We start from the raw sequence: 57076 nt of genomic DNA, 5'->3' as shown, positions 1-57076 counted from the left end.
TTTCAGCCCACGTTACTTCCAGAAAGACAGCCCGCTGTTCAGCTTTGCTCACGAATGGCAGGTACTGCACCAGCAAGGCCACGAAGAGGAGCAGGGTGACCCCGGCCTGCCGCCTTATCATGCTGATGAGGCTTTGAGCCTGGCCCAGTTGAGTGATTTCCTGCGCCACCCTGTGCGGCACTTCTTCAGTCAGCGCCTGAAGGTGTACTTCGAAGCGCTGGCAGCACCGACCCCGGACGAGGAACCCTTCGTCCTCGATACGCTGCAACGGTACGGCGCCAGTGAAAGCCTGCTGGGTGCAGCGCTGGCCGAGCCGGACAATGCCGAACAGGCCCTGCAGGCCCAGGCCCGGCGCTTGCAGGCCTGCGGCGTGCTGCCCCTGGCCGGCTTCGGCGAGCTGCTGCAGCGCGAGCTGATCGAACCCCTGCCAGACCTGCTGCAACGCCACCGCCAGTTGTTGCAACGCTGGCCACAGCTGGTCGAGGGGGCATTGCCTGTGCATTTCGAGCACGGCTCGCACTGCCTCGAAGGCTGGCTTGGGCGGGTGTTCCAGGCAGATGACCAGAGCCTGCTCAGCATAACCACGGTCCCCAACACCATCAGTGCCGGGCGTAACGCCCTCAAGTGGCACCGCCTGATCGCGCCCTGGGTCACGCACCTGGCGGCCTGCGCGGCGGGCTACCCCTACAACAGCGCACTGGTGGCCAGCGACCTGACCCTGCTGCTCGCGCCACTGCCGCAAGCGCAGGCGGCGCAGTTGCTGGGCGACCTGCTGGTAGCCCGCCAGGCGGCGATGAATGCGCCATTGCCGGTCGCGGCCAAGACTGCGTTCGCCTGGCTGGCCCAGGACGATAGCGACAAAGCCCTGGCTGCTGCAGCCCGCGCGTACGAAGGTGACGAGCGCACCAGCTTCGGCGAGCGCAGTGAAAGCATCGCCCTGGCCCGACAGTATCGCGATTTCGCCGCTCTCACCGCTGATGAAACCTTCGAAGGTTGGTGCGAAGCCTTGTACCGCCCATTGTTCAACGCCCCGTGGCAGGCCCTGGGCAACCCGGAGAAAGGCGCATGACCCAGGACCGTCCCCTGGCACTGAGTTTCCCCCTGCATGGCAGCCAGCTGATCGAGGCCAGCGCCGGCACGGGCAAGACTTTCACCATTTCGGCGCTTTACCTGCGCCTGATCCTCGGTCACGGCGGCGAGCAGGGTTTCGATCGCGAACTGCTGCCACCGCAGATCCTCGTGGTGACCTTCACCGACGCCGCCACCAAAGAGCTGCGCGAACGTATCCGTGCCCGCCTGGCCGAAGCTGCGCGGTTCTTCCGTGGCGAGCTGGAGGCGGCGGACCCGCTGCTGCACCAGCTGCGTGACGACTACCCGGAAGAAGCCTGGCCACGCTGTGCCGGGCGCCTGGAAATCGCCGTGCAGTGGATGGACGAGGCTGCGGTATCGACCATCCACGGCTGGTGCCAGCGCATGCTGCGCGAACATGCCTTCGACAGCGGCAGCCTGTTCACCCAGACCCTGGAAACCGACCACAGCGAGTTGTTGGGCCAGGTCATGCGCGATTACTGGCGACGCTTCTGCTATGGCATGCAAGGTGATGCGCTGGCCTGGGTGCGCGCCCACTGGGGCAGCCCCGATGCCTTGCTGCCGCGGATACGCCCGCTGTTCGGTCGCGTGCGCGCGCAGCAGGACGGGCCAGAGCCTGCGGCACTGATCAAGGCATCGCTGCAGCAGCGTGGCGAGCAGCTGGCCCGGCTCAAGGCGCCTTGGGCGCAATGGGCCGAAGAACTGCGGCAGATCTGCCGGGATGCGCTGGCCGCCAAACAGGTCGATGGCCGCAAGATGCAGGCCCGTTACTTCGAACCCTGGTTCGACAAGCTCTGCGCCTGGGCCGCGGACGACCAACTGGCGGAACTCGATCTGGGCACCGGCTTCACCCGCCTGACTCCGGCGGGTATGGCCGAAGCCTGGAAGGGCGCACCACCCGAGCACCCGGCCCTCGACGCCATGCAGAGCTTGCAGCAACAGTTGCAGGCTCTGGACAGCCCGGATGCCTCGTTGCTTGAGCATGCCGCCAACTGGGTATCGGCACGCTTCGAAGTGGAGAAGCGTCGGCGCGCGGAAATGGGTTTCGACGACATGCTCCTGCGCCTGCAGCACGCCTTGGCCAGCGAGGCCGGAGAGCGCCTGGCCAGCCTGATCCGCGAGCAGTTTCCGGTGGCGTTGATCGACGAGTTCCAGGACACCGACCCGGTGCAGTACGGCATCTTCGAGCGCATCTACCAGATCAGTGAAAACCGCGCCGAAACCGGCCTGTTCATGATCGGCGACCCCAAGCAGGCGATCTATGCCTTCCGTGGTGCCGACATCTACACCTACCTCGCCGCCCGCCGTGCCACCAGTGGTCGCCTGCACAGCCTTGGCACCAACTACCGCTCCAGCAAAGCCATGGTCGCGGCGGTCAACCAGGTGTTCCTGCAGGCCGAGGCGCGGGAGGCAGGGCGCGGCGCATTCCTGTTCCGCGAGGCCGATGACAACCCGCTGCCGTTCATCGAGGTGCGCGCCAAAGGCCGTGGCGAGCAGCTGTTGATCGATGGTGAAGCTTGCGCAGCCCTGCAGTGCTGGCAACTGCAAAGCGAAGAGCCGGTCTCCGGCAGCGTATACCGCCAGCAGCTGGCAGCCAGTTGCGCCAGCCATATCGTCGCCTTGCTCAATGGTGGCCAACAGGGCACGGCGGGTTTTCAGAATGCCGAGGGCGAACTGCGCCCGTGCCTGCCATCGGACATCGCCATCCTGGTGCGCGATGGCCATGAAGCGCAAATGATCCGCGCCGAACTGGCCGCGCGCGAGGTGCGTAGTGTGTATCTGTCCGACAAGGACTCGGTATTCGCCGCCCAGGAGGCCCACGACCTGTTGGCCTGGCTCAAAGCCTGCGCCGAGCCCGATTCGGAGCGCCTGCTCAAGGCCGCCCTGGCCAGCCTCACCCTCGATTTGTCGCTGGCTGCGCTGGACCGCCTGAACCAGGACGAGCGGGTCTGGGAAGACTGGGTCATGCGCTTTCGCCGTTACCGCGACACTTGGCAGCGCCAGGGCGTGCTGCCGATGCTTCGGCACCTGCTGCATGACTTCCAGTTGCCGCGTACCCTGATCCGCCGCAGCGATGGCGAGCGGGTGCTGACCAACCTGCTGCACCTGGCCGAACTGTTGCAGCAGGCCGCTGGTGAACTGGACGGCGAACAGGCGCTGATCCGCCACCTGGCCGAACATCTGGCCCGTTCCGGCCAGGCTGGTGAAGAGCAGATACTGCGGCTGGAGAGTGATGAGCAACTGGTAAAGGTGGTGACCATTCACAAGTCCAAGGGCCTGGAATACCCCTTGGTCTACCTGCCGTTCATCTGCACCAGCAAACCGGTGGACGGCAGCCGCCTGCCGCTGGCCTGGCATGATAGCCAGGGCAACGCCCATCTCACCCTCACCCCAGACCAGGAACAGATCGAGCGCGCCGACGATGAGCGCCTGGCCGAAGACTTGCGCCTGCTCTATGTGGCCCTGACCCGTGCCCAGCATGCCTGCTGGCTGGGTGTCGCCGACCTCAAGCGGGGCAACCAGAAGAGCTCGCAACTGCACCGCTCTGCGTTCGGCTACCTGCTGGGAGGTGGCCTCGCCCTGCCGAGCTCGCAACAACTGACGGACTGGTTGCAGGCCTTGGCTGCAACGTGCCCGCACATCAGCTGCCCGGGCCTGCCGCCGGCAGATGAGCAGGTGTATCGCATGCCGCACGCCGAGCGTGAGCTGCTGCCTGCCCGCAAGCCGCGCCGCGCAGCGGGCGCCGAGCATTGGTGGATTGCCTCGTACAGTGCCCTGCGCGTCGGCGACCAGACCCTCGGTGCCGACAGCTCCCAGGCCCAACAGTTACTGGATGATGAAGTGGTCGATACTCAGGTGCTGCGCGAGGTCCCGGCCGACAGTGGCGACATCCACCGCTTCCCGCGCGGGCCAAACCCCGGCACCTTTCTGCATGGCTTGCTGGAATGGGTTGGCCGCGAGGGCTTCAGCCAGGTCAGCAGCAATACACAGCTGATCGAGCGAACCGTTGGCCAGCGCTGCAATCGTCGCGACTGGACCGGCTGGATCTCCACCCTGACCCAATGGCTGCAGCGCCTGCTGGGCGAAGCGTTGCCGTTACCGGGCAGCGACCTTGGCGTGACGCTCGGGCAGTTGCGCCACTACCAGATCGAAATGGAGTTCTGGTTCGCCAGCCATCAGGTCGATGCCGAACAGCTCGACCGCCTGGTGGTACGTCACACCCACCGCGGCCTGGCGCGGCCGGCGGCACAGCCGACCTTGCTCAATGGCATGTTCAAGGGTTTCATCGACCTGGCCTTCGAGCTGGACGGGCGTTACTACGTGACCGACTACAAATCCAACTGGCTGGGGCCGGATATCCAGGCCTACGATGCCCTGGCCATGGAAAAGGCCATCCTCGAACATCGCTACGACCTGCAGTACGTGCTGTACCTGCTGGCCCTGCATCGCCAGTTGCGCGCCCGCCTGCCTGACTACGACTACGACCGCCATGTCGGCGGCGCCCTGTTCATCTTCCTGCGAGGCGCCAGCAGTAGCGGCCACGGCGTTTACCACGCCAAGCCACCGCGTGAGCTGATCGAAAGCCTCGATGCGCTGTTCCGTGGCGAGCACCCGCCCGTACAGCAGGACCTGTTTGCTGGAGCCGTGATATGAGCCGGAGCCTCGTCGACCTGTTGCCCACCCCGCTGCACGCCGAGCACCTGCTCGCACTGGCGCCACAGCATGACAGCGGCGACCTGCTGCAACTGCTCGACCGCTGGGTGGAGCGAGGCTGGCTGCGTGCCCTGGACCGTGCGTTCGTATCTTTCCTGGAAGAGCGAGCCCCCGGTAGCGACCCCCTGTTGTTGCTGGCCGCCGCCCTGGCCAGCCATCAACTGGGCCACGGCCATGTCTGCCTCGACCTGCAGCAAACCCTGGCCGAGCCCGATTTCGCCCTGTCGTTGCCACCTGAAGGCGATGCCTTGACCGGCCCCTTGCTGCTGCCTTCGCAGTTGCTGGCCAACCTCGACCTGCACACTTGGCGCCAGCGCATTGCCGCCAGCCCGCTGGTGGCGGCCGGTGATACCCCGGGCCAGCAAGCGCGGCCTCTGGTGCTCAGCGGCGAGCGCCTGTACCTGCGCCGTTACTGGAGTTACGAGCGGCGCATCGACCATACCCTACGCCAGCGCCTGTCCCAGGTCGAAGCGCCGCCGGGCGACCTGCCTGGCCGTCTGGCGCAGCTGTTCGACGGTGGTGCGCCGGCTGGCCAGGTGGACTGGCAGAAGCTCGCCTGTGCACTGGCCACCCGCGCCGGTTTCAGCATCATCACCGGCGGCCCCGGCACCGGTAAGACGACTACCGTGGTCCGCCTGCTGGCCTTGCTGCAGGCGCCGGCGGTGGAGCAGGGCAGGCCACTGCGCATTCGCCTGGCCGCGCCGACCGGCAAGGCGGCCGCGCGCCTGACCGAATCCATCGGCCAGCAGGTCGAGCGCCTGCAGGTCAGCCCCGAGGTGCGCGGTCAGATCCCCACCGAGGTCAGCACGGTACACCGCTTGCTCGGCAGCCGCCCTGGTTCGCGGCACTTCCGCCACCATGCCGGCAACCCGCTGCCGTTGGACGTGCTGGTGGTCGACGAAGCGTCGATGATCGACCTGGAAATGATGGCCAACCTGCTCGATGCCCTGCCGCCACGGGCACGCCTGGTACTGCTGGGCGACAAGGACCAGCTTGCCTCGGTCGAGGCCGGCGCGGTATTGGGCGACCTGTGCCGGGATGCCGAGGAGGGCTGTTACTCGCCGGCTACCGAGGCATGGCTGGAGCAGACCGGTGGCGAGTCGCTGGCGGGCAGCGGCCTCAAGGCTGGCGATGAGCAGCGCAACCCGCTGGCCCAGCAGGTGGTGATGCTGCGTTTCTCGCGGCGTTTCGGCGAAGGCAGCGGCATTGGCCAGCTGGCCCGGCTGGTCAACCGCCAGGATTCCCATGCGGCGCGCAACCTGCTGGCCGCGCCGCCTCCCGATGTGCACAGCCTGGCCCTGAAGCACGAACAGGATCGCGCCTTCGACCGCCTGCTGCTCGACGGACTCAACCGCGGCAGCGACGGTCCGCAGGGTTACCGCAGTTACCTGCGCACCCTTGGGCGCTTCCGCCCGGCCCTCGATACCGCCATTGACGACCCCGCGTGGGAGCAATGGGCGGGCAAGGTGCTGCACAGCTTCGAGGACTTCCAGTTGCTGTGTGCGGTACGCCGCGGCGCCTGGGGTGTCGAAGGCCTCAACGAGCGGGTGGCCCGGGTGCTGCACAATGCCGGGCTGATCGACAGCCAGCAGCCCTGGTACGAAGGGCGCCCGGTGCTGGTGACCCGCAACGACTACGGCCTGGGCCTGATGAACGGTGACATCGGCATCGCCCTGCGCCTGCCGGATGAGCGCGGCGAACCCTTGCTGCGCGTGGCCTTCCCGCGTAACGACGGCAGTGGCGGCGTGCGCTTCGTCCTGCCCAGCCGCCTGAACGAAGTGGAAACGGTATTCGCCATGACCGTGCACAAGTCCCAGGGCTCGGAGTTCAGCCACACCGCGCTGGTGCTGCCGGATGCGCTCAACCCGGTGCTGACCAAGGAGCTGGTATACACCGGCATTACCCGCGCCAAGCACTGCTTCAGCCTGGTCGAGCCTCGCCAGGGTATTTTCGAAGAAGCGGTCGCGCGCAAGGTACGGCGTATTTCCGGGTTGATGCTGGAGCAGGTCTGACACCGGGCGCACTCCTCTGTAGGAGCGGCCTTGTGTCGCGAAAGGGCCGCAAAGCGGCCCCAGATATCAGCAGCGCAGCAGAGATCAAGGGGCTGCTTTGCAGCCCTTTCGCGACACAAGGCCGCTCCTGCAGGGAACGCAAGTGCTTCCAGGCTCCGCGCCTTTCATACAAGCATGCGGCCATGTGCTATCGTTGCGCCGATATCGGAAAGGGCCTCAAGAGATCCCCCACATGAAAGTGGCCGCAAGGCGAATGACGAGCTGTGCGCTTTCGCTATTGCTGGCCGCCCTGTTCCTTTCCTCAGGCCCGGCCCAGGCAGACTCCGCCATGACTGCCGTCCAGGCGCAGCAACGTGCCAAGGCCGTCACCCAGGTGGTGCTGGGCATCTTCAGCTACGCCCGCTGGCCCGTCGAAATCTCACCGTTGCGCCTGTGCCTGGTCGGCCCGACCGAATACGCCGATGACCTGATCAAAGGCCATGTGCAGGAGTCCGGCCGGCCGCTGCAGGTGCGGCGGCTGCTGGCAGACGATAGCCAGGTCGCCCAGGCCTGCGACGCCATCTACATCGGCAAGCTCGACCAGGGCCAGCGCGACCGGTTGTTCGAGCGCGTCAGCGGCCACCCGGTGCTGAGCATCAGCGAGGCAGACGACCCGTGCACGGTCGGCAGCCTGTTCTGCTTGCGGGTCAGCGACCAGCAGGTCGCCTTTGAAGTCAACCTCGACTCGGTGGCACGCTCCGGCGTACGCATTCACCCCAGCGTGCTGCAGTTGTCGCGGCGGCGGGCGGTGCAACCATGAAACCAAACCGCAAACGGGGCGTGCGACCGACCCTGCGCTCGGTGCTGGGCCGTGGCCACCTCAGCGTCGCTTTGCTCGCTGTGGGCCTGGCCGGCATATCCCTGACCCTGCTGGGCGTGCTCGCCCTGCGCGTTTACGCCAATGACAACCTGCACCTGATCGCCCGCTCGATCAGCTACACCGTGGAAGCGGCGGTGGTGTTTGACGACAGCGCTGCGGCCAATGAATCGCTGGCGCTGATCGCCAGTACCGAGGAAGTCGCCGAGGCCAAGGTCTTCAACAACGAAGGCGAGCAACTGGCGCATTGGCAGCGCAGCGATACCGGCGTGCTCGCGCGGCTGGAAGCCCAGGTCGCCACCGCCTTGCTGGATGAGCCAATCAACCTGCCGATCACGCACCAGCAACAGCAGGTCGGGCGCATCGAACTGGTCGGCCAGGGCCGTAGCCTGTTGCTGTTCCTGCTCAGCGGGCTGGCTGGCATCCTGTTCTGCACGGTGCTCAGCGCTCTGGCTGCCCAATACCTGTCGCGGCGTCTGCTCAGCGATATCGTCCGCCCGCTGCGTGGCCTGGCCAGTGTCGCCCACGCCGCCCGCCGCGAGCGCAGTTTCGACCGGCGCGTGCCGGAAGCGCCGATTGCCGAGCTCAACGAACTGGGCAATGACTTCAACGCCCTGCTGGACGAACTGGAGGTGTGGCAAAGCCACCTGCAGAGCGAAAACCAGACCCTGGCGCACCAGGCCAGCCACGACAGCCTGACCGGCCTGCCCAACCGCGCCTTCTTCGAGGGGCGCCTGAGCCGCAGTGTGCGCAATGCAGAACGGCAGCAAGATCACCTGGCGCTGCTGTTCCTCGACAGCGACCACTTCAAGCAGATCAACGACACCCTCGGCCATGCGGTGGGCGACGAAGTGCTGATCAGCGTGGCCGACCGCGTGCGTGCCCAACTGCGCGAGCACGATCTGGTGGCGCGCCTGGGTGGCGACGAGTTCGCAGTGCTGCTGACGCCGTTGCATTCGCGTCAGGACGCCGAGCACGTTGCCGAGAAGATCGTTGCCAGCATGAAGCTGCCGGTGCAGCTCGACAGTGGCCGCAGTATCGCCACCTCGTTGAGTGTCGGCATTGCCTATTACCCTGATGACGGCGCCGACCCCGCCAGCCTTCTGAATGCCGCCGATGCGGCGATGTACCAGGCCAAGCGCAAGCGCCGTGGCCATTGGCAAGTGGCGCAGACGGAGCGGTCCGCCAGCGAAGTCAAGAACAGGAGTTGACCCCGTGATACAGCGTTTGCGTTTCCCCCTTTGGGCCTTGTTGCTTGCCGTGCTGGCGCTGACCGGCTGCCAGAGCGCTCCGCCCAAAGGCCTGACCGCCGAACAGATTGCCGTGCTCAAGCGCGAAGGCTTTACCCCGACCGATGAAGGCTGGGCCTACGATTTGTCCGGCAAGGTGTTGTTCGGCAGCGACCTGGACAGCCTCAACAGCCAGAGCCAGGCGATTGTCGAGCGCATTGGCAAGGCGCTGCTCGGCGTTGGCATCCAGGGCGTGCGGGTGGATGGGCATGCCGACGCGTCGGGCAAGGCGGCGTATAACCAGCAGTTGTCCGAGCGCCGGGCGCAGAGCGTGGCCAAGGCGCTGGTCGAGGTGGGCATGCAGGCGCAGAACATCCAGTCCCGCGGCCTTGGCAGTAGCCAGCCGGTGGCGGACAACCGCACCAGCGCCGGGCGTACCGAGAACCGGCGTGTGTCCATCGTGGTGGCTTCCTACTGACCACCTGCTCACGGGCTATCCAAAATCTCTGTGGGAGCGGGTTCACCCGCGAACACCGGCGAAGCCGGTGCCATGCACCGAGTTGTCTACTTCGCGGGTAAACCCGCTCCCACATTATCTGTGTTACCCCCGGTGCTTCAGCGCAGATGCACAATTGCCGGGGCTGCTCTGCAGCCCTTTCGCGACACAAGGCCGCTCCTACAGGTACAGCGCATGCCTTGAATCCAGCGCAGACCTTTGTGGGAGCTGGCTTGCCTGCGATCGAGGGCGCAGCCCTCGCCAGGGCCATCTGCCTGTAAGAAATTTCCGAACCTGAAGCCAATTGCTTCAGTTCACCTCACATGGCGAATTATCCTACACGCCAGTCAGAAGCCGCCACATAGGCGGGGAAGCCCTCCTGAGATAACGTCCTTGGGTCGCCTTTCCAGGTGACCGGGCTTGAGACCCCCGGACTACATGTGTTGGCACCGCTTCATGGCGGTCGTGCGCGGGCAGGCTTCGGCCTGGCCGGTATTCATGTGTCCCGGGTCTCAAACCGTGCACGACTGCCACCCAAATCCTTGAGACGAAGAGGGCGGCAGTTCCTGGTCTGTTCAAGGGAGCTCCATCATGAAAAAGCTCGTACCTGATCCACCCGCCTCAGCCCTTCTCCAACTCGACCCACCCAATCTCTTACTTCTAGATCCTCCGGGTATCGAAGAATGTGACCAACTGCTCCGCGCCCTGATCCTGACAGTGGATCACACCACTACCGTACTAATCGATAGCGGTCCTGGGCTTATGCAGGATGCTATGGGCATGAATATTCGCCTTCTGTGTCGAGCGATCCACGCTTTGACAGATCACACTAGCACCCGCATCAAGGAGCAATGATATGAGCGATGATCCAAGGAAATCCTCGACCGCGGGCATAGAAACTTTTGACCTGTTCCGCTTGCAGCCAAACGTTCCCTTCAATCATGCCTTCACGCAGTTATCTGTGTTGCTTGGCTGTATTCGTCACCTCACGAGTGAGGCAGAGATGGAGAATGACCGGATTGCAGGTAGTGCTGCACGAATTCTCAGTGAGATGGCAAAAGCGTTGATTGACGATATGGAGCTAGGGATGTCCAGAAGAATGAGCTGAAGGGATAGGGCCGCGACGCGGCCCTTGCTCAGTGACCGGCACCGGCTGCGCCGGTGTTCGCGGGCACGCCCGCTCCCACAGGTACTGTGCTGGCTCCGAGATTACGCTGTACCTGTGGGAGCTGGCTTGCCGGCGATGGGCTGCGGAGCAGCCCCATCATTCCTGAGCAAACCGCATCTCCCGGGTCTCACCCATCAACAACGGCGCATTCGCCTCCGTCACCCCGCGAATGTAATCCCACAACAGCGTAATCCGCTTCAATTTGCGCAAATCCTCCCGGCAATACATCCAGAACTGCCGTGTCACCTCGATCTCCTCCGGCAACACCGTCACCAGCCGCGGGTCCTGCGCTGCCAGGAAGCACGGCAAGATCGCCAGCCCACGCCCCTGCAACGCCGCTGTGTATTGCGCAATCACGCTGGTACTGCGCAAATGCGCGCTGGCGCTGGGGATCAGGTTGGCCAGGTACAGCAGCTCCGAACTGAAGGCCAGGTCGTCCACGTAGCTGATGAACGGGTGCCTGGCCAGGTCAGCGATCTGCTTGATCGGCGCATGGCTGTCCAGGTAGTCCTGGGTCGCATACAGCCGCAAACGGTAGTCGCACAGTTTGCAGCACACATAAGGCCCATGCTCCGGCCGCTCAAGGGCAATGACGATGTCCGCCTCGCGCTTGGACAGGCTGATGAAGTGCGGCAGCGGCAGGATATCTACCGAAATAGCCGGGTAGGCATCGACGAAGTGGCTTAGCTGCGGGGTGACGAAGAAGCTGCCGAAACCTTCGGTGCAGCCCATGCGCACATGCCCCGACAACGCCACACCCGAGCCGGACACCTGCTCACAAGCCATGTGCAGCGTGCTCTCGATCGACTCGGCATAACCCAGCAGGCGCTGGCCCTCGGCGGTGAGGACAAAGCCGTTGGTCCGGGACTTTTCGAACAGCAAGGTGCCCAGCGCACCCTCCAGTGAACTGATGCGCCGCGACACGGTGGTGTAGTCCACGCTCAGGCGCTTGGCGGCGCTGCTGGCCTTGCGGGTACGGGCCACTTCGAGGAAGAACTTCAAATCGTCCCAGTTGAGCGCGCTCAGGGATGTGAGGTCTTTTTGCATGATGATCCGGTTTTTTTGTGCGTTCTTGTTGGATGTTTGCACATCTATACTCGAAACAAGCCTCAGGACGCCACCTCGCGTTTGCCCGGCAATGGCGATCTCGTCCCGACAATAATTCCAAGGAGAACGCAGATGAACGCACCGCAATCCCCTGCCCAGACCAAAATCGAACAGGTCAAACTGCTGATCGACGGCCAATGGGTCGAGTCCAGAACCACCGAATGGCGCGACATCGTCAACCCAGCCACCCAAGAGGTGCTGGCGCGCGTACCGTTCGCCACTGTCGAAGAAGTCGACGCGGCCGTGGCCGCTGCCCACCGCGCCTTCCAGACCTGGCGTAACACCCCGATCGGCGCGCGCATGCGCATCATGCTAAAGCTGCAGGCGTTGATCCGCGAGCACACCAAACGCATCGCCCAAGTCCTCAGCGCCGAGCAGGGCAAGACCCTGGCCGACGCCGAGGGCGATATCTTCCGTGGCCTGGAAGTGGTCGAGCACGCCGCGTCCATCGGCACCCTGCAAATGGGCGAATTCGCCGAGAACGTCGCTGGTGGCGTCGATACCTACACCCTGCGCCAGCCTATCGGCGTGTGCGCCGGCATTACCCCGTTCAACTTCCCGGCAATGATCCCGCTGTGGATGTTCCCCATGGCCATCGTCTGCGGCAACACCTTCGTGCTCAAGCCGTCCGAGCAGGACCCACTGTCGACCATGCTGCTGGTCGAGCTGGCGCTGGAAGCCGGCGTACCGGCTGGCGTGCTCAACGTGGTGCACGGTGGCAAGCAGGTGGTGGACGCCATTTGCACCCACCAGGACATCAAGGCGATTTCCTTCGTCGGCTCCACCGAAGTGGGCACCCACGTGTACAACCTGGGCAGCCAGCACGGCAAGCGCGTGCAGTCGATGATGGGCGCCAAGAACCATGCAGTGGTGCTGCCCGATGCCAACCGCACGCAAACCGTCAACGCCCTGGTCGGTGCCGCCTTTGGCGCAGCAGGCCAGCGCTGCATGGCCACCTCGGTGGCGGTGCTGGTGGGCAAGGCCCGCGAATGGCTGCCAGACATCAAGGAAGCGGCCAGCAAGCTCAAGGTCAATGCCGGTTGCGAGCCGGGCACCGATGTTGGCCCGGTGGTTTCCAAGCGCGCCAAGGAGCGTGTGCTGGGCCTGATCGAAAGCGGCATCAAGGAAGGCGCCAAGCTGGAACTTGATGGCCGTGACGTTACGGTACCGGGTTATGAGCAAGGCAACTTCGTCGGCCCGACCCTGTTCTCGGGGGTGAAGACCGACATGCAGATCTACACCCAGGAAATCTTCGGCCCGGTGCTGGTGACCCTGGAGGTCGAAACCCTTGACGAGGCCATCGCCCTGGTCAACGCCAACCCGTTCGGCAACGGTACCGGCCTGTTCACCCAAAGCGGTGCGGCAGCGCGCAAGTTCCAGAGCGAAATCGACATCGGCCAGGTCGGCATCAACATTCCGATCCCGGTCCCGGTACCGTTCTTCAGCTTCACCGGCTCGCGTGGCTCCAAGCTCGGCGATCTCGGCCCTTACGGCAAGCAGGTGGTGCAGTTCTACACTCAGACCAAGACCGTCACCGCCCGCTGGTTCGATGACGACAGCGTCAACGACGGTGTGAACACCACCATCAGCCTGCGCTAAGCCATCAGCCTGCGCTAAGGAGACAGTCATGCGTATTGCATTCATCGGCCTAGGCAACATGGGCGCACCCATGGCCCGCAACCTGATCAAGGCCGGGCACCAACTGAACCTGTTCGACCTGAACAAGGCCGTGCTGGCCGAACTGGCAGAACTGGGCGGGCAGATCAGCCCTTCGCCAAAGGATGCGGCGGCCAACAGCGAACTGGTGATCACCATGCTGCCGGCTGCGGCCCATGTGCGCAGCGTGTACCTGAATGAAGATGGCGTGCTGGCGGGTATTCGCCCCGGCACGCCAACCGTGGATTGCAGCACCATCGACCCGCAGACTGCACGTGATGTGTCCAAGGCCGCAGCGGCCAAGGGCGTGGACCTGGGCGATGCGCCGGTGTCCGGTGGCACCGGCGGCGCAGCGGCAGGCACCCTGACCTTCATGGTCGGTGCCAGCACCGAGCTGTTCGCCACTCTCAAACCGGTACTGGAGCAGATGGGCCGCAACATTGTGCACTGCGGTGAAGTCGGCACGGGGCAGATCGCCAAGATCTGCAACAACCTGCTGCTGGGCATCTCGATGATCGGCGTGTCCGAGGCCATGGCCCTGGGTAATGCGCTGGGCATCGACACCAAGGTGCTGGCCGGCATCATCAACAGTTCGACCGGGCGCTGCTGGAGCTCGGACACCTACAACCCGTGGCCGGGCATCATCGAAACCGCGCCGGCATCGCGTGGCTATACCGGTGGCTTTGGCGCCGAGCTGATGCTCAAGGACCTGGGGCTGGCCACCGAGGCTGCACGCCAGGCGCATCAACCGGTGATCCTGGGGGCCGTGGCCCAGCAGCTGTATCAGGCCATGAGCCTGCGCGGCGAGGGTGGCAAGGACTTCTCGGCGATTGTCGAGGGTTACCGCAAGAAGGATTGACGAGCGAGGACTTCATCGCGGGCCAGGCGGCCTTCCCTCTGTAACTGCGCACCAGAGGGAAGGGCGCCTGATCCGCGATTTTTTTTGCCTGTCCCGGCCCTATCGCCGGCAAGCCGGGCTCCCACAGGCACTGCACCAGGCTTGAGGGCAGTGCAGTACCTGTGGGAGCCCGGCTTGCCGGCGATAGGGCCGGTAAAGTTTACGAATCAGGCGAAGACAAAGTACTTGCGCACAGTCTCGACCACTTCCCAGGTGCCTTTCATCCCCGGCTCGATCACGAACACATCACCCGCTTTCAGGTGCTTCGGCTCTTCGCCTTCCGGGGTGATGATGCAGTAGCCATCGAGGAAGTGGCAGAACTCCCACTTCTCGTAGTTGACCTCGAACTTGCCCGGGGTGCAGATCCAGGTGCCCATGATCTTGCTGCCGTCGGCCGACAGGTAGGCGTTGAGGTTGACGGTGTGCGGATCGCCGCCGATGCGCTTCCACTTGGTGGCGTCCACGACCGGCGTCGGGCAGGTTTCGCGCAGGACGGTGATGAAATCGGACATGGCACAACTCCTGGTGACTGGCTGAATGACTCGTCACCATAGGGCCATTGGCCGAGCCGCAGTTGCCTGGGCTCGACGTCCAGCTGTCTGGTCGCGCTATGCCAGGCGGTTGACCTCGACGGTGATGTGCGCCAGTTCGTCGTGCACGCCCAGGGCCTGGCGCACGCTGTCGGCGCTGAGTACGCCCTGGGTTGCCAGGCCGAGAATGCAAGCGTACTGGTCCTTGCCCACGCGCCATACGTGCAGGTCGGTGATGCTGGCCGGCACCGGCAGCTGCGCGACTACCGCGCGGATTTCCTCCACTACCGGCGCATCCATCTCCGCATCCAGCAGCACCCGGCCGGTATCGCGCAGCAGGCCGCGGGCCCACAGCGCCACCAGTAGCGCACCTACCAGGCCCATGACCGGGTCGAGCCAGCTGGCGCCCCAATACTTGCCGGCCAGCAGGGCGACGATCGCCAGCACCGAGGTCGCGGCGTCGGCCATCACATGCAGGTAGGCCGAGCGCAGGTTCAGGTCGTGATGATGGTGGCCATGGTCATGGTGGTCGTCGTGGCCATGGTGGTGATGATCATGATGGTGATGATCATCACGCAGCAGCCAGGCGCAGATCAGGTTGACGGCCAGGCCCACGGCGGCGATGAATATCGCCTCGTCATAGTGTATCGGCCCCGGTGCCAGCAGGCGCTCCACCGACTGGAATGCCATCAGCCCGGCCACGCCCAGCAACAGCAGGGCGCTGGAGTAGCCGCCGAGAATCTCGATCTTCCAGGTGCCGAAGGCAAAGCGCCGGTCGCCGGCATAACGCCGCGCGGCGGCATAGGCCAGCAGTGACAGGCCCAAGGCCAGGGCATGGGAGCTCATGTGCCAGCCGTCGGCCAGCAATGCCATGGAATTGAAGAACCAGCCCCCGGTAATTTCCGCCACCATCATCACCGCGGTCAGCCACACGGCCAGGCGCGTCTTGCGCTCGGCGCCCAGGTTGCTGGTATGGAACTGGTGGCTGTGCTGCCAGCGGTCTGAGGTTTGTGTCGCCATGGTTTATCATGCTCCCGGAACGTCGAGAAATATACTATACCCCAGTATACCTAGCATGGTGTGAAACCCAATGGCACATACCCTGAAGAGCAAGAAGCAGCTGCTGACCCGGGTGCGCAAGATCAAGGGCCAGGCGGCTGCCCTGGAGACAGCGCTGGAGCAGGACAAGGACTGCCTGGCGATACTGCAGCAGATCGCCGCCGTGCGCGGTGCGGTGAACGGGCTTATGGCCGAAGTCATGGAAGGGCATATTCGCGAACACCTGGTGGCGGACGGGCTGAGTGCCGAGGAGCGGCAGGACGAGGCGGACAAGGTGGCGTCGTTGCTGCGGTCTTACCTCAAATGATTGCTCGGGAGTGACGCGATCCCAGGTAGGAGCGGCCTTGTGTCGCGATGGGGCGCGAAGCGGCCCCGGAACTCAGCCCCGCTGCACATATTGCTGGGGCTGCTGCGCAGCCCGTTCGCGACACAAGGCCGCTCCTACAAAAGCGCGTATACGCCTGGGGGGTAAGACTACGCCCACCAATACCGCACAAAATGGAAAAACACCGGCGCGGCAAAGCACACCGAATCCATGCGGTCGAGCATGCCGCCGTGGCCTTCGATCATGTGCCCCCAGTCCTTCACCCCGCGGTCGCGCTTGATCGCCGACATCACCAACCCGCCGAAGAAGCCCATGGCGTTCACCGCCAAGGCCATCAGTGCGGCCTGCCAGAAGGTGAACGGGGTGATCCAGCACAGCAGGGCCCCGATCAGGGTGGCCAGCGCCACGCCGCCGGCCAGGCCTTCAATGGTCTTGGATGGCGACAGGTTGGGTGCCACCTTGTGCTTGCCGAACAGCTTGCCGCACACGTACTGCAGCACGTCGCTGATCTGCACCACCAGGATCAGCCAGGCGATCAGCAGCAGGTTGCGGCCCTCGTAACCCGGGATGTCCAAGGTCATCAATGCCGGTACCGACGACACGCAGTACACCGCGATCATCAACCCCCACTGCACCTTCGAGGCGCGCTCGAGAAAGCGCGTGGTGTCGCCGCCGAAACTGGCCAGGATCGGCAGCAGCAGGAACAGGTACACCGGGATGAAGATGCTGAACAGCCCGTACCAGTCCATGGCGATCAGCACGTACTGCACCGGTAGTGCCACATAGAACGCCGCCACCAGCGCCGGGTAGTCGCTGCGCCGGGTCGGGGTGAGGGTCATGAACTCGCGCAGGGCATAGAACGATACGCCGTAGAACAGCACGATCACGCCGTACTTGCCGAACAGGAAGGCGATGCCGATCACCAGCACCATCACCCACCAGGCGTTGATGCGGGCGTTGAGGTTGTCGATCACCGCGTGCGGTGCCGGGCCGGCGCGCCATTTGAGCAGGCGGCCGATCACGCTGGCGAGCAGCAGCAGGGCGCCGATGCCGGCGAACAGGGAAAGGGTGTTGTCGTCCATCTCAGGCATCCTTGGGGGCCAGGTTCAGCAGGGCCTGGCTGGCCCGCTCGAGAAAGGCTTGCTTGCTTTCATCCGCCTGCAGGTGCAGTGGCTCGCCAAAGCTCAATGTGCACAACAAAGGTAACGGCAGCGCGCGACCCTTGGGCATCACTCGGTTGAGGTTGGCGATCCACACCGGCACCAGCTCGACTTCGGGGTTGGCGGCTGCCAGGTGATACAGCCCGCTCCTGAACGGCATCAGCGGCTCGTCGCCGAGGTTGCGGGTGCCCTCCGGGAAGAAGATCAGCGAGTCGCCCTGGGCCACGGCTTCGAGGATCGGCTGCAACGGGCTGCCCTGGCCGGCGCTGTGCTGCCGGTTGATCAGCACACCATTGAAGACCTTGCGGATGAGAAAATCGCGAATGCCCGGTTTGGCCCAATAGTCGGCACCGGCTACCGGACGGGTACGCTTGCGCAGCGGCTGCGGCAGCGAGGCCCATAGCAGTACGAAGTCGCCATGGCTGCTGTGGTTGGCGAAGTACAGGCGCTGCACCGGCAGCGGCGTACAGCCCAGCCACAGGGCGCGGGCGCCGGTGATCAGGCGGGCGGCGGATGTGATGAGGTAGGCGGTCAGGTTGGCGAGCATGGATCGGTAGTCATCCCTTCAAAGGCAGTGTCAGCAGGGTAGTCAGGGCCAGCGACAGCTGCAGGCCCAGGCACACTGCCTGGCGTCGCAGCAGGGCCAGCGCGGCCTGGCTGCGTGCAGGCCAGGCGCGGGAATCGGTGGCCTGCGGTTTGAGCTTCAGCTCGAACAGGGCGCGATCCAGGGCCTGGGTGTCCGCTGCCAGGTCGCGGCTGGCGGCGAGGCGGGCGAACAGTTCGGCATCCAGGGCCACGCGGATGGCCCAGTACTTGTGCAGCACGCCTAGTACCAGCAGCACAACGCATAGCAGGCTGGCCATTGGTTGCAGCTGGGCTCCCAGCAAGGGCGCCAGGCCGTAGGCCAGGGCCAGCAGGGTGAGGCTGTCCGACAGGCGTTCCAGCTGCTTGCCACGGCCCAGCAGGCTGGCCACCAAGTGCAGGGTCATGGTTGTGCCCCTGGCTGTTGCAAGGCCTGGCGGTGCGCGCTGTGCAGGACCACGCCGGGGCGGGCCTTGCGGATCAGCGCTTCGGCCTGGCGAGCATCACTGCAGCGGCCCGTGAGCACCAGCCAGGCGGCCACGGCGCTGGCGCTGCGCGAATAGCCCAGCGCGCAGCAGACCAGCACCGGGCCTTGGGAGCGCAGGCGTTCGATGGCGGCGGCGGCCTGGTGCAGCAATGGGCTTTCCGGGGCGATCAGGTCCAAGGTAGGAAAACATGCATAACCAACGGCGGACGCGACCTTTGTAGGAGCGGCCTTGTGTCGCGAAAGGGCTGCGAAGCGGCCCCAGCAATCTCTGCTGCGAAGCTGAAAACCTGGGGCCGCTTCGCAGCCCTTTCGCGACACAAGGCCGCTCCTACAATTGTCCGCGCTGTCCTTAACATGACACGGTAGCTCCGCACACAAATCGACCACCGCAGCGAACCGCACGCCACGCCCTGGAATCCGCCCAAGGTAGACGCCATCACACACTTCATCCGCCTGGGGGTGCCGCCAGGTCCACAACCGCGAGTTGACCCACGCCCCTACCAGGTACGGCGCCAGCAGCCAGCTGGCTGCATTGGACAAGCGCCCATCGGCGCCTTTCTGAAACCCGCCTGCACCGAGCACACCATAGTTCAGCGCCACCAAAGCCAGCGACACGGCCGGCCAGGTCAACCACAGCCAGGCACCGCCCAACGCAACGGCAGGCACTGCGCACAGCAGCCCCCCCACTGCGTAGAACGACGCCAACCGCCAACGCTTGGCATCCCGTGCAAGGCGCACCTGCTGCCAGGGCAACTGCCCACGATGTGGCCACAACCAGACGCAGACGAACCCCGCCAATGCCCCTGTCGGCACATCGATGAAATGGTGCTGCCAGGTGGTCAGCACCGACACCCCGATCAGTGCCATCCAGCCATGCATCAGCCAACGCCAGGGCTGGCGCTGCACGTGCCGGGCAAACATCGTCCAGATGATCACCAGCAGGGCAATATGCAGCGAAGGCGCCTGGTTGAACGGCTTGTCGAAGCCCATCAGCACATCGAACATCCAGCCGAACACACCGCCCAGCTCCGGCCGCTCGAAGGTGAAGCGCAGCGGCCAGAGCAGGAAGCAGCTGACGCTGATCAGCTGCGCGGTCAGCAACGCCAGCGCGTGCCGGTCCATTTCCTGGCGCGTGCGCGGCAGCAGGAAGGACAAGCCGTAGAGCAGGTCGATCGACCAGTACGGGATGATCGTCCACGGCCACAACGGCATGCGGCTTTCCCAGCCGAACACCAGGCTGCCGACATCACTGCGCCCGGCGGTGTGGTTGTTCGCCAGCCCGTAGCTGAGGAAAAACAGCGGCCCCAGCAACAGAAGCCAGAACACGCCCCGGCGGATCAGCCGGGGCTCGCGTGATGGGCTCATTCAACGCACCCGTTGTGCCAGGCTGACACTGAAAATGCCCCATTCATCGATGCGCTGGGCCAGCTTGCGAAACCCCGCCGCCTCTACCAGCTGGTCCATTTCGGCCTGGCTACGCCGACGCATCACCCAGGCTTCGCCGCCGCGGTGGCTGGTGAGGGCGCGGGCGATCATTTCCAGTTGCGGGTGCCACGGCTGGCCGGTGTAGACCAGGTAGCCGCCATCTTCCACCGCGTCGGCCAGGCCGGCCAGCGAGTTGCCCACCAGCTGGTTGCTGGCGAACAGTTCGTACAGGCCGGAGACCACAGCGAGGGTAGGCGGTTGCTCCAGCGTGGCCAGGCTCTGGCGGTCGAAAGCGTCGCCCTGGACGAAGCGGGCGATGTCAGCCAGGCCTTTTTCCGCGATCAGCGCGCTGCCTTGCTGCACGTTCAGCTCGCTGTAGTCGCGCAGCAGGATCGAGTCAGGCAGTTGCTCCAGCTCTTGCAGGGCTTCGAGGATGTAGCGGCCATGGCCGGCGGCGATATCGACGATGTGCACTGGTCGTTGCTGTTCGCGCAGGCGGGCGATGGCCAGGCGCAGCAGCTCTTCGACGTGCAGCTTGCGCTGGCGAATGCCACGCCAGCCGATGGCATCAAGATAGTTCCGGTCGACCAGGTGGCCGAGCTTGCCCTTGCCGGTCGCCTGGTTACGATATACGTAGTCGAGGGTGCTGCCGGAGTCGAAACCTGTGTCGAAACCCAGCTTGACGCCTTCGGACAGCCCCTTGCCCAGGCGCAGGCCGGCGCGGGTAGCGCGCCAGTAAAGGTCGCGGGGCGAGTTGCGCGGTAGCGGTGCGGCCAGGCTTTCGGCCTCGGCGCAGCTGGCGCCGGTCTTGTCGGCATCGAGCAGTGACGGCAGGGCTGCGGGGCTGGCGAAGCAATGCTCGACGAACCGCTCGATGCGCCGCAAGGCATGGGCCCGATCACGCTCGCCCAGGGTGTCGTGGAAGAAGCCTGGCAGGATGTGCATTTCCTTGCGCGCACTGCCCAGGCGTTCGAAGAAGCGTTCCTGCGGCTGGCGTTCGACCACGAAGTCGGCACCGGACACCAGCAACTGCGTCGGTAGCTGGATGGCCTGGGCATCCGCTACCACCCGGTCGGCGGCTTCGTACAGACCCAGCAGCATGGTCACCGAAATCGGCCGGCTGATCAGCGGGTCGGCCACGTACGACATGACCCGTTCGGGGTCGTGGGTGAGCAGGCGAGGCTTGACGTAGCTGTTGACGAAGAAGTTGCCGCGCAACGCCTTCAGCAGCCTCAGGCCAGGGCGGGCAAATGGCACGTACAGTTTGACCTTGAACGCTGGCGAGGCCAGCACCAGGCAGCGCACCTTGGGTGCGTAGTCGTGGGCCCAGGTGGCGACCAGCACGGCCCCGACGCTCTGCGCCAGCACTACCAGGTCCTGTTCGGCGATGCCATGGCAGGCCTGGATGTGCTCGATGAAGGTCTGCACATCGCGCACGCTGGTGGCGAAGCCCGGGCTGTCGCCGCGCGCGCCCGGCGACTGGCCGTGGCCGCGGGCATCCCAGGCGAAGAAATCGTAGCCTGGCATGTCCAGCTCATCGGCCAGGTGGGCCATGCGCCCGCCGTGTTCGTGGCCGCGGTGGAACATCACCACGGCCCGGCGTGGCTGGTGTTGGTTACGGGTGGCAGGCCAGTGACGGTAGTGCAGCTCGACGCCGTCATGGGTGGAGAAGTGCAGCGCTTGCGCTTGGCGCATGGTCGACATCCTTTTACGACGGCAGTGGGCTCAGCGGGTTTCGGCCAGCCCCTGGCGAACCCGGTTGTAGAGGGTATAGAGCGAGAGTGCGAGGATGACCAGCAACAAGCCGTTGATCCAGGCGCCGCTCAGCAGGCCGAAGGCAACACCGGTACCCAGCACGCCGAAAGCGAACGCCCGGTCGCTCTTGCCCATGGGGCCGTCGTAGCGCCGTGAGGCGCCGGCCAGCGGGCCCATGACACCGGCGTATTCGCTGAAGGTGGCGCTGAGCACCACGAGGACGATCAAGGTTGGCGATACACCGGCCAGCAGGGCAAAGGGCAGGTACAGCGCGGCATCGGCGATCACGTCGCACAGCTCGTTGAGGTAGGCGCCGAGGGTGGATTGCTGGCCGAACTCCCTGGCGAGCATGCCGTCGACGGCGTTCAATGCCATGCGCAGCAGCATCCAGACCGGCACCAGGATGAACAACCAGGTGAGATGCGGCAGGGCAGCCAGCAGCAGGCCCAGCAGGACTGACAGCAGGGCTGCGGCGACGGTGACCTGGTTGGCGGTGATACCGCGGTCGTGGAGGCGCTGCACAGCAGGGCGGAGCAGGGCCTGGAAGCGCGGTTTGAGCTGGTAGATCGATGCCACTGGAAGGTCCTTTTCGGTGGGTCGTTATGGCGCCATTGTGTGCGAGCCTTCTTCGCGGGTAAACCCGCTCCCACAGGCACCGCGTCTACTCGAGAGATATTACATATCCTGTGGGAGCGGGCCCGCCCGCGAACACGGGCGAAGCCCGTGCCATCCATCGCGGTGGCTGCTTCGCGGGCTTGCCCGCTCCCACAGGCACAGCGCCCATCCGAGAGATATCACATATCCTGTGGGGCGGGCTCACCCGCGAACACGGGCGAAGCCCGTGCCATCCACTCAGTCAGCGGGTGAGGGCGGTTACCAACCCTGCGGCATACCCCGGCAGTGCTGCAAAATCGCGTGCACACACCAGCAACCGGCGATTGGCCCATGGTTCCCTCAGCGCCACCCAGTGCAACGGCAACACCCCTTGCCAACGCTTCACTGCAGCCAGCGGCACAATCCCCACTCCGGCTCCGCCCGCAACCATGCGGATCACGCCATCGAACCCTTCGGCACGTACCCGAACCCGCATGCGCCGCCCCTCGCGCAGCGCCTGCTCTTCCAGGTACAACGCCAATGCACTGCCGGCTCCCAGGCCGACATAGCCATGGGCCAGGCTATCGATAAAGCTCGGCGCGACCTCACTGGCCAGCGGGTGGCGCAGCGGCGTTACCAACACCAACGGGTCTTCGCGAAACGGCCGGGTCTGCAGGTGCGCGCTGGGTGCGGCGGTCGAAACGATGCCCAGGTCTGCCATGCCTTGGGTAATCGACTGCACGATGCGCAGGCTCGGCAACTCTTGCACATCCACGCTGACTCCGGGGTTTTCAGCCAGATAGCTGGCCAACAGTTCCGGCAGGTACTCCGTGAGCGCGGCCGTGTTGCACAGCAGGCGCACCTGGCCCTGCTGCCCTTGCGCGTACTGGCTCAGGTCGAACTGCAGGCGCTCGGCCTGCTGCGTTATCAGCCGGGCATGCTGTAGCAGTGCCTGGCCGGCCGGAGTTGCTTGTACGCCACGGCGGTTGCGTTCCAGCAAAGGGATGCCCAGCGATGCCCCCATGGCGCGGATGCGCGCACTGGCTGCTGCCAGCGACAGATGGCTGCGGCTGGCACCGGCGGTGATGTTGCCGCACTCCAGGGTGTGCTGGAACAGCCTGAGGTCGATCAGGTCGAAATGCATGTGGCTCTGTCCTGGCAAGAGTCTGGCTGAGTATATGGCAGATTTTCACCCCGGCCGGCGCACGCCATCATCGGCCCATGAACACCTTGCTCGCTTTCTACCAGAACATTGGCCCAGCGCTGTCGCTGCTGGTGGTACTGACCTTCCTGCTGGCCGGTGCGGTGAAGGGGGTGATCGGCCTCGGCCTGCCGACCATCGCCATGGGCCTGTTGGGCCTGGCTATGTCACCGGCGCAGGCTGCGGCATTGCTGATCGTGCCGTCGACCCTCACCAACCTGTGGCAGCTGGCCAGCGGTGGGCACCTGCGGGGGTTGCTGGTGCGCCTGTGGCCAATGCTGGCGATGATCTTCGTCGGTACCTTGCTGGGCAGTACCTGGCTGGGGATCAACAGCGGCCCTTGGGCCGTACATGCACTGGGCGCGGCCTTGGTGGTGTATGCGCTGTACGGGCTGGTCGGCCCGGGCTTGCGCCTGGCACCCGGGCGGGAGCGTTGGTCGGGGCCGCTTTGCGGGCTGGTTACGGGCGTGGTCACGGCGGCGACCGGGGTATTCGTGATACCGGCGGTGCCCTACCTGCTGAGCTTGGGTTTGAGCCGGGAACAGATGATCCAGGCCCTGGGCCTGTCGTTCACGGTTTCGACCCTGGCCTTGGCCGTTGGCCTGGCCGGGCAGGATGCCCTGGGTGGCCAGGCACTGGGTGCTTCGCTGCTGATGCTGGCGCCGGCCTTGCTCGGCATGCTGGCCGGCCAGTGGCTGCGTCAGCGCATCAGCGCGCTGCTCTTCAAACGCTGCTTCTTCATCGGCCTGGCCGCACTCGGCGGCCATTTGCTGATCAGCGGTTAGCGCTTGATACGCTGAGCATGTCGATCATCTGAATGTCGAAGTCGCGTTCCAGGTAGTCCATGCGTTTTTCGAAGAACGCGGTCATGTGCGGCAGGGCCGAATGCACATCCAGCGCGGCCTTGTCGGCCCAGACCTCGAAGAACACGAACAGGCTCGGGTCCTGCTTGTCGCGCAGCATGTGGTACTCGATGCAGCCCGGCTCCTGGCGGCTTGGTTCGACGTAGGCGCGGAACAGGGTTTCGAACGCTTCAGCCATTTCCGGGCGGGTCTTGGCTTTGAGGATGAAGGCGTACTGCTCACTCATGGATCGCTACTCGGTGATGGGGAGGGTGATACGATTCTAAGGCAATAATGGGTTATTTATTCGTGACTTCAGGTTAATTGTATTTTGCCCATGCATTACTGTATCCCGCGCCCGCGAGCTCCTAACCTGCTGGCCTGAATTTTCCGGAGGCCCGCATGAAGAAGATCCTTTTGCTCAACGGTGGTAAACAGTTCGCTCACTCTGATGGTCGCCTAAACGCGACCTTGCACGAAGCGGCCATCGCTCACCTGGACCGGGCGGGGTTCGATGTGCGGCAAACCTTCATCGACGGCGGCTACGACGCCAGGGAAGAGGTTGAGAAGTTCCTCTGGGCCGATGTGGTCATCTACCAGATGCCCGGCTGGTGGATGGGCGCGCCATGGACTGTGAAGAAATATATCGATGACGTATTCACCGCAGGCCACGGCAGCCTGTATGCCAACGACGGCCGTACCCGTGCGGACCATTCGCAGAAGTACGGCAGCGGTGGCCTGGTGCATGGCAAGCAGTACATGCTTTCGCTGACCTGGAATGCGCCGCAGCAGGCATTCGACGACCCGAGCGACTTCTTCGAGGGCAAGGGGGTGGACGCGGTGTACTTCCCGTTCCACAAGGCCAACCAGTTCCTTGGCATGACCGGGCTGCCGACTTTCTTGGCGGTGGATGTGATGAAGCGGCCCGATGTGCCGGCTGCTTTGGCGGCCTATGAGGCGCATCTGGACAAGGTGTTCGGCAAGGCGCAGTAAGGTTTTTCCTGGGCTGGCCTCTTCGCGGGTTCACCCGCGAAGAGGCCCGTACAAGCACCGCTGGACTTGGCCTCGACAACCGGCTATCTAATCCCAGCAGAGACCAACCACAGGCGCAGATGTGAAAACCCGATCCGAAGAACTGCAGGTATTCGTCGCCGTCATCGACTGCGGCTCGATCTCCGCTGCTGCCGAGCAGATGGGCCAGACCCCGTCCGCCGTCAGTCGTACCCTGTCGCGTCTTGAAGGCAAGCTGGGCACCACGCTGGTCAACCGTACCACCCGGCGCATGGACCTGACCGAGGAGGGCCGCTTCTTCCTCGAACGCGCGCGGTTGATCCTGGAGCAGATGGACGAGATGGAAGAGCGCCTGTCGATGAACCGCCAGACCCCTACCGGGCGCCTGCGCATCAACGCCGCCGCGCCGTTCATGCTGCATGCCATCCTGCCGTGGATCGGCGAATTCCGCCGTCAATACCCTGGCATCGAACTGGAACTCAATACCGACGACCTGATCATCGACCTGCTCGAGCAGAGCACCGATGTGGCGATCCGCATCGGTGAACTGGCCGACTCCAGCCTGCACGCGCGCAGCCTGGGGTGCAGCCCGGTACAGGTGCTGGCCAGCCCGGCCTACCTCGAGCAGCACGGCACGCCGCAGCGGGTCGAGGACCTGGCCAAGCACTGCCTGCTCGGCTTCAGCCAGCCCGAATCGCTCAACCACTGGCCATTGCGCCATGCCCAAGGTGACCGCTGGAGCATCCGCCCGTCGCTGATCGCCTCCAGCGGCGAGACCTTGCGCCAACTGGCGCTGGCCGGCGAGGGCATCGTCAGCCTGTCGCACTTCATGACCCACGAGGACATCCGCACCGGGCGCCTGCAAGTGCTGCTGAGCGAAGCCAACAACGGCTACCGCCAGCCGATCCATGCGGTGTACTACCGCAACACCCAGCTGGCGCTGCGTATCCAGTGCTTCCTCGATTTCATTCAGCGCAAGCTGGCGATGTACGCCAGCTGAGTTGCCTGAACGCGACAGATCCTGTCCACAGGCGGCGAAACTTCCTGCGGTTGTTTGCACAGTCGGAACGCTTCGGCCTTACTGACTGCTCAACAAAAACAACACCAAGGAAGTGTCATGCGTATTGCTCCGTTCCAGTACCTGGCTCTCGCAGCCGCGATCCTGAGCTGTTCCTCGGTTCATGCCGCCAACCTTGAGGGCGGCGCAGTAGCCGCCCCCGATCAATATGGTGCACAGGTGGCCGCCGACATCCTCAAGAAAGGCGGCAACGCGGTGGATGCGGCAGTGGCTACGGCATTCACCCTGGCGGTGACCTATCCCGAGGCTGGCAACATCGGCGGTGGCGGGTTCATGACCCTGTTCGTCGACGGCAAACCCTACTTCCTCGACTACCGCGAAGTCGCGCCCCAGGCCGCCACGCGCAACATGTACCTGGACGAAAAGGGTGAGGTCATCGAGAACCTCAGCCTGGTCGGGGCACGCGCTGCTGGCGTACCGGGCACGGTGATGGGGTTGTGGGAGGCGCACCAGAAGTTCGGCAAGCTGCCCTGGAGCGAGCTGCTGACCCCGGCCATCGGCTATGCGAAAAACGGCTTCAAGGTGGCCGCAAAGCAGTACCAGTACCGCAACGATGCCCAGGGCATGTACAAGACCGCGACCAATTTCAACGACTACTTCGGCAACATGAAGGTCGGCGAGCTGTTCAAGCAACCGGAAATGGCCCAGACCCTGGAACGCATCGCCGACAAGGGCGTGAGCGAGTTCTACCAGGGCAAGACCGCCGACCTGCTGGTGGCGCAGATGCAGGCCGACAAGGGCCTGATCACCAAACAGGACCTCAAGGACTACAAGGCCGTTTGGCGTGAGCCGATGGCCGTGAGCTGGCGTGGCAACGTGGTGTATACCGCGCCACCGCCAAGCTCCGGTGGCGTCGCCCTGGCCCAGCTGCTGGGCATCAAGGAAAACCGCGCGGCGGACTTCAAGGGTGTGGCGCACAACTCGGCGCAGTACATACACCTGTTGGCCGAGATCGAGAAGCGCGTGTTCGCCGACCGCGCCGACTACCTTGGCGACCCGGCCTTTACCAAAGTGCCGGTGGATCAGCTGGTGGCCAAGGACTACCTGGCCAAGCGCGCCGCGCAGGTCAACCCGAAGGCCATTTCCGACACCGACAAGGTCAAGCCGGGCCTGGAACCGCACCAGACCACGCACTTCTCGATCGTCGACAAGCAGGGCAATGCGGTCAGCAACACCTACACCCTCAACCTCGATTACGGCAGTGGTGTGGTGGTGAAAGGCGCCGGCTTCCTGCTCAACGACGAGATGGACGATTTCAGCGCCAAGCCGGGGGCGGCGAACGCCTTTGGTGTGGTTGGCGGCGATGCCAATGCCATCGCCCCGGGCAAGCGCATGCTGTCGTCCATGAGCCCCAGCCTGATGACCCGTGATGGCAAGGTCGAGCTGGTCATCGGTACCCCGGGTGGCTCGCGGATCTTCACCTCGATCTTCCAGGTGATGAACAACCTGTACGACTACGACATGCCGCTGGACAAGGCGGTGGCGGCGCAGCGCGTGCACCATCAGTTGCTGCCCAAGGACACCATCTACTTCGACAGCTATGCGCCGCTGACCGGGCCGGTGGCTGATGAACTGAAGAAGATGGGCTATGTGCTGGAGGACCAGGGCTGGGAGATGGGGGATATCCAGGCGATCCGGGTTGATGGGACGAAGCTGGAGACCGCTTCGGATCCGCGTGGGCGTGGGGTAGGGATGATCGTCAAATGATTGTATAGGCAGTGCAGACGCATTCGCGGGTAAACCCGCTCCCACAGGATTGGTGCAGCCTTCGAAACTTGCACTGTACCTGTGGGAGCGGGTTTACCCGCGAATCCTATCTATCGGTCAGACGCGGAACTGGCTGACCAACGTCTGCAACTGCCCCCCCAACCGCGCCAGCTCCACGCTGGACGCCGCCGTCTCGTCACTGGCCGCCGCCGTCTGCTCCGACACATCGCGCACATTCAGGATGCTGCGGCTGATTTCCTCCGCCACCGCACTCTGCTGCTCTGCCGCCGCGGCAATCTGCTGGTTCATCGACTGGATGCTCGACACCGTGCTGGTGATGCTCTCCAGCGAAGCCCCGGCCTTGCGCGCCAGCTCGACGCTGCTGTCGGTCAGGGTACGGCTGCCGTGCATGGCCGTAGCCACTTGCTGGGTGCCATGCTGCAGGCTGGCGATCAGTTCTTCGATCTCTTCGGTGGATTTCTGTGTGCGCTGGGCCAGGCCGCGCACTTCATCGGCGACCACGGCAAAACCACGGCCGGCCTCGCCGGCACGCGCCGCCTCGATCGCTGCGTTCAGCGCCAGCAGGTTGGTCTGTTCGGCCACCGACTTGATCACGTCCATCACGCTGCCGATCTTCTGGCTTTCCTGCTGCAGCAGGTTCATGGCTTCGGTGGAGCGGTGCATGTCCTCGGCCAGGCGCTCGATCTGGCCAATGGCTTCGCCCACCACGCGGTCGCCGGCACGGGCTTCGTCATCGGCGCCGGTGGCGGCATGTGAAGCCTGTTCGGCATTGCGCGCCACTTCCTGAACGGTAGCGGCCATTTCATGCATGGCGGTGGCCACCTGGTCGGTCTCGACCTTCTGGCTGTTGGCGCCGGCGCTGGTCTGCTCGGTCACCGCCGAAAGTTCCTCGGCAGCGCTGGCGATCTGGGTGACGCCATCGCGGATGCCGCTGATCAGCTCGCGCAAAGTGGTGCCCATGCGGGCGATGCCTTGTTGCAGCACGCCCAGTTCGTCGCGGCGGGTGACGCGCAGGTGCTGGGTGAGGTCGCCGCTGGCGATCTTTTCCACTGCCACCATGGTGTCGCGCAGCGGGCGGGTGATCTGCCGGGTGATCAGCACTGCCGCCAGCACGCCGACCAGCAGTGCCAGCAGCGTGGCGATGGCCTGCAGGCTGCGGGCCTGGGTGCTCTCGATGTCGCGGCGCTGCAGCTGGATCTGGTACAGCGCGTCGCTGCGCTTGACGATGTCGGCACCTTGTACAGTCATTTCGGCGCGCGCAGTGGTGATGTTGGCGACCGCATCGCGGAACTGGCGCACGGCGTCACGGTAGGCCAGCACCGAGCCTTCGAACTGTTGCAGGCGCGTGTCTTCGGCCGGCAGCTGGCGCTTGAGGTTGTCGATTTCGGCCAGCGCGGCGTCCAGCTGGCGCAGGGCGGCCTGTTCGTTGGCAGCACTGTTTTCGGCAATGTAGCCGCGTACGTCGATGCGTACCTGCAGCAGTTGCTGGCGGGCCTTGCTGATCAGCTGATACTGGGCCAGGCGCACGCTGTCGGCTTCGGGGCGTGCCATGACTTCCTGGCTGAGGGCGTCCATGGCCTGGTCGGCACGGCTGGCCGAGCCGTCCATGGCCGTGCGCGCAGTGCGGGTGGCGTCGTAGCCCTGGCGCATCTTGTTCAGCGACACCTTGTAGGCGCTGATGGTCTCGCCCAGTTCACCCAGCAGCTTGATGTTTTCCGGGCTCTTGAAGGTGCTGGCCAGGTAGGCCTGCTGCTTGCTGAAGGCGTCCAGTTTGGTCTGGGTGTTGGCGGCGGCGGCATCGTCGCCGTTGGCGATCATGTACTGCAGGCGGGCAATGCGCAGGTCGGTCAGGTCCTTGTTGAGCTGGCCGATATCGCCCATCCAGTTGCTGCGGTCGATCAGGCTGCCCAGGCTGGTCCAGCCGGTCAGGGCCAGCAGGCCGGTGAGGATCAGTACCAGGCCGAAGCCCAGGCCGAGTTTGAGGTTGACGCTGATGTTGGCGAACCAGCTGTTCATGCACGCTCTCCAGAAGTTGTTTTCGCTCGCTTGATCTTCGATCGCCAGGCGTTGTTGTTCTGGATGCCCGCTGATTCGTGCAGGGGTTATCGGCAGTGATGGAGGAAGCTGAAACGCTTTTTCAGCAGATTTGTAACTGGCTTGATTGGGGCTGCTCTGCAGCCCTTCGCGGGCATGCCCGCTCCCACAGGGATAGCGCCAACTTCAAGGGCAGCGATTTACCTGTGGGAGCGGGCGTGCCCGCGAAGCAGGCGACGCGGTGGATGGCACCGGCTTTGCCGGTGTTCGCGGCTAAAGCCGCTCCTACAGGGATCGCGTCCGTTTTGGAAGCTATTCAAAGGTTGCGCGCGCTGAAGGTATCGCAGCGGTTCACTTCGCCCTCGGCAAACCCGGCCTTGAACCAGCGCACCCGTTGCGCCGAGGTGCCGTGGGTGAACGAGTCTGGTACCACGCGCCCGCGGCCTTGCTGCTGCAGGCGGTCATCGCCAATGGCATTGGCCGCGTTCAGCGCCTCTTCGACGTCGCCAGGTTCCAGCCAGTTCAGGCGCTTCTGCGCCTGGTAGGCCCATACCCCGGCCAGGCAGTCGGCCTGCAGCTCTTGGCGCACCAGCAGGCCATTGTCGCCTTCCATGCGCTGGCCACTACGACGCGCGGCATCGACCTTGGCCGACACGCCCAGCAGGGTCTGTACGTGATGGCCGATTTCGTGGGCAATCACGTAGGCCTGGGCAAAGTCGCCGGCTGCGGCGAAGCGGGTTTCCATTTCGCGGAAGAACGACATGTCCAGGTAGACCCGCTGGTCTGCCGGGCAGTAGAAGGGCCCCACCGCCGCCGAGGCAAAGCCACAGGCCGAATTGACCTGGCCGCTGAACAGCACCAGCTTGGGGTCGCGGTACTGCTTGCCGCCCTCGGCGAACAGGGCTTTCCAGGTGTCTTCGGTGTCGCCCAGGATCGAGGCGACGAACTCGGCCTGCTGGTCGTTGGCCGGCGGGGCCTTGCCGCCCGCGCTGCTGGGTGCCTGCTGTTGTTGCTGCTCCATCTGGCCGGCGAGCTGGCCAAGAATCTGCAATGGGTCCTGGCCGGTGAGCCAGCCGATGCCGACAATCAGCAGCACCGCTCCAAGCCCCAGCCCCTTGCCGCCGCCGAAACGCATGCCGCCGCCACCACCTTCGCCTCGGGCATCGACCACATTGTCGCTGCGTCGGCCTTTTCGCCAATCCATGAATGCTCTCCGGAGCGTGAAACAAGAAGACAAAGATTAGTCCACGACGGCGGCGAGTGTCAGGCCAAGGTGTTCATACATAACCAAATGGTTATGTTCACTGTGGCTGAATTCAATATTCATTGCGGGTTACCTGCCTGAAACTGCATATGGGAGCGGGCTTGCCCGCGACAGGGTTTCAAGACCCCCCTCGCATTTCCATAATTCCAAGAGAGGAAACCGGCATGCCCGCCCAGGACAACAGCCGCTTCGTGATCCGTGATCGCAACTGGCACCCGAAAGCCCTTACGCCTGACTACAAGACGTCCATTGCCCGCTCGCCACGCCAGGCACTGGTCAGCATCCCGCAGTCGATCAGCGAAACCACCGGCCCGGACTTTTCCCACCTGGGCTTCGGCGCCCATGACCATGACCTGCTGCTGAACTTCAACAACGGCGGCTTGCCGATCGGCGAGCGCATCATCGTCGCCGGCCGTGTGGTCGACCAGTACGGCAAGCCTGTGCCGAACACCCTGGTGGAAATGTGGCAGGCCAACGCCGGCGGCCGCTACCGTCACAAGAATGACCGCTACCTGGCACCGCTGGACCCGAATTTCGGTGGCGTCGGCCGTTGCCTGACCGACCGTGATGGCTACTACAGCTTCCGCACCATCAAGCCGGGCCCTTACCCATGGCGCAACGGCCCGAACGACTGGCGCCCGGCGCACATCCACTTCGCCATCAGCGGCCCGTCGATCGCCACCAAGCTGATCACCCAGCTGTACTTCGAGGGTGACCCGCTGATCCCGATGTGCCCGATCGTCAAGTCGATCGCCAACCCGCAAGCCGTGCAGCAGTTGATCGCCAAGCTCGACATGAGCAACGCCAACCCGATGGACTGCCTGGCCTACCGCTTCGACATCGTGCTGCGCGGCCAGCGCAAGACCCACTTCGAAAACTGCTGAGGACCCCGCCATGCCAATCGAACTGCTGCCGGAAACCCCTTCGCAGACCGCCGGCCCCTACGTGCACATCGGCCTGGCCCTGGAAGCGGCCGGCAACCCGACCCGCGACCAGGAAATCTGGAACCGCCTGGCCAAGCCGGACGCGCCGGGTGAGCACATCCTGCTGATCGGCCAGGTGTATGACGGTAACGGCCACCTGGTGCGCGATTCGTTCCTGGAAGTGTGGCAAGCCGATGCCAACGGCGAGTATCAGGACGCCTACAACCTGGAAAACGCCTTCAACAGCTTCGGCCGCACCGCCACCACCTTCGATGCCGGTGAGTGGACCCTGCACACGGTCAAACCCGGTGTGGTGAACAACGCTGCGGGCGTGCCGATGGCGCCGCACATCAACATCAGCCTGTTCGCCCGGGGGATCAACATCCACCTGCATACGCGGCTGTATTTCGATGACGAGGCCGAGGCCAATGCCAAGTGCCCGGTGCTCAACCTGATCGAGCAGCCGCAGCGGCGCGAGACCCTGGTGGCCAAGCGTTGCGAGGTGGACGGGAAGACGGCGTATCGCTTCGATATCCGTATTCAGGGGGAAGGGGAGACGGTGTTCTTCGACTTCTGAGTGAAGCCTGGGGCCGCTTTGCGGCCCATCGCCGGCAAGCCGGCTCCCACACCGACCGCGCTGCCCTCAAGGCCTGTGCAATACCTGTGGGAGCTGGCTTGCCGGCGATGGGCTGCAAAGCAGCCCCGGCGATCTGAAGGTCAACGCCGAACCAGCAGCACCCCACTCTCCATATGGTGGGTATACGGGAACTGGTCAAACAACGCACACCGCTCGATGCGGTGCGTATCCTGCAACTGGGCAATGTTCGCTGCCAGCGTCTCCGGGTTGCACGAGATGTACAGGATCCGCTCGAAACGCCGGGTCAGCTCGCAGGTATCCGGGTCCATCCCCGCCCGTGGCGGGTCGACGAACACCGTACCGAACTCGTAGCTCTTCAGGTCGATGCCTTCCAGCCGACGGAACGGCCGCACCTCATTCAGCGCCTGAGTCAGCTCTTCTGCCGACAGGCGCACCAGCCGCACGTTATCCACAGCGTTCTCGTCGAGGTTGCTCAGCGCGGCATTGACCGAGGTCTTGCTGATTTCCGTGGCCAGCACCTGGCGCACCCGAGTGGCCAGTGGCAGAGTGAAGTTGCCGTTACCGCAATACAACTCCAGCAGGTCGTCGTCACGCTCGCCAATCGCCTCGAAGGCCCAGCTCAGCATCTTCTGGTTCACTGCGCCGTTGGGCTGGGTGAACGCGCCTTCCGGCTGGCGGTAGCTGAACACACGGCCAGCGACGTCGAGTTTTTCCACCGCGTAGTCACGGCCGATGACCAGTCGCTTGCCCTTGGAGCGGCCGATGATGCTCACGCCCAGCTCTTCGGCCAGCTGCCGTGCGGCCGTTTCCCAGGCCTCGTCCAGCGGGCGGTGGTAGCACAAGGTGATCATGGCATCGCCGGCCAGAGTGGTCAGGAACTCCACCTGGAACAGGCGGTTGCCCAGCTCCTCGCTGGCCTGCCAGGCCGCCTTCAGGCGCGGCATCAGTGCATTGATGCGCTGGCTGGCGATGGGGAAGTCGTCGATCAGGATCGCCTTGTGCTTTTCGCCCGGGGCGAACATGGCGTAGTGGCGCTGGCCATCCTCGCGCCACAGGCGGAACTCGGCGCGCAGGCGGTAATGCTCGCGCGGCGAGTCGAAAACAGCCGGCTCCGGCGCGCCGAACGGTGCCAGCAGCTCGCGCAACCGAGCCACCTTGGCGTCCAGCTGCGTGGTGTAGGAGGAGGGGTCGAAAGCAGCACTCATGCGTTGAACCAGCCCAGCTTGATGACGAACAGGATGGAAAGGATCACCAGGGCCGGGTTCAGGTCGCGATGGCGGCCGGAGATCAGCTTGACGGCGGTCCAGGAAATGAAACCGAAGGCGATGCCGTTGGCGATCGAGTAGGTCAGCGGCATGGCCAGGGCGGTCACTACCACCGGTGCGGCTTCTGTGACGTCGTCCCAGTTTATTTCTGCCAGGCCCGAGGCCATCAGCACCGCGACGAACAGCAGCGCCGGGGCGGTGGCGAAGGCCGGCACGCTACCGGCCAGCGGGGCGAAGAACAGCGCCAGCAGGAACAGCACGGCGACCACGATGGCAGTCAGGCCGGTGCGGCCACCGGCGCTTACGCCCGCGGCGGATTCGATGTAGCTGGTGGTGGTCGAGGTGCCCAGCAGGGAGCCGGCCATGGCTGCGGTACTGTCGGCGATCAGGGCACGGCCCATCTTCGGCATGTGGCCGTCCTTGCCCATCAGCCCGGCGCGCTTGGCCACGCCGATCAGGGTGCCGGAGTTGTCGAACAGGTCGACGAACAGGAAGGCGAAGATCACGCTGACCAGGCCCACGTCCAGCGCGCCGGCGATGTCCAGCTGCAGGAAGGTCGGGGCCAGCGATGGCGGCATCGAGACCACGCCGCCGAAGGGCGTCACGCCCATCAGGATCGAGGCGATGGTTACGGCGAGAATGCCGATCAGCACGGCACCGCGCACTTTCAGCGACTCGAGGCCGACGATCAGGAAGAAGCCCAGGGTGGCGAGGATCGGTGCCGGCTGCTTGAGGTCGCCCAGGCCCACCAGGGTGGCTGGGTTATCGACGACGATGCCTGCGTTATGCAGGGCGATCAATGCCAGGAACAGGCCGATACCCGCGGCAATGGCCGAACGCAGCGGCAGCGGGATGCTGTTCACGATCCATTCGCGGATGCGGAAGATCGACAGCAGGAAGAACATCACCGCCGACAGGAACACCGCACCCAGTGCCACCTGCCAGGTGTGGCCCATGTGCAGGACCACGGTGTAGGTGAAGAACGCGTTCAGGCCCATGCCCGGCGCCAGGGCGATCGGGTAGTTGGCGATCAGGCCCATGGTCACCGAGCCGATGGCCGCGGCCAGGCAGGTGGCGACGAAGATCGCGCCCTTGTCCATGCCGGTCTCGCCGAGGATGCTCGGGTTGACGAACAGGATGTAGGCCATGGCCAGGAAGGTGGTGACGCCCGCGAGAATCTCGGTGCGCACATTGGTGTTGTGTGCTTTTAGTTGAAACAGCCTTTCCAGCATGCCCGCTCCCCAAGGCGCCCCCGGCGCCATGAATGTATCGACCCCATCAGCAAAGCACAGACCGTACCGGTTGCCGTGGTTTTGTGTGGGGAGGAAAAAAGCCGCGCATCATACCAGCATGCTTGGCGGGGGCCTATGGCCGTTGGGGAATGGTAATTTTTTCCCTGTGCCGGCCTCTTCGCGGGTGAACCCGCTCCCACAGGTACTCCACCAGATCTGAAGGCAGCGCGGTCCTTGTGGGAGCGGGTTTACCCGCGAAAGGGCCGGTACAGGCTACAGATCAACCATTATGCAACCGGTCCCGCTTGGCCAGTGTCGGGAACAGTTTTATCCACACCCCAGTTACCAGCAAAGTGCCCACCCCACCCAGCACCACCGCTGGCACTGTGCCAAACCAGTGCGCGGTCACCCCCGATTCGAACTCGCCGAGCTGGTTCGAGGCACCAATGAACAAGCCGTTCACTGCACTCACCCGTCCGCGCATTTCATCCGGCGTCTCCAGCTGCACGAAGGCGCCACGGATGACCATGCTGATCATGTCCGCCGCGCCCAGTACCACCAGCACTGCCAGCGAAAACCAGAACGAGGTCGACAGGCCGAAGGTGATGGTCGCCACGCCGAACACGCCCACCGCCGTGAACATGGTCCGCCCCACGTTGCGCTCGAACGGGAAGCGCGCCAGCCACAGCGACATCAGCAACGCACCCACCGCTGGCGCCGAGCGCAGCAGGCCCAGGCCCAGCGGGCCGGTGAGCAGGATGTCCTTGGCGAACACCGGCAGCAGCGCGGTGGCCCCGCCCAGCAGTACGGCGAACAGGTCCAGCGAGATGGCGCCGAGGATGTCGGGCCGGCTGCGGATGAAGCGGATGCCGGCCAGCAGCGATTCGAGGCTGGCGCGCCCGCGCTGGGCCACCTGGCCGCGTGCCTGCAGGCTCAGGGTCAGCACGCAGGCGATGGCGTACAGGGCCACGGTGGGGCCGTATACCCAGATGCTGCCAAACGCATACAGGAAACCGCCCACCGCCGGCGCCACGATGGTTGCTGCCTGGGTAGCCGAGGCCGAAGCCGCCACCGCTCGCGGGAACAGCCCGGCCGGTACCACGTTGGGCAGCAGCGCCTGGGTCGCTGGCATTTCGAAGGAACGCGTGGCACCGAGCAGGAAGGCGAGGGCGAAGATCAGCTCGCGGGTGACGTTGTCGGTGGCACTGCCCAGCGCCAGTGCCAAGGCTATCAACCCCTGCAGGCTCTGGCACAGCGCAGCGACCTTGCGCCGGTCATAGCGGTCGGCGACATGCCCGGTGTGCAGCATGAACAGCACCCGTGGGGCGAACTCGACCAGGCCGACCAGGCCCAGGTCCAGCACATTGCCGGTCAACTGGTAGAGGTGCCAGCCGATGGCCACGGTGAGCATCTGGAAGCCGCTGGCGGTGAATACGCGGGCCAGCCAGAAGGCCAGGAAAGGGCGGTGGTGACGCAACAACTGCGGTGCGGAATCGGACATCGGAAACCAGGGGCCTCGGCGCAGTAGAGGGGGACGCAGCGTATCATCTGTTTGTAACAAACAGTTACTGTTTGCCGAGGTCGGCACTTTTTCACGCGCTGGGAAAGGGGGTGGGGCAACCGGTCACGCGGCAATCAACCACACGGCCCGGCGGCCCATTCAGGACTATGCTTCCTAGCAATCGTTGATCTGGATCAATCGTTCCAGATGTAACGATCGGGCCCTTGGGCTGAAATCCCTGCGATCGAACAGAACAATTCCAACGCGCCGCACTCGACTACCGTGGGGGCAGTGGGCGATTGGGCCAGCGGCCCGGACGCCGGATTATCTGAAGAGGAAGCACCATGTTCGGAATAGAGGCCTTAGAGCTCGCCCGAATGCAGTTTGCCTTTACCGTATCGTTCCATATCCTGTTCCCGGCCATCACCATTGGCCTGGCGAGTTACCTGGCAGTCCTCGAAGGGCTCTGGCTGCGGACCAACAACCAGGTCTACCGTGACCTTTATCACTTCTGGTCGAAAATCTTCGCCGTCAACTTCGGCATGGGCGTGGTTTCCGGCCTGGTCATGGCCTACCAGTTCGGTACCAACTGGAGCCGCTTCTCCGACTTCGCCGGCGCCATTACCGGCCCGTTGCTCACTTACGAGGTGCTGACCGCATTCTTCCTCGAGGCTGGCTTCCTGGGGGTCATGCTGTTTGGCTGGAACCGTGTCGGCCGTGGTCTGCACTTCTTTTCCACGGTGATGGTGGCGCTCGGCACCCTGGTCTCGACCTTCTGGATCCTTGCCTCCAACAGTTGGATGCAGACCCCGCAAGGCCACGAGATCATCGATGGCCGGGTGGTGCCGGTGGACTGGCTGGCGGTGGTATTCAACCCCTCGTTCCCTTACCGCCTGATGCACATGGCCACTGCCGCGTTCGTTGCCACCGCGTTCTTCGTCGGTGCCTCGGCGGCCTGGCACCTGCTGCGCGGGCGTGACAACCCGGCGGTGCGCAAGATGCTGTCGATGGCCATGTGGATGGCGCTGATCGTCGCCCCGATCCAGGCGGTGATCGGTGACTTCCATGGCCTCAACACGCTCAAGCACCAGCCGGTGAAAATCGCCGCGATCGAAGGCCACTGGGAGAACGTGCCCGGTGAGCCGACCCCGCTGATCTTGTTCGGCATTCCCGACATGCAGGCCGAAACCACCCGCTTCAAGCTTGAGATCCCGGCGCTCGGCAGCCTGATCCTGACCCACAGCCTGGACAAGCAGGTGCCGGCGATGAAGGAGTTCCCGCCCGAAGACCGGCCTAACTCGACCATCGTCTTCTGGTCGTTCCGGATCATGGTCGGGCTGGGCTTCCTGATGATCTTCGTTGGCCTGTGGAGCCTCTGGCTGCGCAAGCGCGGCACGCTTTACACCTCGCGGCCGTTCCTTTACCTGGCCTTGTGGATGGGCCCTTCCGGGTTGATCGCGTTGCTGGCCGGCTGGTTTACCACTGAAATCGGCCGTCAGCCCTGGGTTGTGTATGGCCTGATGCGCACGGCGGACGGCGTGTCCAACCACAGTTACGCCCAGCTCGGCTTCACCCTTGTGGCTTTCGTGGTGGTGTATTTCGCCCTGTTCGGCACCGGCCTTGGCTACATGATGCGCCTGGTGCGCAAAGGCCCGCAGACCGGTGAGGGTGACGAGCACAACCCGGGTGGCCCTGGCACCAAACGCACGCCGGCGCGGCCGCTGTCCGCCGCCGATGATGGCCATGAGGCCAATTCCGCCAGCCTGAGCAAGGAACACTGAGCCATGGGTATCGACCTTTCGCTGATCTGGGCCGTGATCATCATCTTCGGCGTCATGATGTATGTGGTGATGGATGGTTTCGACCTGGGCATCGGCATGCTCTTCCCGTTCGTCAAGGGCGAGCGGGACCGCGATGTAATGATGAACACCGTCGCCCCCGTATGGGACGGTAACGAAACCTGGCTGGTGCTGGGCGGTGCCGGGTTGTTCGGGGCGTTCCCGATGGCTTACTCGGTAGTGCTGGAGGCGCTGTACCTGCCGTTGATCCTGATGCTGATCGGCCTGATCTTCCGCGGCGTGGCCTTCGAGTTCCGTTTCAAGGCCACCGCCGACAAGCGCCATATCTGGGACAAGGCGTTCATTGGGGGCTCGCTGGTTGCCACTTTCTTCCAGGGCGTGGCGCTGGGTGCTTTCCTCGAAGGCTTCAAGGTGGTCGACCGGCATTTCGCCGGAGGCACCCTGGACTGGCTGACCCCGTTCAGCCTGTTCTGCGGGCTGGGACTGATCGTTGCCTACACGCTGCTGGGCTGCACCTGGCTGATCATGAAGACCGAAGGGCCGCTGCAGCAGAAGATGCACGACATCGCCCGGCCGCTGGCGCTGGTGCTGTTGGTGGTGATCGGCATCGTCAGCCTGTGGACACCGATCGCCTACCCGCAGATCGCCGACCGCTGGTTCAGCATGCCTAACCTGGTCTGGTTCATGCCGGTGCCGATCCTGGTGCTGGTAACCTTCTACGGGTTGCTCAAGGCGGTGGCGCGCAATGCGCACTACACGCCGTTCCTGCTGACGCTGGTGCTGATCTTCCTTGGCTACAGCGGCTTGGGCATCAGCCTGTGGCCGAATATCATCCCGCCGTCGATCTCGATCTGGGATGCCGCAGCGCCACCGCAGAGCCAGGGCTTCATGCTGGTGGGCACACTGTTCATCCTGCCGTTCATCCTCATGTATACCTTCTGGAGCTACTACGTGTTCCGCGGCAAGGTGACCCATGAAGACGGCTATCACTAGGAGGGCTGCATGATGACCGGCAAGCATGGCTTGGACGAGAAGAAACCACTGTGGCAGCGGCTGGGCTGGCTGCTGCTGATCTGGGCGATGAGCGTGGCGGCCCTGGGCGTGGCGGCCTACGTGATGCGCCTGTTCATGGGGGCTGCGGGGCTGACCACCCATTGAGGTAAGCCTGCTCTGGCCCTATCGCCGGCAAGCCAGCTCCCACAGGTAAGTCACTGCCCTTGAATGCAGTGCAGTACCTGTGGGAGCTGGCTTGCCGGCGATAGGGCCGGTACAGGCTTACTTGCGGGCTTTCAGGATAACGAACTTGGGCGTTGCCGCCACCTGCTCCACCCCCCGGAACAACCGCGCCAGCTTGCTGTGATAGCCCAGGTGGCGGTTACCCACGATATACAGCGCCCCGCCCACCACCAACGCCTCACGCGCCTGCTGGAACATGCGCCAGGCGAGGAAATCGCCCACCACCTGCTGCTGGTGAAACGGCGGATTGCACAGCACCACGTCCAGCGACTGCTTCTCTACCCCCGCCAACCCATCGGCTGCCTCGAACACCGCCGGGCGCTCGCCCAGCGCGGCCTGCCAGTTCTCCCGCGCCGATTGCACCGCCATGTACGACTCGTCGACCAGGGTGTATTGGGCATCCGGGTTAGCCAGGGCGCTGGCGATCGCCAGCACGCCGTTGCCACAGCCCAGGTCCGCCACCCGCGCGCGGCCCAGTGCGCGGGGCAGGTGCGGCAGGAACGCCCGCGTGCCGATATCCAACCCCTCACGGCAGAATACGTTGGCGTGGTTGAGCAACTCCAGCGCCGGCACGTCGAGGCGGTAGCGGCTAGGGTAGGGCGAGCGGGCGACCGGCCGTTCGGCCACCGTCGCGGTCAGCAAGCGGGCCTTTTTCTGCGCCAGCGAGGCCTGCACCGGGCCGATGTATTTCTCCATCAGGTCACCGGCCGCCCGTGGCAGGTGCTTGATCATCGCCCCGGCAATCACCTGCGCACCGGGCGCCAGGTGGCCTTGCAGGCGGATCAGCTGTTCTTCGAGCAGGGCCAGGGTCTTGGGCACGCGCACCAGTACTCCGTCGAACGGGCCTTGCCAGTGTTCGCTGGCCGGTACGAACGGCACGCTGTCGAATGGCAGGCCATTGCGTGCCAGGTTCTTTTCCAGGGCCAGGTGCGCCAGGTGCGAATCGCCACTGCTGACCACCTGCAGCTTGCCCGCCAGGCTGGCGGCCAGGGCGCCGAAGCTGTCATTGAGCACCAGCACCCGGCAGTCGGCCCCTGGAGCCTGTTCGTGCAGTTGCGCAAGCAGGTACTCGTCGGCGGCATCGAAAGCCTGCAGCGGGTCGTTGGCCTGTTCCGGCTGGCGGATCAGGTCGAGTTCGGCGTATGGGGTGGTCAACAGGGACATGGCGTCTGGCTCGGGTACGAAACTGCCCGTTGCGGTTCGCCCCGGGCTTTGCCGGGCGATTCTACAGGGCTTTGCCCAAGGTCGCAGGTTTGAAGGTCAGATCCAGCCACGCATGACGGCGATGGCGATGGCGGCGGCCTTGTTGGCGGCGTTGGTCTTGGTGATGACACTGCGGATATGGAAGTTTACCGTGCTTTGCGACAGTGACAGGATGCAGGCAACGTCGGCGGCGGTCTTGCCGGCGGCCGACCATTTCAGCACTTCCAGCTCCCGCTCGCTCATTTTCGGCTGCGGCGGGCATAGTGCAGTGAGGTGATGTGCGCTGATCACCTCATGCAGTTTGTGGCTCAGCCACTGCACACTGCCGGCCTTTCTGTAGAGTTCGACAATACTGATGGGCTTGGTGGACCTGGCCACGCTTATCTGGCTTTCGTTGTGCTGCTGGTCGTGCAATGACTGCGTCCAGCCATGGCGCAAACCGCTCTGGCAGGCAGCTTCACGAAATTGCGGAGCCTCGCGATACAGGTCATCGGTCCATAGCACAGGCATGGTGGATTTGTGGCTCAAATCGGCAGCCGGGTCCTGCTTGTGCAGGTCATCGCGCTGGTAGCGCTCGATCCATTCACGGGGGTAATTGCTGTACATGAACAGGTGGGGTGTTTGCGTAGCGATCTGGATGCGAATGTTCAGCCCCAGGTACTCCATGCCCAGATCCTGCGCCATATCCACGGCCATGCCGAACAACTTCTGTGGGCAGCGTTCGGCGTCGAACGCTCGAAGATACTCGGGTTTCCAGTGGCGCATCTGAAATACTCCTTGAGCCTCAGGTCCAGTCCGTTTGGGGGCCCGCATGATTGTAGGAAAAGACCTACCAATGTGCTGAGATTTTTTTGTTATAGCGGTCAGGATCCGATGCGACTTCGGCAGGATCGCCGCAGATGAGGCCCTACAAAGCAGTGGTTTTTATCCGCGCCACTTTGCGCGACACTGTGCGCACGCCAAACCTGGAGCCCGATATGACCGCTAGCGCCGAAAAGTTCACCCGCCAGACCCTGCTCGATGTTCAGCCGCTCACGCCGAACCTCTTCAGCCTGCGGGTTACGCGCGATGCGGGATTCCGCTTCCGTTCCGGCCAGTTTGCCCGCCTGGGTGTGACCAAGGCCGATGGCAGCGTGGTGTGGCGCGCCTATTCCATGGTCAGCGCGCCCCATGACGAGCACCTCGATTTTTTCTCGATCGTGGTGCCAGGAGGGGAGTTCACCAGCGAGCTGAGCCGGCTGGGGGCAGGCGATACCCTGCTGATCGACCGCCAGGCCTTCGGCTTCCTGACTCTCGACCGCTTCGTTGGTGGCCGCGACCTGTGGTTGCTGGCGACCGGCACTGGCATTGCGCCATTCATGTCGATCCTGCAGGACTTCGAGGCCTGGGAGCGTTTCGACAACATCAAGCTGGTCTACTCGGTGCGTGAAGCGAAAGAGCTGGCCTATGTGGACGAGATCGCCGGGCTGGAACAGCGTGATTACCTGGCCGAATTCGCCGGCAAGTTGCAGTTCATTCCGGTGGTGACTCGTGAACAGCACCCAGGGGCATTGAACCAGCGTATTACCACGCTGATCGAGAATGGCGGGCTGGAGGCGGCGGCGGGGCTGGAACTGTCGCCGGAGCACTCGCGGGTGATGCTGTGTGGCAACCCGGAGATGATTGATGAAACGCGCAAGGTACTTAAGGCGCGCGACCTGCAGTTGAGCCTGAGCAAGCGGCCGGGGCAGGTGGCTGTGGAAAACTACTGGTAAGGCCGTTGGGGCCGCTTTGCGGCCCATCGCGACACAAGGCCACAGGTACAGCGGTGATTTCGAAATTGTCGCTGTATCTGTGGGAGCGGCCTTGTGTCGCGAAAGGGCTGCAAAGCAGCCCCAGCAATTTCACTGTTGCGCATCAATCCTGGGGCCGCGTTGCGGCCCTTTCGCGACACAAGGCCGCTCCCACAGCGTTCCCTATACAGCCTCAGGGCAAGCGGTTCTGGTTCTGCGTCTTGAGCAAATCGCGAATCTCGGTCAGCAAGGTCTCTTCAGCCGAAGGCACTGGCGGCGTAGACGGCGCCACGGCTTCTTCGCGCTTCAAGCGGTTGATCGCCTTGACCCCCATGAAGATGGCAAAGGCCACGATCACGAAGTCGATCACGGTCTGGATGAACTTGCCATACGCCAGCACCACCGCCGGAATGTCACCTTCGGCAGCCTTCAGGGTAATTGCCAGGTCGCTGAAGTCCACGCCACCGATCAACAGGCCTAGTGGCGGCATGACCACGTCACCGACGAAAGACGAGACGATCTTGCCGAAGGCCGCGCCAATGATGATACCGACCGCCATGTCGACGACATTGCCTTTGACCGCGAAGGCCTTGAACTCACTGATCATGCCCATGTTTGGTTCCTTGTAACAAAAGGTAAGGTTTACGCAGTGTAAGCCACTCAAACGCTTCATGCGTTGTGCTCAGGGCCAGAGACTGCTGTTAGAACGAATAGTTTTGTCGCATCCCAAGGCGTTCGAGGCACATCCAGCTCGGCTATCATGGCGGTTTTTCCCAGGAGACCCCAGCCATGGCCAAGGCCAAGCGCTTGTACGGCTGCACCGAGTGCGGTGCGACCTTTCCCAAATGGGCCGGCCAGTGTGGCGAATGCGGGGCCTGGAACACCCTGGTCGAGACCATGATCGAAAGCGGCGGTGCCGCTGCGCCCAGTAGCGGCCGTGCCGGCTGGACCGGTCAGCAGGCGCAGATCAAGACCCTGGCCGAAGTCAGCGTCGAGGAAATCCCGCGTTTCACCACCAGCAGCACCGAACTGGACCGCGTGCTGGGCGGTGGCCTGGTGGATGGCTCGGTGGTGTTGATCGGTGGTGACCCTGGCATCGGCAAGTCGACCATCCTGCTGCAGACCTTGTGCAACATTGCCGTGGGCATGCCGGCGCTGTATGTCACCGGCGAGGAGTCGCAGCAGCAGGTGGCCATGCGCTCCCGGCGCCTGGGCCTGCCCCAGGACCAGCTCAAGGTGATGACCGAAACCTGTATCGAGACCATCATCGCCACGGCCCGTGTCGAGAAACCGCGAGTCATGGTAATCGACTCGATCCAGACCATTTTCACCGAGCAACTGCAGTCGGCACCCGGCGGCGTGGCCCAGGTGCGCGAAAGCACTGCGTTACTGGTGCGCTACGCCAAGCAGAGCGGCACGGCGATCTTCCTGGTCGGCCATGTGACCAAGGAAGGCTCGCTCGCCGGCCCGAGGGTACTCGAGCACATGGTCGATACCGTGCTGTATTTCGAAGGCGAGTCCGATGGCCGCCTGCGTCTGCTGCGGGCGGTGAAGAACCGTTTTGGCGCGGTCAACGAGCTGGGTGTGTTCGGCATGACCGACCGTGGCCTGAAGGAGGTGTCCAATCCCTCGGCGATCTTCCTCAACCGCACCCAGGAGGAAGTACCGGGCAGCGTGGTGATGGCGACCTGGGAGGGCACCCGGCCGATGCTGGTGGAGGTGCAGGCGCTGGTCGACGATAGCCACCTGGCCAACCCACGCCGGGTGACCCTGGGCCTGGACCAGAACCGCCTGGCCATGTTGCTGGCGGTGCTGCACCGCCACGGTGGTATTCCCACCCATGACCAGGACGTGTTCCTGAACGTGGTGGGCGGGGTGAAGGTGCTGGAAACCGCCTCGGACCTGGCGTTGCTGGCGGCGGTGATGTCCAGCCTGCGCAACCGTCCCCTGGCCCATGGCCTGCTGGTGTTTGGCGAGATCGGCCTGTCGGGCGAGGTGCGGCCGGTGCCCAGTGGCCAGGAGCGTTTGAAGGAAGCCGCCAAGCATGGTTTCAAGCGGGCCATCGTGCCCAAGGGCAATGCGCCGAAAGAGGCCCCGGCAGGGTTGCAGGTGATTGCCGTTACCCGGCTGGAGCAGGCGCTGGATGCGCTGTTCGAGTAATTCGTGGCCTGTACCGGCCTCTTCGCGGGTAAACCCGCTCCCACAGGTACCGCATCAGCTTCGGGATTGCGCAAACCCTGTGGGAGCGGGTTTACCCGCGATAGGGCCGGCACAGGCAAAACGAAAAAGGGGCCGACGATGCGCGTCGGCCCCCCACCTCACCGCTCAGTCAGCAGTCAATGTTCGGCAACCGGCGTGCGCCTGACCGTCTCATTGCCATGCTCATCCAGCTCCAGCATCGGCACTTCATTACCCTCGGCATCGAACAGCTTGCCATCCTTGAAGTAGTCGCCATCACGCAGCGCTGAAATGTCCGAGTACTGGATGGTGCGCTCGTACGCGGCGGCAAACACCGACTGCTGGTCCGAGTTGCCGGCGGTGAAGTGGTTGAAGATCAGGTTCAGCAGGATGGCCATGATCGCCGCCGAGCTGATGCCCGAATGGAAGATGGTCTCGAACCAGTTCGGGAAGTGGTGGTAGAAGGTCGGTGCGGCAATCGGGATCATGCCGAAGCCCAGCGAGGCAGCGACGATGATCAGGTTGACGTTGTTCTTGTAGCTGACCTTGGACAGGGTGCGAATACCGCTGGCCGCCACGGTGCCGAACAGCACGATGCCCGCGCCACCCAGTACCGGAGTAGGGACAGCGGCAATTACCCGGCCCATGATCGGCAGCAGGCCGAGCACCACCAGGATCACGCCACCGGTGGCCACCACGTAGCGGCTCTTGACCCCGGTCACGGCTACCAGGCCGACGTTCTGGGCGAACGCGCTCTGGGTGAACGAGCCGAAGATCGGCGCCAGGATGCTCGATGCCATGTCGGCGCGCAGGCCGTTGCCCAGGCGCTTGGAGTCGACCTTGGTATCGATGATCTCACCCACGGCGAGGATGTCCGCCGAGGTTTCCACCAGCGTCACCATGATCACGATGCACATCGAAAGGATCGCGGCGATGTGGAATTCCGGCATGCCGAAATGGAACGGCGTAGGGAAGGCGAACATCGGGCCCTCGGTGACCTTGCTGAAGTCGGCCATGCCCAGCGCCCAGGCGATCAGGGTGCCGACCACCATGGCCAGCAGGATCGACAACCGCGAGATCGCCGCGCTGCCCAGCTTGCTCAGCAACAGCACGATGGCGAAGGTCAGGGCTGCCAGGCCGATGTTGGCCACGCTGCCGAATTCCGGGGAGGCGCTGTTGCCACCCATCACCCAGCGAGCGGCCACGGGCATCAGGGTCAGGCCGATGGTGGTGATGACGATGCCGGTTACCAGCGGTGGGAAGAACTTGGTGATGCGCGAGAACACCGGAGTGATCAGAAAGCCGATAAGCGACGCTGCCATTACCGCGCCGAGCACGCCCGGCAAGCCACCGCCGCCCTCGCTGCTGAGGATTGCACCCATGGTTGCCACACCGGCGAACGAAACGCCCTGCACCAGCGGCAACTGGCAGCCGAAGAACGGCAGGCCAAGGGTTTGCAGCAGGGTGGCCAAGCCACCGGCAAACAGCGACGCGGCGATCAGCATGCCGATTTCGGCGCCGTTCAGGCCCGCGGCCTGCCCCAGGATCAGGGGTACCGCGACGATCCCCCCGTACATGGTCAGCACATGCTGCAGACCATAGGCCAGGTTGGCACCAAGGCCGAGGTTTTCATCCTCGGGGCGCTTGGTGGGAGACGTGCTAGGGGACGTAGTCATGGAGCAGGCTCTCTGTTTATTGTTGTGGCGCTACTGTAGACACTTCCTACAAATGATTGCCACTAAAATTGTATACAATATTTTGATCGGAGCGCGCACAGGAGCGCCCGCAAGGTGTGCGAGGACCCAATGCAGAAGGCGTACCAACACTACAGAGGCTGTGCTAGAGGGGTGTGTACAAAACGCTGCTACCCAGGCTTAAAGCTGTCTGGGTAGACAAGAAACACGAGGTGGGGAAGCTATTAGCTAGCTAAGAGATTTTATTATTCGATGAGTTCGCGCAGCTCACGCATCATTTCGGTGCTATCGGCGAGGTTCAATTCCACAAGACGGTGCAAATGACTCATCGAATCGACGTCTATATACAGGCAGATAAAGCCCAGGCGGGTAGCTTCTTCATGGCGCAACTCCACCTGCATTTGCACGCGCACATCGCGGTCGAGATGGATGATCGCATCGAAGTCTTGGGTCAGATCGGCGTCCCACGGCTCGGGGCGATTGACCAGAAGGCCTTTTAACGACAGATCCAGAAGCTTTACCGGCCAGCGGCGGTCGCCCTGGCGCAGCTCGGTGGGGGCATCGAAATCGATGCGCTGGAAACGGCGGCGTTCGTCGTGATCGCTCATGGGGTAGATCCTCGCATGGGTCTTCAGGTGACATCCTGACTATAGTTAGAGTGGTATGTACATCAGGTACCGCAATCTGGCTGCAGAGGCTCTAGACCAAAGCAAGTGTGGCAATGCGCGATGACTCGCCCTAGACTCGGTGGGCGGTCTTTTCCAATCCACCAGCTGGAAGCAAACCATGAACAACAATAATAGCCTGCTACGCCACATTCCGTGGCTGGCGCTGGCAGTCCTAGGAGCCTGCGCGCTGGGTGTGGTTGCCCTGCGTCGCGGCGAGGCGATCAATGCCTTGTGGATCGTGGTCGCGGCAGTGGCCCTCTACCTGGTCGCCTATCGCTACTACAGCCTGTTCATCGCCACCAAGGTGATGCAACTCGATCCGCGCCGCGCCACCCCGGCGGTGCTCAACAACGACGGCCTGGACTACGTCCCGACCAACAAACACATCCTCTTCGGCCACCACTTCGCCGCCATCGCTGGCGCAGGGCCCTTGGTCGGCCCGGTACTCGCCGCGCAAATGGGCTACCTGCCCGGTACGCTGTGGCTGATAGCCGGCGTGGTGCTGGCCGGTGCGGTGCAGGACTTCATGGTCCTGTTCCTGTCCACCCGCCGCAACGGCCGCTCGCTGGGCGACATGGTGCGTGAGGAGATGGGCCGCATCCCGGGTACCATCGCCCTGTTCGGCTGCTTCCTGATCATGATCATCATCCTTGCGGTGCTGGCGCTGATCGTGGTCAAGGCCCTGGCCGAAAGCCCCTGGGGCATGTTCACGGTGATGGCGACAATCCCGATCGCGATGTTCATGGGCATCTACATGCGCTACATCCGCCCGGGCCATATCGGTGAGATTTCGGTCATCGGCGTGGTGCTGCTGCTGGCTTCGATCTGGCTGGGGGGCCAGATTGCCGCAGACCCGACCTGGGGCCCGGCGTTCACCTTCACCGGCGTGCAGATCACCTGGATGCTGGTGGGCTATGGCTTCGTCGCTGCGGTACTGCCGGTATGGCTGGTACTGGCGCCACGTGACTACCTCTCGACCTTCCTCAAGATCGGCACCATCGTCGGCCTGGCCATCGGTATCCTGATCATTGCCCCCGAGCTGAAGATGCCGGCGCTGACCCAGTTCACCGACGGCACCGGCCCTGTGTGGAAGGGCACCCTGTTCCCGTTCCTGTTCATCACCATCGCCTGTGGCGCGGTATCCGGCTTCCACGCGCTGATCTCCTCGGGGACCACGCCGAAGCTGCTGGACAACGAAACCAACGCCCGCTACATCGGCTACGGCGGCATGCTGATGGAATCGTTCGTTGCCATCATGGCCATGGTCGCCGCCTCGGTGATCGAACCAGGCGTGTACTTCGCCATGAACAGCCCGGCCGCGGTGGTCGGTGCCGATGTGGCGTCTGTGGCGCAAACGGTCAGCAGCTGGGGCTTCCTGATCACCCCTGAGCAGCTCGAGGCTACCGCCCGCGACATTGGCGAGCACACCATCCTGGCCCGTGCCGGTGGTGCACCGACCCTTGCGGTGGGTATTGCGCAGATCCTGCACCAGGTACTGCCGGGTGAAAACACCATGGCCTTCTGGTACCACTTCGCGATCCTGTTCGAGGCCCTGTTCATCCTCACCGCGGTGGACGCCGGCACCCGTGCCGGGCGCTTCATGCTGCAGGACCTGCTGGGCAGCTTCGTGCCGGCGCTCAAGCGCACCGAATCGTGGACTGCCAACCTGATCGGTACCGCCGGCTGCGTGGCCCTGTGGGGCTACCTGCTGTACCAGGGCGTGATCGACCCGCTGGGTGGCATCAATACCCTGTGGCCGCTGTTCGGCATCTCCAACCAGATGCTGGCCGGTATCGCGCTGATGCTCGGCACCGTGGTGCTGATCAAGATGAAGCGCCAGCGCTACGTCTGGGTCACCCTGCTGCCGGCCGTGTGGCTGCTGATCTGCACCACCACCGCAGGCCTGATCAAGCTGTTTGACCCGAACCCGGCAGTCGGCTTCCTGGCCCTGGCCAAGAAATACAGCACTGCGCTGGACGCCGGCCAGGTACTGGCCCCGGCCAAGGACATCGGGCAGATGCAGCACGTGATCTTCAACGCCTACACCAACGCCGGCCTGACCGTGCTGTTCCTGGTGGTGGTGTTCAGCGTGCTGTTCTTCGCTGTCAAGGTCGGCTTCGCCGCCCTCGGCCGCAAGGAGCGCACCGACAAGGAAACCCCGTTCCAGGCTCTGCCTGACGCTTGAGAGGACTGCTGCGATGTTCAACGACCTGGGTCGACTGGGTAAATACCTGGGGCAGGCAGCCCGCCTGATGGTCGGCATGCCCGACTACGACAACTATGTCGAGCACATGCAGAAGACGCACCCGGACAAGCCGGTCATGACGTACGAGGAGTTCTTCCGCGAACGGCAGGAAGCTCGATACGGTGGCAAGTCCGGGCCGAAGTGCTGCTAAGTCCAGGCTAGCGCGGTACTGTGTAGGAGCGGCCTTGTGTCGCGATCGGGCCGCAACGCGGCCCCGGCAATTTTGGCTGCGAAGCTGAAAATCCGGGGCCGCTTTGCGGCCCGATCGCGACACAAGGCCGCTCCTACAGGAATCGCGCTCCCCCCGTCCATTTCACTGCACAGGAGATGTTCTGCGTGCAGACGCCTATTCCCGTAACCGTACTCACTGGCTTCCTCGGTGCCGGCAAGACCACCTTGCTCAAGCACATGCTCAAGGCCGAGCACGGCCTGAAGATCGCCGTGATCGAAAACGAGTTCAGCGAGGCCGGCATCGACAGCCAACTGCTGGGCGACGAGCCGGTGCAGGTGATGACCCTGGCCAATGGCTGCGTGTGCTGCAGCATCCACGGCGACCTGACCCGTGCCTTGTACCTGCTGCTCGAACGCCTGGATGCCGGCGAAATCGCCTTCGACCGCCTGGTAATCGAATGCACCGGCCTGGCCGACCCGGCGCCGGTGGCACAAACCTTCTTCATCGACGAGGAACTGCGTGAGCGCTACATCCTCGACGGCATCATCACCCTGGTCGACGCCGCCCACGCCGAGCTGCACCTGACCCAGACCATCGCCCAGGCCCAGGTCGGCTTTGCCGATCGCTTGCTGCTGAGCAAGACCGACCTGGTCGAGCCCGCTGCAGTCGAGGCCCTGCGCGAGCGCCTGGCCCGCATCAATGGCCGAGCCGCGGCCCGCGTGGTCGAGCATGGTCGCATCGACTTGGCCGAGCTGCTTGATGTGCGTGGTTTCAACCTCAACCCTGATCTGGGCGCGAACCTGAAGCCAGCGCTACGCCCGCTGCTCAAGCCCGCTACGCCGGACCGGATCTCCACCTTGGTGCTGCGCACGGAAAGCCCGCTGGACATCGACCGCCTCAGCGACTTCATGAACGAACTGCTGGAAACCCACGGCAAGCAGTTGCTGCGCTACAAGGGCGTGCTGAACATTGCCGGTGAGGCGCGCAAGCTGGTGTTCCAGGGTGTGCTCAAGCTCTACGGTTTCGACTGGGACGCCGAGTGGGCCGAGGGTGAAACCCGCGAGAGCGTGATGGTGTTCATCGCAGACGAACTGCCCGAAGCTACGATTCGGGCTGGGTTCGAGGCGCTGGCTGCGGGCTGAGCCGGCGTGGGGTCTGGGGCGCGAACCACTGCGGCCATGAGCTGCGGTGGCGTGTTTCGACCTCGATGCACGGGATCAGGCGCTCGGTCAGCAGCGCCGTCTGCCGCACCGCCTTGGCGGTGCGGTACTTGACGCTGTGGATGCACTCGCGGTCGCCGAACTCGCAGCGGTTCAGCGAGGTGCCACCGCAGGGGCCATTGGCCAGGCCCTTGGGGCAGGTTTCCGGGCAGACGTACAGGGTGTCGTCCAGGCGGCAGCGGCCGCAGGTGTCACAGCCTACCAGCGGTTTCTTCACCGCGTGTTCCACCTTGTGCAGCACCTGCGCGCCAAGGCGGGTGGCCCACATCGGCTGGCGTACGGCCCAGCCAAATGCCTTGCTCAGGCCATTGCGGCGGCTGAACAGCAGCGAATGCATGCCATGCATCAGGTGATAGCGCGCTTTCTCCTTGAACGAGGCATCGACCCGTGATTCGCCCAGGCGCCAGCTTGCCTGCGGCGGATTGAAGCTGACTGCCGGCAGGCCGGGCATCTGCCAGCTGGCCTGCCAGGCCGGCGCCCATTGTTCCAGCGTGTGGACTTGCGCCTGCCAGTGCTCGATGCGTGCCTCCAGGGCCAGCAGTTGCTTGAGTTCATGAACCCCCGACAGATGCACGCCGGCGTAGCCCATCAGCTTCACGCCGATGATCTGCAAGGCAAGCCGGTCGACGCTGCGCGCCTGGGCAAAGGCCTTGGACTGCGCCGCTTCCGCTTCCAGCATGTCGCGCATGGACGGCGTGACGGTCACGCCGGCCACGTGCTCGAGCATCGTCGCACGCCCGTGGGTGAGGCTCATCAGGCAGGCCAGCATCGGCCTGGGCGTGGCTTGGCGGCTCATCCAGTGCATGGCTTCCTGGTGTTTGCCGGCATCGAAACCCAGTTGCAGGGTGAAGAAGTCGGCACCCGCCGCCAGTTTTTTCTCGGCCTTGAAGTATTGGGCGCCGCCTTCTTCCTCACAGTACTTGAACGGGTTGAGCGCAGCGCCAAGCAGCCAGTGCGGGCAGGCCAGGCGGGCGATCTGCAGGGCTGCGACCGATTCCAGGTAGCGCACCGGGCGCTGGCCAGGCTGGTGGCCGGGCAGGCGGTCGCCGGTGAGCAACAGCAACTGGTCGAGGCCGGCGGCGTCCATGCGTTGCAGTTGGGCGAGCAGGTGGTGGCGTTCGCGGTCTTTGCCGGAGAAGTGCGGCAGGGCGGGTACCGGCTTGCTGAACGAGGCGAGGGCGTCCAGTGGTGACATGTCCAGCGGGCTGCCGACGCGGTCGCCGATGGCCACGGTCATTGGCCAGCCGCAGAGGTGCGCACGGGCCAGGATCTCGTCCATGGCGGCGAAGCGTTCTGCGGAGGGCTTGGGGACGAACTCCATGACGCAGACGAAGGTGTTTTCGCGCAGCGCGGTTTTCAGCAGGCTCATGGGGCCGGGTACCTGGTTTGGTCAGGATGGCATTGTGCGGCAGAAGGCGGGTGGGGTCATGTCCGGATGCGCAGGGTGATGCTCTGAATGAGACATTCGGGTTTGTCTGTGCCGGCCCTTTCGCGGCTAAAGCCGCTCCCACAGGGATCGCATACTCTTCAGGCTGGCGCGGTACCTGTAGGAGCGGCTTTAGCCGCGAAAGGGCCCGTACAGGCAATACAAAATCACGAACATGAGTAAACCTTGAGTTCATCTCAAATTTAATGAGTTTGTCTCAAGATGCCGGCGCCCGGAAAATCCCCCTCATTCATTTATGCATGCTGAGGGACAAGACATGGCACTGGCACACAACCTGGGCTTTCCGCGTATCGGCCGCGACCGCGAGCTGAAAAAGGCCCAGGAAGCCTACTGGAAGGGTGAACTCGACGAAGCCGGCCTGCGCGCGGTCGGCCGCGAGCTGCGTGCCCGCCACTGGCAGGTGCAGAAAGATGCCGGCATCGAACTGCTGCCGGTCGGCGACTTCGCCTGGTACGACCAGGTGCTCACCCACTCGCTGACCTTCGGTGTGATCCCGCAACGTTTCCGCAGCCACGACGCTGCCAGGCCCACCCTGCAGACCCTGTTCGCCATGGCCCGTGGCGCCGTGGGTGACAGCTGCTGCGGTGGTGCGCACGCCCAGGAAATGACCAAGTGGTTCGACACCAACTACCACTACCTGGTCCCCGAATTCACTGCCGACCAGCAGTTTGCCCTGAGCTGGGAGCAGCTGTTCGAAGAAGTGGCAGAAGCCCAAGCCCTGGGCCACGCGGTCAAGCCGGTGGTAATCGGCCCGCTGACCTACCTGTGGCTGGGCAAGGCCAAGGGTGGCGATTTCGACAAGCTGGAGCTGCTCGACCGCCTGTTGCCGCTGTATGACCAGATCCTCAACCGCCTGGCTGCCCAAGGCGTGGAATGGGTGCAGATCGATGAGCCGATCCTGGCCCTGGACCTGCCTCAGGATTGGAAGAATGCCTACGAGCGCGTCTACAACATCCTGCAGCGGGCGCCACTGAAGAAGCTGATCGCCACCTACTTCGGCGGCCTGGAAGACAACCTGGGCTTGGCCGCCAACCTGCCGGTCGATGGCTTGCACATCGACCTGGTGCGGGCGCCCGAGCAGTACCCGACCATTCTCGACCGCCTGCCGGCCTACAAGGTGCTGTCGCTGGGCCTGGTCAACGGCCGCAACGTCTGGCGCTGCGATCTGGAAAAGGCGCTGGAGGTATTGCGCCATGCCCATGAGCGCCTGGGGGAACGGCTGTGGGTGGCGCCGTCCTGTTCGCTGTTGCACAGCCCGGTGGACCTGGACCGTGAAGACCAGCTCGATGTCGAACTGCATAGCTGGCTGGCCTTCGCCGTGCAGAAGTGCCAGGAAGTGGCACTGCTGGCCAAGGCCATCAATGCCCCACAAGCCGACGATGTGGCTGCCGCGCTGGCCCAGAGCCAGGCCGTGCAGGCCAGCCGCGCCGCTTCGCCGCGTATTCACAAGCCGGCCGTGCAGGCCCGCCTGGCAGCCATCAAGCCCACTGACAGCCAGCGTCAATCGGCATTTGCCCAACGTATCGTCAAGCAACGTGCGGGGCTCGGCTTGCCCACCTTTCCGACCACCACCATCGGTTCATTCCCGCAGACCCCGGCGATTCGCCTGGCACGCCAGGCCTACAGGCAGGGCAAGCTGACCGAGGCCGATTACGCCGAGGCCATGCACAGCGAGATCCGCCATGCGGTGAAAATCCAGGAAGACCTGGGCCTGGATGTACTGGTGCACGGTGAGGCCGAGCGCAACGACATGGTCGAGTACTTCGCCGAGCAGATCGATGGCTATGCGTTCACCCGCTTCGGCTGGGTGCAGAGTTACGGTTCGCGTTGTGTGAAGCCTGCGGTGATCGTTGGCGACCTGAGCCGGACGAAGGCCATGACCGTGGAATGGATCACCTATGCCCAGGGCCTGACCAGCAAGGTGATGAAGGGCATGCTGACCGGCCCGGTGACCATGCTGATGTGGTCGTTCCCGCGTGAAGACGTGAGCCGCGAGGTGCAGGCGCGCCAACTGGCGCTGGCGATCCGCGACGAAGTGGTCGACCTGGAAGCGACGGGTATCAGGATCGTGCAGATCGACGAAGCGGCATTCCGTGAAGGCTTGCCGCTGCGCCACGGCGCCTGGGCCCATTACCTGGAGTGGGCCACCGAAGCCTTCCGCCTGGCTGCCTCGGGGGTGCGTGACGAAACACAGATTCACACCCACATGTGCTACAGCGAGTTCAACGATGTGATCGAGTCGATCGCCGCGATGGATGCCGACGTGATCACCATCGAGACCTCGCGGTCCGACATGGAGCTGCTGGCGGCCTTCGAGCGGTTCGCCTATCCCAACGAGATCGGCCCGGGTGTGTATGACATTCATTCGCCACGGGTGCCGACCCGTGAGGACATGGTCAAGCTGCTGCGCAAGGCTGCCCGGCGTATCCCGGCCGAGCGCTTGTGGGTCAACCCGGACTGCGGGCTGAAGACCCGTGGCTGGCCGGAGACCGAGGCAGCACTGATCAATATGGTTGCCGCTGCTCGCGAGTTGCGCGCTACCGCCTGATTATTCGCCGCCTGTACCGCGGCCTATTCGCAGGTAAACCCGCTCCCACAGGTACCGTGCACAACTTGAATGCAGTGGTGCTGCTGTGGGAGCGGGTTTACCCGCGAAGAGGCCGGCACAGACACTAAAAACCCCCTAGAATGCCGGCTCCGATTCAAATCGACAGGGAGTGATGCGATGAGAGTTCTGGTAGTCGGCGCCAGCAAAGGCCTGGGCAAGGCCTTCATGGAAGGGCTGGGAAAACCGGGCGATACAGTGATTGGTGTGTCGCGCGCCAAACCTGCTGCAATGAACATCGGCAAGGGCATCGAAACCCGCTGGATCGAAGCCGACCTCGGCCAGCCGGTTACGGCCGTCGAGGCCATCGCCCGGGCACTGGCCGATGGCGGGGTGGACACTCTGATCTACAACCTCGGCTTGTGGGAGGCCGAGGCCTTCGAAGCGCACTACAGCTTCCTCGCCGACCGCGATGCGCAATTGCAGCGCATGGTCGACTGCAACATCACGGCAACCATCCTGCTGATCAAGCGCCTGCTGCCGTTGCTGCTGGAAAGCGAAAAACCACGGATCATCCTTACCGGTTCCACATCGGGCCTGCCCCAGAGCGGTCGCCCGGAAGTCACCTTCGCCGCTTCCAAGTTCGCCCTGCGCGGCATTGCCGAGGCCTTGCGTGAAGGTTATCGGGGGCAGGGGCTTGGGGTGACGTGCCTGAACCTGGGCTACCTGAATACCGAGGATGGTCTGGAGGTGCCGTTGGCCGAGGCTGCAGTGCGGGGGGAAGGAGGGCTGATACCGCTGCACGATGTGGTGCTGATGGTGCGCACGCTGCTGGAGTTGTCGGCGGCGAGTTATGTGCGCGAGCTGACTCTGCCGGCTATTGCCGATGAGCGGTTCTGATATCTGAGGTTTCTTTGCAAGCAGGCCCGGCTTTTCGCAGGCTTGCCCGCTCCCCATAGTTGCAGCACAAATTTCAAGGTGTGTGCAGTACTTGTGGGAGCGGGCAAGCCCGCGAAGAGGCCGGGCCTGCTTAAATCAATCGTTGATTCAACGCTCGATGGCCAAGGCCACCCCTTGTCCGCCACCGATGCACAGGGTCGCCAGGCCTTTCCTGGCATCCCGCTTGATCATTTCGTGCAGCAGGGTCACCAGCACCCGGCAGCCGGAAGCACCAATCGGATGGCCCAAGGCAATCGCCCCGCCATTCACGTTCACCCGCGCAGCATCCCATTCCAGCGCCTTGCCCACCGCCAGCGCCTGCGCGGCAAAGGCTTCGTTGGCTTCGATCAGGTCCAGCTCGGCCAATTGCCAGCCGGCCTTGTCCAGGCAGCGCTGGGTGGCCGAAACCGGGCCTATGCCCATGATCGCCGGGTCTACACCGGCACTGGCATAAGCCGCGATCCTGGCCAGAACCGGCAGGCCCAGGGCCTCGGCCTTGGCAGCGCTCATCAGCAGCACGGCGGCGGCGCCGTCATTCAGGCTCGAGGCGTTGCCGGCGGTGACACTGCCATCCTTCTTGAACGCCGGGCGCAGTTTGCCCAGGGATTCGGCGGTGGTATCCGGGCGTGGCTGCTCGTCCCGCGCGAACACCTTGGGCTCGCCCTTTTTCTGCGGCAGCACGATCGGGGTGATTTCATCATCGAAGCGGCCGGCCTCCATGGCCGCCACGGCCTTGCGCTGCGACTCGGCGGCAAAGGCATCCTGCTGCTCACGGCTGAGAGCGTACTGATCTACCAGGTTTTCGGCAGTGATACCCATGTGGTAGTCGTTGAAGGCATCCCACAGGCCGTCGGTGATCATGCTGTCGATCAGCTGGCCATGGCCCATGCGCTGGCCGGTACGGGCCGAAGGCATCACGTAGGGGGCAAGGCTCATGTTCTCCTGGCCGCCGGCGATTACCACCTCGGCGTCACCGCAGCGGATGGCCTGAGTGGCCAGGTGCAGGGCCTTCAGGCCCGAGCCGCAGACCTTGTTCAGGGTCATTGCCGGCACGCTGAAGGGCAGGCCGGCCTTGATCGCGGCCTGGCGTGCAGGGTTCTGCCCGGCGCCGGCGGTCAGTACCTGGCCCAGGATGACTT

General features: G+C 64.1%; 49 protein-coding genes and 1 pseudogene (2 of these 50 cut by a window edge). 26 read left to right on the top strand and 24 right to left on the bottom strand.

The annotated features are described in order from the left end of the window. The 7 genes from recC to RIN61_RS07645 all read left to right on the top strand — a co-directional run. Window positions 1-1069: the final stretch of an exodeoxyribonuclease V subunit gamma gene (gene recC / locus RIN61_RS07675; RefSeq protein WP_215520853.1), read on the top strand. The gene continues 2414 nt to the left of window position 1, outside the view; only the last 1069 of its 3483 coding nucleotides appear in the window; the start codon falls outside the window, past its left edge; the stop codon is at window positions 1067-1069. After that, entirely contained in the window at window positions 1066-4743 is a 3678-nt protein-coding gene (recB, locus tag RIN61_RS07670; RefSeq protein WP_207879396.1) for an exodeoxyribonuclease V subunit beta, read from the top strand. Before recC ends, recB begins: the two co-directional genes overlap by 4 nt. After that, window positions 4740-6815: an exodeoxyribonuclease V subunit alpha gene (gene recD, locus RIN61_RS07665; protein ID WP_112250080.1), complete on the top strand. Its 2076-nt coding sequence runs from the start codon at window positions 4740-4742 to the stop codon at window positions 6813-6815. The genes recB and recD overlap by 4 nt, the downstream gene beginning before the upstream one ends. Window positions 6816-7047: 232 nt before the next feature. Continuing rightward, complete coding sequence (locus tag RIN61_RS07660) at window positions 7048-7614, top strand: regulatory sequestration protein YfiR (RefSeq protein ID WP_313856528.1); 567 nt, start codon at window positions 7048-7050, stop codon at window positions 7612-7614. Beyond that, complete coding sequence (locus RIN61_RS07655; protein ID WP_112250084.1) at window positions 7611-8882, top strand: diguanylate cyclase DgcN/YfiN; 1272 nt, start codon at window positions 7611-7613, stop codon at window positions 8880-8882. Before RIN61_RS07660 ends, RIN61_RS07655 begins: the two co-directional genes overlap by 4 nt. 4 nt (window positions 8883-8886) lie before the next feature. Continuing rightward, window positions 8887-9378, top strand: coding sequence for an outer membrane lipoprotein YfiB (locus tag RIN61_RS07650; RefSeq protein WP_112250086.1), 492 nt, complete (start codon window positions 8887-8889; stop codon window positions 9376-9378). Between the two features lie 874 nt (window positions 9379-10252). Beyond that, on the top strand, window positions 10253-10504 hold the full coding sequence (locus tag RIN61_RS07645; RefSeq protein ID WP_112250090.1) for a DUF3077 domain-containing protein: 252 nt from the start codon (window positions 10253-10255) through the stop codon (window positions 10502-10504). A gap of 156 nt (window positions 10505-10660) precedes the next feature. On the opposite strand, the gene RIN61_RS07640 is transcribed toward RIN61_RS07645, so the two are convergent. After that, window positions 10661-11611 carry a LysR family transcriptional regulator gene (locus RIN61_RS07640; protein ID WP_215520852.1) on the bottom strand — a complete coding sequence of 317 codons (951 nt, stop codon included), beginning with the start codon at window positions 11609-11611 and terminating at the stop codon, window positions 10661-10663. Between the two features lie 132 nt (window positions 11612-11743). Between RIN61_RS07640 and RIN61_RS07635 the strand changes: the two genes are divergently transcribed. Both RIN61_RS07635 and mmsB read left to right on the top strand, forming a co-directional pair. Next, window positions 11744-13270 (top strand): CoA-acylating methylmalonate-semialdehyde dehydrogenase, encoded by a 1527-nt coding sequence (locus RIN61_RS07635; RefSeq protein ID WP_313856523.1) that lies wholly within the window; start codon window positions 11744-11746, stop codon window positions 13268-13270. Between the two features lie 28 nt (window positions 13271-13298). Further along, the gene (gene mmsB / locus RIN61_RS07630) at window positions 13299-14186 is read left to right on the top strand and encodes a 3-hydroxyisobutyrate dehydrogenase (protein ID WP_112250096.1); all 888 of its coding nucleotides are present in this window, start codon (window positions 13299-13301) and stop codon (window positions 14184-14186) included. A 206-nt stretch (window positions 14187-14392) separates the two neighbouring features. Here the strand turns inward: mmsB and RIN61_RS07625 are convergent, their stop codons facing one another. Both RIN61_RS07625 and dmeF read right to left on the bottom strand, forming a co-directional pair. Beyond that, the gene (locus RIN61_RS07625; protein WP_003258412.1) at window positions 14393-14737 is read right to left on the bottom strand and encodes a cupin domain-containing protein; all 345 of its coding nucleotides are present in this window, start codon (window positions 14735-14737) and stop codon (window positions 14393-14395) included. 96 nt (window positions 14738-14833) lie between these two features. After that, window positions 14834-15775: a CDF family Co(II)/Ni(II) efflux transporter DmeF gene (gene dmeF / locus RIN61_RS07620; RefSeq protein ID WP_215520850.1), complete on the bottom strand. Its 942-nt coding sequence runs from the start codon at window positions 15773-15775 to the stop codon at window positions 14834-14836. Window positions 15776-15845: 70 nt separating this feature from the next. On the opposite strand from dmeF, the gene RIN61_RS07615 reads away from it, so the two are divergent. Further along, the gene (locus RIN61_RS07615; protein WP_112250100.1) at window positions 15846-16121 is read left to right on the top strand and encodes a metal/formaldehyde-sensitive transcriptional repressor; all 276 of its coding nucleotides are present in this window, start codon (window positions 15846-15848) and stop codon (window positions 16119-16121) included. A gap of 167 nt (window positions 16122-16288) precedes the next feature. Here the strand turns inward: RIN61_RS07615 and RIN61_RS07610 are convergent, their stop codons facing one another. The 7 genes from RIN61_RS07610 to RIN61_RS07580 form a co-directional block, all read right to left on the bottom strand. Beyond that, a complete protein-coding gene (locus tag RIN61_RS07610) occupies window positions 16289-17221 on the bottom strand; it encodes a phosphatidate cytidylyltransferase (RefSeq protein ID WP_112250102.1) in 933 nt (310 codons plus the stop codon). Window position 17222: 1 nt separating this feature from the next. After that, the gene (locus RIN61_RS07605) at window positions 17223-17846 is read right to left on the bottom strand and encodes a lysophospholipid acyltransferase family protein (protein WP_025340660.1); all 624 of its coding nucleotides are present in this window, start codon (window positions 17844-17846) and stop codon (window positions 17223-17225) included. Window positions 17847-17856: 10 nt separating this feature from the next. Further along, window positions 17857-18288 carry a hypothetical protein gene (locus tag RIN61_RS07600; RefSeq protein ID WP_112250104.1) on the bottom strand — a complete coding sequence of 144 codons (432 nt, stop codon included), beginning with the start codon at window positions 18286-18288 and terminating at the stop codon, window positions 17857-17859. Then, on the bottom strand, window positions 18285-19733 hold the full coding sequence (locus RIN61_RS07595; protein WP_112250106.1) for a phosphatase PAP2/dual specificity phosphatase family protein: 1449 nt from the start codon (window positions 19731-19733) through the stop codon (window positions 18285-18287). The genes RIN61_RS07600 and RIN61_RS07595 overlap by 4 nt, the downstream gene beginning before the upstream one ends. After that, the gene (locus tag RIN61_RS07590; protein WP_112250108.1) at window positions 19734-21488 is read right to left on the bottom strand and encodes a bifunctional alpha/beta hydrolase/class I SAM-dependent methyltransferase; all 1755 of its coding nucleotides are present in this window, start codon (window positions 21486-21488) and stop codon (window positions 19734-19736) included. A gap of 30 nt (window positions 21489-21518) precedes the next feature. Continuing rightward, window positions 21519-22124, bottom strand: coding sequence for a CDP-alcohol phosphatidyltransferase family protein (locus RIN61_RS07585; protein WP_313856516.1), 606 nt, complete (start codon window positions 22122-22124; stop codon window positions 21519-21521). A gap of 280 nt (window positions 22125-22404) precedes the next feature. Then, window positions 22405-23286 carry a LysR family transcriptional regulator gene (locus RIN61_RS07580; RefSeq protein WP_313856513.1) on the bottom strand — a complete coding sequence of 294 codons (882 nt, stop codon included), beginning with the start codon at window positions 23284-23286 and terminating at the stop codon, window positions 22405-22407. 77 nt (window positions 23287-23363) lie between these two features. Between RIN61_RS07580 and RIN61_RS07575 the strand changes: the two genes are divergently transcribed. Further along, window positions 23364-24128 carry a sulfite exporter TauE/SafE family protein gene (locus RIN61_RS07575; protein WP_313856511.1) on the top strand — a complete coding sequence of 255 codons (765 nt, stop codon included), beginning with the start codon at window positions 23364-23366 and terminating at the stop codon, window positions 24126-24128. On the opposite strand, the gene RIN61_RS07570 is transcribed toward RIN61_RS07575, so the two are convergent. Continuing rightward, on the bottom strand, window positions 24118-24432 hold the full coding sequence (locus tag RIN61_RS07570) for a putative quinol monooxygenase (protein WP_112250116.1): 315 nt from the start codon (window positions 24430-24432) through the stop codon (window positions 24118-24120). The genes RIN61_RS07575 and RIN61_RS07570 overlap by 11 nt on opposite strands. Window positions 24433-24587: 155 nt before the next feature. On the opposite strand from RIN61_RS07570, the gene RIN61_RS07565 reads away from it, so the two are divergent. From RIN61_RS07565 to ggt, 3 genes are all read left to right on the top strand, one after another. Then, on the top strand, window positions 24588-25178 hold the full coding sequence (locus RIN61_RS07565; RefSeq protein WP_112250118.1) for an NADPH:quinone oxidoreductase MdaB: 591 nt from the start codon (window positions 24588-24590) through the stop codon (window positions 25176-25178). 121 nt (window positions 25179-25299) lie between these two features. Continuing rightward, window positions 25300-26196 carry a LysR family transcriptional regulator gene (locus tag RIN61_RS07560; RefSeq protein ID WP_112250120.1) on the top strand — a complete coding sequence of 299 codons (897 nt, stop codon included), beginning with the start codon at window positions 25300-25302 and terminating at the stop codon, window positions 26194-26196. Between the two features lie 117 nt (window positions 26197-26313). Further along, window positions 26314-27981, top strand: a complete 1668-nt coding sequence (gene ggt / locus RIN61_RS07555; protein ID WP_215520845.1) for a gamma-glutamyltransferase — start codon at window positions 26314-26316, stop codon at window positions 27979-27981. Window positions 27982-28098: 117 nt separating this feature from the next. Here ggt and RIN61_RS26915 read toward each other — a convergent pair whose 3' ends face one another. From RIN61_RS26915 to ypfJ, 3 genes and pseudogenes are all read right to left on the bottom strand, one after another. Further along, a complete protein-coding gene (locus RIN61_RS26915; RefSeq protein WP_408003946.1) occupies window positions 28099-28962 on the bottom strand; it encodes a methyl-accepting chemotaxis protein in 864 nt (287 codons plus the stop codon). Further along, window positions 28954-29883, bottom strand: a pseudogene (locus RIN61_RS26910) (methyl-accepting chemotaxis protein); the annotation flags it as partial. The pseudogene RIN61_RS26910 and the gene RIN61_RS26915, both read right to left, overlap by 9 nt. A gap of 469 nt (window positions 29884-30352) precedes the next feature. Further along, complete coding sequence (gene ypfJ, locus RIN61_RS07545; RefSeq protein WP_025340648.1) at window positions 30353-31240, bottom strand: KPN_02809 family neutral zinc metallopeptidase; 888 nt, start codon at window positions 31238-31240, stop codon at window positions 30353-30355. A 224-nt stretch (window positions 31241-31464) separates the two neighbouring features. Between ypfJ and pcaH the strand changes: the two genes are divergently transcribed. Together pcaH and pcaG are read left to right on the top strand one after the other, a co-directional pair. Beyond that, window positions 31465-32184, top strand: a complete 720-nt coding sequence (gene pcaH / locus RIN61_RS07540; RefSeq protein ID WP_003251597.1) for a protocatechuate 3,4-dioxygenase subunit beta — start codon at window positions 31465-31467, stop codon at window positions 32182-32184. A 10-nt stretch (window positions 32185-32194) separates the two neighbouring features. Then, window positions 32195-32800, top strand: coding sequence for a protocatechuate 3,4-dioxygenase subunit alpha (gene pcaG / locus RIN61_RS07535; RefSeq protein ID WP_015271805.1), 606 nt, complete (start codon window positions 32195-32197; stop codon window positions 32798-32800). Between the two features lie 140 nt (window positions 32801-32940). Here pcaG and trmA read toward each other — a convergent pair whose 3' ends face one another. From trmA to RIN61_RS07520, 3 genes are all read right to left on the bottom strand, one after another. Then, entirely contained in the window at window positions 32941-34026 is a 1086-nt protein-coding gene (trmA, locus tag RIN61_RS07530; RefSeq protein ID WP_112250126.1) for a tRNA (uridine(54)-C5)-methyltransferase TrmA, read from the bottom strand. After that, window positions 34023-35318 (bottom strand): NCS2 family permease, encoded by a 1296-nt coding sequence (locus tag RIN61_RS07525; protein ID WP_015271803.1) that lies wholly within the window; start codon window positions 35316-35318, stop codon window positions 34023-34025. Before RIN61_RS07525 ends, trmA begins: the two co-directional genes overlap by 4 nt. Window positions 35319-35598: 280 nt before the next feature. Further along, window positions 35599-36819, bottom strand: coding sequence for an MFS transporter (locus RIN61_RS07520; protein ID WP_313856504.1), 1221 nt, complete (start codon window positions 36817-36819; stop codon window positions 35599-35601). A 344-nt stretch (window positions 36820-37163) separates the two neighbouring features. On the opposite strand from RIN61_RS07520, the gene RIN61_RS07515 reads away from it, so the two are divergent. The 3 genes from RIN61_RS07515 to RIN61_RS07505 are packed head-to-tail and all read left to right on the top strand — an operon-like array spanning window position 37164 to window position 39776. Further along, window positions 37164-38600, top strand: coding sequence for a cytochrome ubiquinol oxidase subunit I (locus RIN61_RS07515; RefSeq protein ID WP_112250130.1), 1437 nt, complete (start codon window positions 37164-37166; stop codon window positions 38598-38600). Window positions 38601-38603: 3 nt separating this feature from the next. Continuing rightward, window positions 38604-39611: a cytochrome d ubiquinol oxidase subunit II gene (gene cydB, locus RIN61_RS07510; protein ID WP_112250132.1), complete on the top strand. Its 1008-nt coding sequence runs from the start codon at window positions 38604-38606 to the stop codon at window positions 39609-39611. 9 nt (window positions 39612-39620) lie between these two features. Then, a complete protein-coding gene (locus RIN61_RS07505) occupies window positions 39621-39776 on the top strand; it encodes a DUF2474 domain-containing protein (RefSeq protein WP_008094148.1) in 156 nt (51 codons plus the stop codon). 117 nt (window positions 39777-39893) lie between these two features. Here the strand turns inward: RIN61_RS07505 and RIN61_RS07500 are convergent, their stop codons facing one another. Both RIN61_RS07500 and RIN61_RS07495 read right to left on the bottom strand, forming a co-directional pair. After that, window positions 39894-41018, bottom strand: a complete 1125-nt coding sequence (locus RIN61_RS07500) for a methyltransferase (protein WP_313856500.1) — start codon at window positions 41016-41018, stop codon at window positions 39894-39896. A gap of 96 nt (window positions 41019-41114) precedes the next feature. Further along, a complete protein-coding gene (locus RIN61_RS07495) occupies window positions 41115-41822 on the bottom strand; it encodes an autoinducer binding domain-containing protein (RefSeq protein ID WP_112250136.1) in 708 nt (235 codons plus the stop codon). 212 nt (window positions 41823-42034) lie between these two features. Between RIN61_RS07495 and RIN61_RS07490 the strand changes: the two genes are divergently transcribed. Continuing rightward, window positions 42035-42811 carry a ferredoxin--NADP reductase gene (locus RIN61_RS07490; protein WP_207879368.1) on the top strand — a complete coding sequence of 259 codons (777 nt, stop codon included), beginning with the start codon at window positions 42035-42037 and terminating at the stop codon, window positions 42809-42811. Window positions 42812-43022: 211 nt separating this feature from the next. Here the strand turns inward: RIN61_RS07490 and mscL are convergent, their stop codons facing one another. Further along, complete coding sequence (gene mscL / locus RIN61_RS07485) at window positions 43023-43442, bottom strand: large-conductance mechanosensitive channel protein MscL (RefSeq protein ID WP_112250138.1); 420 nt, start codon at window positions 43440-43442, stop codon at window positions 43023-43025. A gap of 176 nt (window positions 43443-43618) precedes the next feature. Between mscL and radA the strand changes: the two genes are divergently transcribed. Then, window positions 43619-44989 (top strand): DNA repair protein RadA, encoded by a 1371-nt coding sequence (gene radA, locus RIN61_RS07480; protein WP_003251626.1) that lies wholly within the window; start codon window positions 43619-43621, stop codon window positions 44987-44989. Window positions 44990-45165: 176 nt separating this feature from the next. Here radA and RIN61_RS07475 read toward each other — a convergent pair whose 3' ends face one another. Together RIN61_RS07475 and RIN61_RS07470 are read right to left on the bottom strand one after the other, a co-directional pair. Further along, the gene (locus RIN61_RS07475; RefSeq protein ID WP_133975421.1) at window positions 45166-46683 is read right to left on the bottom strand and encodes a nucleobase:cation symporter-2 family protein; all 1518 of its coding nucleotides are present in this window, start codon (window positions 46681-46683) and stop codon (window positions 45166-45168) included. A gap of 263 nt (window positions 46684-46946) precedes the next feature. Then, window positions 46947-47309, bottom strand: a complete 363-nt coding sequence (locus tag RIN61_RS07470; RefSeq protein ID WP_207879366.1) for a PilZ domain-containing protein — start codon at window positions 47307-47309, stop codon at window positions 46947-46949. Window positions 47310-47487: 178 nt separating this feature from the next. On the opposite strand from RIN61_RS07470, the gene RIN61_RS07465 reads away from it, so the two are divergent. The 3 genes from RIN61_RS07465 (at window position 47488) to yjiA (ending at window position 50928) form a co-directional block, all read left to right on the top strand. Continuing rightward, window positions 47488-49554 carry a carbon starvation CstA family protein gene (locus tag RIN61_RS07465; protein ID WP_112250144.1) on the top strand — a complete coding sequence of 689 codons (2067 nt, stop codon included), beginning with the start codon at window positions 47488-47490 and terminating at the stop codon, window positions 49552-49554. A gap of 13 nt (window positions 49555-49567) precedes the next feature. After that, window positions 49568-49765, top strand: a complete 198-nt coding sequence (locus RIN61_RS07460; RefSeq protein WP_016713459.1) for a YbdD/YjiX family protein — start codon at window positions 49568-49570, stop codon at window positions 49763-49765. A 185-nt stretch (window positions 49766-49950) separates the two neighbouring features. After that, window positions 49951-50928, top strand: a complete 978-nt coding sequence (gene yjiA, locus RIN61_RS07455; protein WP_207879359.1) for a GTPase — start codon at window positions 49951-49953, stop codon at window positions 50926-50928. Here the strand turns inward: yjiA and RIN61_RS07450 are convergent. Continuing rightward, on the bottom strand, window positions 50888-52375 hold the full coding sequence (locus RIN61_RS07450; protein ID WP_112250145.1) for a methylenetetrahydrofolate reductase C-terminal domain-containing protein: 1488 nt from the start codon (window positions 52373-52375) through the stop codon (window positions 50888-50890). The two genes, yjiA and RIN61_RS07450, sit on opposite strands and share 41 nt — an antisense overlap. A 334-nt stretch (window positions 52376-52709) precedes the next feature. Between RIN61_RS07450 and metE the strand changes: the two genes are divergently transcribed. Together metE and RIN61_RS07440 are read left to right on the top strand one after the other, a co-directional pair. Further along, the gene (gene metE, locus RIN61_RS07445) at window positions 52710-55001 is read left to right on the top strand and encodes a 5-methyltetrahydropteroyltriglutamate--homocysteine S-methyltransferase (RefSeq protein ID WP_313856492.1); all 2292 of its coding nucleotides are present in this window, start codon (window positions 52710-52712) and stop codon (window positions 54999-55001) included. A gap of 177 nt (window positions 55002-55178) precedes the next feature. Then, a complete protein-coding gene (locus tag RIN61_RS07440) occupies window positions 55179-55898 on the top strand; it encodes an SDR family NAD(P)-dependent oxidoreductase (RefSeq protein WP_112250147.1) in 720 nt (239 codons plus the stop codon). Window positions 55899-56045: 147 nt separating this feature from the next. On the opposite strand, the gene RIN61_RS07435 is transcribed toward RIN61_RS07440, so the two are convergent. After that, window positions 56046-57076, bottom strand: partial view of an acetyl-CoA C-acetyltransferase gene (locus tag RIN61_RS07435; protein WP_112250148.1) — the 3' portion only. Its footprint extends 148 nt past the window's final position; the window shows 1031 of its 1179 coding nt (coding positions 149-1179); the start codon falls outside the window, past its right edge; it ends in the stop codon at window positions 56046-56048.

This window comes from Pseudomonas inefficax, assembly GCF_032164165.1.
Lineage (GTDB): Bacteria > Pseudomonadota > Gammaproteobacteria > Pseudomonadales > Pseudomonadaceae > Aquipseudomonas > Aquipseudomonas inefficax.
This window is presented reverse-complemented; position numbering and strand designations above follow the sequence as displayed.

Coding starts and splice junctions, on each gene's coding strand:
- recB (WP_207879396.1), top strand. CDS start 1,066: ATGACCCAGGACCGTCCCCTGGCACTGAGTTTCCCCCTGCATGGCAGC.
- recD (WP_112250080.1), top strand. CDS start 4,740: ATGAGCCGGAGCCTCGTCGACCTGTTGCCCACCCCGCTGCACGCCGAG.
- RIN61_RS07660 (WP_313856528.1), top strand. CDS start 7,048: ATGAAAGTGGCCGCAAGGCGAATGACGAGCTGTGCGCTTTCGCTATTG.
- RIN61_RS07655 (WP_112250084.1), top strand. CDS start 7,611: ATGAAACCAAACCGCAAACGGGGCGTGCGACCGACCCTGCGCTCGGTG.
- RIN61_RS07645 (WP_112250090.1), top strand. CDS start 10,253: ATGAGCGATGATCCAAGGAAATCCTCGACCGCGGGCATAGAAACTTTT.
- RIN61_RS07640 (WP_215520852.1), bottom strand. CDS start 11,611: ATGCAAAAAGACCTCACATCCCTGAGCGCGCTCAACTGGGACGATTTG.
- RIN61_RS07635 (WP_313856523.1), top strand. CDS start 11,744: ATGAACGCACCGCAATCCCCTGCCCAGACCAAAATCGAACAGGTCAAA.
- mmsB (WP_112250096.1), top strand. CDS start 13,299: ATGCGTATTGCATTCATCGGCCTAGGCAACATGGGCGCACCCATGGCC.
- RIN61_RS07625 (WP_003258412.1), bottom strand. CDS start 14,737: ATGTCCGATTTCATCACCGTCCTGCGCGAAACCTGCCCGACGCCGGTC.
- dmeF (WP_215520850.1), bottom strand. CDS start 15,775: ATGGCGACACAAACCTCAGACCGCTGGCAGCACAGCCACCAGTTCCAT.
- RIN61_RS07615 (WP_112250100.1), top strand. CDS start 15,846: ATGGCACATACCCTGAAGAGCAAGAAGCAGCTGCTGACCCGGGTGCGC.
- RIN61_RS07610 (WP_112250102.1), bottom strand. CDS start 17,221: ATGGACGACAACACCCTTTCCCTGTTCGCCGGCATCGGCGCCCTGCTG.
- RIN61_RS07605 (WP_025340660.1), bottom strand. CDS start 17,846: ATGCTCGCCAACCTGACCGCCTACCTCATCACATCCGCCGCCCGCCTG.
- RIN61_RS07600 (WP_112250104.1), bottom strand. CDS start 18,288: ATGACCCTGCACTTGGTGGCCAGCCTGCTGGGCCGTGGCAAGCAGCTG.
- RIN61_RS07595 (WP_112250106.1), bottom strand. CDS start 19,733: ATGAGCCCATCACGCGAGCCCCGGCTGATCCGCCGGGGCGTGTTCTGG.
- RIN61_RS07590 (WP_112250108.1), bottom strand. CDS start 21,488: ATGCGCCAAGCGCAAGCGCTGCACTTCTCCACCCATGACGGCGTCGAG.
- RIN61_RS07580 (WP_313856513.1), bottom strand. CDS start 23,286: ATGCATTTCGACCTGATCGACCTCAGGCTGTTCCAGCACACCCTGGAG.
- RIN61_RS07575 (WP_313856511.1), top strand. CDS start 23,364: ATGAACACCTTGCTCGCTTTCTACCAGAACATTGGCCCAGCGCTGTCG.
- RIN61_RS07570 (WP_112250116.1), bottom strand. CDS start 24,432: ATGAGTGAGCAGTACGCCTTCATCCTCAAAGCCAAGACCCGCCCGGAA.
- RIN61_RS07565 (WP_112250118.1), top strand. CDS start 24,588: ATGAAGAAGATCCTTTTGCTCAACGGTGGTAAACAGTTCGCTCACTCT.
- ggt (WP_215520845.1), top strand. CDS start 26,314: ATGCGTATTGCTCCGTTCCAGTACCTGGCTCTCGCAGCCGCGATCCTG.
- RIN61_RS26915 (WP_408003946.1), bottom strand. CDS start 28,962: ATGGGCACCACTTTGCGCGAGCTGATCAGCGGCATCCGCGATGGCGTC.
- ypfJ (WP_025340648.1), bottom strand. CDS start 31,240: ATGGATTGGCGAAAAGGCCGACGCAGCGACAATGTGGTCGATGCCCGA.
- pcaH (WP_003251597.1), top strand. CDS start 31,465: ATGCCCGCCCAGGACAACAGCCGCTTCGTGATCCGTGATCGCAACTGG.
- pcaG (WP_015271805.1), top strand. CDS start 32,195: ATGCCAATCGAACTGCTGCCGGAAACCCCTTCGCAGACCGCCGGCCCC.
- trmA (WP_112250126.1), bottom strand. CDS start 34,026: ATGAGTGCTGCTTTCGACCCCTCCTCCTACACCACGCAGCTGGACGCC.
- RIN61_RS07525 (WP_015271803.1), bottom strand. CDS start 35,318: ATGCTGGAAAGGCTGTTTCAACTAAAAGCACACAACACCAATGTGCGC.
- RIN61_RS07520 (WP_313856504.1), bottom strand. CDS start 36,819: ATGTCCGATTCCGCACCGCAGTTGTTGCGTCACCACCGCCCTTTCCTG.
- RIN61_RS07515 (WP_112250130.1), top strand. CDS start 37,164: ATGTTCGGAATAGAGGCCTTAGAGCTCGCCCGAATGCAGTTTGCCTTT.
- cydB (WP_112250132.1), top strand. CDS start 38,604: ATGGGTATCGACCTTTCGCTGATCTGGGCCGTGATCATCATCTTCGGC.
- RIN61_RS07505 (WP_008094148.1), top strand. CDS start 39,621: ATGATGACCGGCAAGCATGGCTTGGACGAGAAGAAACCACTGTGGCAG.
- RIN61_RS07500 (WP_313856500.1), bottom strand. CDS start 41,018: ATGTCCCTGTTGACCACCCCATACGCCGAACTCGACCTGATCCGCCAG.
- RIN61_RS07495 (WP_112250136.1), bottom strand. CDS start 41,822: ATGCGCCACTGGAAACCCGAGTATCTTCGAGCGTTCGACGCCGAACGC.
- RIN61_RS07490 (WP_207879368.1), top strand. CDS start 42,035: ATGACCGCTAGCGCCGAAAAGTTCACCCGCCAGACCCTGCTCGATGTT.
- mscL (WP_112250138.1), bottom strand. CDS start 43,442: ATGGGCATGATCAGTGAGTTCAAGGCCTTCGCGGTCAAAGGCAATGTC.
- radA (WP_003251626.1), top strand. CDS start 43,619: ATGGCCAAGGCCAAGCGCTTGTACGGCTGCACCGAGTGCGGTGCGACC.
- RIN61_RS07475 (WP_133975421.1), bottom strand. CDS start 46,683: ATGACTACGTCCCCTAGCACGTCTCCCACCAAGCGCCCCGAGGATGAA.
- RIN61_RS07470 (WP_207879366.1), bottom strand. CDS start 47,309: ATGAGCGATCACGACGAACGCCGCCGTTTCCAGCGCATCGATTTCGAT.
- RIN61_RS07465 (WP_112250144.1), top strand. CDS start 47,488: ATGAACAACAATAATAGCCTGCTACGCCACATTCCGTGGCTGGCGCTG.
- RIN61_RS07460 (WP_016713459.1), top strand. CDS start 49,568: ATGTTCAACGACCTGGGTCGACTGGGTAAATACCTGGGGCAGGCAGCC.
- RIN61_RS07450 (WP_112250145.1), bottom strand. CDS start 52,375: ATGAGCCTGCTGAAAACCGCGCTGCGCGAAAACACCTTCGTCTGCGTC.
- metE (WP_313856492.1), top strand. CDS start 52,710: ATGGCACTGGCACACAACCTGGGCTTTCCGCGTATCGGCCGCGACCGC.
- RIN61_RS07440 (WP_112250147.1), top strand. CDS start 55,179: ATGAGAGTTCTGGTAGTCGGCGCCAGCAAAGGCCTGGGCAAGGCCTTC.